This window comes from Nostoc sp. (assembly GCF_036918015.1).
Taxonomy (GTDB): Bacteria; Cyanobacteriota; Cyanobacteriia; order Cyanobacteriales; family Nostocaceae; genus Nostoc.
Window position 1 is genome coordinate 173,015 of sequence record NZ_JBALEO010000098.1, and the last position, 57,671, is coordinate 230,685.

Sequence of the window (57,671 nt, forward strand, 5' to 3'; positions counted from 1 at the left end):
TATCACACCTCATACTTCCGGCCATTCACCCAAGAGTAAACAGCGTTCGATAGCTCTATTTATCGACAATCTAAAGCGTTACCAAGCTGGTCAGCCGTTACGAAATGTAGTAGACAAAGAAGCAGGATACTAAACAATTAAAAATTAAAAAGTGCTGCCGATTGGGTCGCACAATCCAAAATCCAAATCCAAAATGGAAATAGGGAGTAGCTAATGGTGAAACTAATTTTACCCGATCATCTCATTGCAGATATAGAGCCACACCTACCATCTAATATAGATGTTGTGGAGGTGGATAGTGAAGGTAATCTCGATGGTGATGTCAGTGATGCAGAGATTTATGTCAATGGATTTTACCTAAAAACCTCTACCCTTGACAAAGTACTCACAGCAGCACCCGCGCTGCGTTGGCAACAATCACCAAGTGCTGGCGTAAATCACATCCTCACGCCAACTTTTTTGCAAAAGGACATTATCCTCACTAATGGTGCAGGGGTTCATGCAATTCCAATTTCAGAATTTGTACTGGCATTTATGCTCTATCACGCCAAGAATCTGCGGAAATTGCAAACTTTGCAGAATGAACACACTTGGGTAAGAGGAGTATTTCTCGAAGAGTTGGCAGACGCGACTTTATTAATTCTTGGCACAGGAAATATCGGTCAAGCGATCGCATCTCGTGCCAAAGCCTTTGGAGTCACAGTTTGGGGTAGTCGCCGCCATCCTGAACCCCTACCGAATTTTGACAAAGTGGTGGGTGCTGATGAGTGGCGATCGCTCCTCCCGACAGCAGACTATGTAGTTCTTGCCACACCATTAACCCCAGAAACTAAAGGCTTGATCGATGAAGCTGCATTGCGCTCTATGCGTCAGTCTGCTTACCTAATTAATATTGCTCGTGGTGCGATCGTAGATGAAGCCGCATTAATCACCGCACTACGTGAGGGATGGATTGCGGGTGCTGGATTAGACACTGTTGCAACCGAACCTCTGCCGCCAGAAAGTCCCTTATGGTCGCTACCGAATGCCTTTATCACACCCCATTGTTCAGCCTTGTCGCCACGCCTGAGAGAGCGCATAGCACAACTATTTATCGACAATCTTCAACGCTACCAAAACGGTCAGCCCTTGCGGAATGTTGTAGATAAGCAAGCAGGATACTAAATATTGGGCATTGGGCACAAGAGGTAGAGGTGCGGAGGGACAGAGCAGTAGAGGAGATAAAACTTACTGCAACTTCATCCCCTGCTCCCCCTGCTCCCCTGCTCCCCTGCTCCCCTGCTCCCCTGCTCCCCTGCTCCCCTGCTCCCCTGCTCCCCTGCTCCCCTGCTCGCCCTACTCCCCACTCCCCAATCACTTAACTTTCAGCACCGACTTTCCTAAAGATTGGCAAATAACATCATTCTGCGGTGTATGGATACGGCTGCACAAAACGTCACGGTAGTGACGCTCTAAAGGATTTCTCTTTAATAAACCAGGATTACCAGTTAGTTCTAAGGCAATCTCCACGGCACGAATCGAGTTGGTTGTAGTAAGATATTTAACAGCCTGTGCCTGTAATCCTACGTTAGGCTCATATTCGCCCTTGTCAATATCTTGAGCCAAACTATAAATCAATCTATTATTAGCAAATAAGAGTGCTTCCATCTCACCCACGGCAGTTTGGAAGCGTGGCAGAGTTGCCAGTGGCTCTTTAAGATTAGAAGGCGATCGCTCCCAAAGATATTTAACAAGCCAGTCTCGCGCACTACTAGCAACACCGAGATATAAGGCACTCACTGTCAAACTGCCCCAAGTGGAAATCAGTGGATCAAAAGATGGCGCAGCAGATATGGGGTTGATATTGAGAGCATACTCTGAGGGAATTAATACATTCTCTAAAATGAGGTCATGGCTGCCCGTAGCTCTCATCCCCAAGTGATCCCAGGTTTCGACAATTCGCAAACCTGGCAGATCGCGCGGAACTAGAAAATTCCCAACTTCTGGTTCATCTTCAGTTGTCCGTGCCCAAACAACAAAATAGCTGAGGATAGGACTGCCTGTGGTGTATTGCTTATGTCCTGTTAAACGCCAGCCCTCTGCTGTTCGTTCGGCAATTGTTGCAGGTAATCCGCCTCTCGCTGGCGTTCCTAACTCTGGTTCAACACGGGCAGCATTGAGCAGGGCGATGCCTTCAATTGATTCACGACACAACCGCCTATATACTTCTGGATGCCAGCGACGGCTACGGGCTGCATGAGCATGTTGAAGATAGTGCATTGTCAGTACTAATGCGGTCGAAGCATCGCCACGCGCTATCCCTTCAATCACCCGGCAGATAGTTGCCAATCCCAAATCCCGGCCACCGAATTCACACGGAATGGTGAGGTTCAGCAATCCTGCCTCATGCAAAGCTGTAAAATTCTCGAAGGGAAAGGAAGCATCTCTATCGTGTGCCCCTGCACGGGTGGCAAAATCTTTGGCCAGAGCCTCAACTCGGTCGAAAATATTGGGGAGAGTTTCTAAGCCTTGGGCTACAAAGGTGTCTGGCACTGCTTGCTCCAACTGTGACATTAAATACTCCTTCGTAATTCACTGTACTACTAAATCAGAGATGTTTTTCAATATGGAAGCATCTCAAGTTTGCAGGAACATCAATTTTTCGCATGACGGCAGTCTCCCCTCAATCTCCAATCCTCATTACCCAGACTGTATTACTTCTAGCACTCGTGAAAATACTACTTAAAATCGACCGATATTTAGTAATTAGTGGTTTTTGTAAGTATGACACAAACTCCTTTCATAGAGCAAGCCAAGTAGAAAATTCAGCGATCGCCCCACAACTTAGGAACTGAATTCCCTACTGGTCTTTTAAGCTAACTGTCATTCAAATTAAATCTCCGCATTTGGAACCAAGCACGGAGAAACAAGCGTTTAAATATTCTCTGTTGAGAGTAATATAAAGATCCCTACATACATAGAGGGATCATTTTCTCATCAAGTAGATTTTCCAATGGATAAACATACAGCAACAGCATTGGCGATCGCAACCAAGGTGATATTGGTTGCTTTTATAGCGGTTCCCCTGCTACTGATGTATAACTGGACTTCATATATAAATTTTTTAACTTTGAGGATGTACCCGATCTGAGTGAGAACCGCTATGGATGATTTCCTATATTTAACCAAATCTATGGTGTCACAATTTCGTCAGGGCACTGGCTCTATAACCACCATCAATTTATCCATTTACTACTTGACTCGATCGCATCGCAATCTTAGGTTTTAAAAGACGAATTTGCGATTTATTGTCATTTTTTGAACTATAGACTCATTTAAACATCATGCTTATTTCTCAACTTCTATCAAGCTGTAATATGTATTGCTGCTATGCCCTTGATGGGAAAAATGCTAAGATTAAGGTAGTTAACTAGTGTGTGTGCTGGATCACAATATTAATGTGTTTTACCTCACAGCTAATTCAAACAACTTAAATATCACCTTTAAGCAAACAATAGTCGCCGTTATGGCTACCATCATGTTATGCAGCCTAGCTATTTAAAGATTTAATGTACAAATGGTTGTGGAATATATTTTTTTTGTTAAAAATCATCTATTAGGTGACTTGTCAGAAAATTTACATTAAGAAACTACTAAAATATCTAAATTTAAGTGCTAAGGAGTGTAAGCTAATTATGTAAATATCATGTTTGTATGTAAATATGATGATGTTTGCAAGTCTCTTTTCGTCCCTTGCATTTATTACACTATAGGAGGTATAATACAAACGTTAAACAAACGTTAAATAACTTGCTAGATGCTACCTTAAAGATACTAGGCAGTGCTGGAAAAAGATCCATTCTGGAATCTCCAAGCAAGGTTAAGCAATATTTGTTTAAGTGGAGTTTTGCTTAATTGGTAAAATACTACTTACTTAAACAAAAATTACGATGTGCTTTTATAGTTTTTATAGTCTTCTGTTTCCTGTAGCCTACTCAAGATCCTCTTTTGTTCCAGGTTGCACGATCAGGATGAAGCTATCCCGAAGACTATCCCCTAGACTCGCAAAGCACTAGGGAATATGCCGGGAACTAATTGCACATTGTGTAAATTTCTGATTAACACTACAACGTTAGTCAGATTTGTAGTTGTGGCTTTTTTGCTGTCAGGCTTTGATCACACAACTGCAATAAACTACGTTTTCACATAATTTACGACTCAATGCAATTTCTAACTACAATTATGTCACACCATTTAAGTCAAGACAAGGCTGTTAAAGAGTTAGGAATGTCTGAAAACATTCTTTTAAGAATTCTTCCGATTCAGGTCTTTTTCAAAAGGATGAAAGCTAACTTTCAGCCATAACATTGTCCCGAACTAGAAAAAACTTCGAGAGTTTGTGATTGAGAAATGAAATACTTTGCATAGCTATTACTGCATATAGCAAATTATCCTCCGAAAAGAATTCCTCTTAATCATCACTTACAACCACTGCTGATTGCAAAAATGAGCAATCCTTATTTGTGTGCAGTCTGTGAATGCAGTTAGTTGCTCTGGAAGCTAAATGTCGGTAAACAAAGCTCTAGCTCGATATTCTGGCATTTACACTAGTTATTGCCACATCAAGAAGTGGCTGCAACAAGTAGATTGCCCACTCAAGAAAAATACCTTGTATGTAAAAGAGAGATGTTTTACTACCATACTATTTCTCTCTAAACTCTACTCTAGTAAAGCTTAGAGTTTCCTCGGTGAAAATACGGGATTAAATAATATTTTTAATGAAGTTTTGATTGGATTCCGACTGATAACTAACTAAATTTTTTTGTGGAGATTAGAAAATGCCACCAGTGCTTTCTGAGCAACATGTGGGTGAAAGAATTTTGTATACCTTGGGTACAAAACTTTCAGAAAAAGAACTAGAGAACTTCTTGGCAGAAATGGAGATTGTGGAGCCGCCATCAGCAAAGCAATTCTGGCAATCTGCACAGACGAGTCCTGGTATATACATTATTCTTACAGGTAAAGTCAGACTATTAGATAGCTCTGAGAATCTAATTACTACCTTTGGTACATGGTCTGTTTTTGGTGAATTGACCTTGTTTCCCGAAGCTAACTTTAGTCCTTATGCAGTTAGAGCTTCGACAAGCTTGAAACTTGGCTATTTCAGGCAAGAAGCATTGCAAAGGTTGATAGACAAGTATCCTAGCATTCGCGATCGCCTATTTGCCCGTGCCGAACTTTGGGATTTGTTGTTGTTATGTCGCCAAGTATCACAATTCCCACGCCATACATCACAAGTTTCAGGAATGCTCAAAGCCTTATCTTTGTTTGAGCGACACCAGTTAGAAACTGGCTCTGTAAGTCCACAAATATCCCAAGATTCACAGTTGTGGCTATTGTACAAAGGTCAACTGCGGCATTCTGAAGACCATTCTTTGACACCAGGTACAATCTTTGCTCAACCAAAACAAGGAGATTGGCAAACAACGCAACCAACGATTGTTTACATTCTGAAAAACGACCAGATGCAAACAGCACTAGAATACTTCCCGGAGTTGGGGGAGTGGGCTTTTGCCATGAGTATCAGCGGAACGGGATTGGAAACTGAGGACTGGGGACTGGGTACTAAAGAAAAAACTTCCCCATCTCCAAAATCTAAAATTATTCCTTTTCCCCAAAGAGAAAAGCAGTCGTCACAACAACAGCCAACAAAAAAATCACGTTTTTACTTTCCCAGCCCGAAAGTACAAATGGGGCATTGGTGGAAACGCATCACCAAAAGCTATCCCTTCTATGCCCAACAGAGTGCAGCTGATTGTGGCTCTGCTTGCTTGGTGATGATTGGTAACTATTGGGGCAAACATTTTAGCATCAATCGCCTACGGGATATGACCAATGTCACCCGCAACGGTGCATCCTTAAAGGCTATGGCAGCAACAGCAGAATACCTGGGCTTTGCCACCCGTCCAGTGAAAGCTACTCTTGATAAATTAGCAGAACAACCTTTACCTGCAATTGCTCACTGGGAAGGTAAACACTTTATTGTTGTCTATGAAATCACCAAAAAGCGGGTGATTGTATGCGACCCAGCCCTTGGTCAACGCAGTCTGACAAAAGCTGAATTTCAAGCGGGTTGGAGTGGTTATGCATTGTTACTGCAACCGACAGCTCTACTAAAAAGTGCTAAGGACGAAAGTAGAAGCTTCTGGAAATTTTTTGAGTTAGTCAAACCTCACTATCGAACACTGGTAGAAATTTTCATTGCTTCGATAGTCATTCAATTATTTGGGTTAGTAACGCCAGTATTTACTCAGTTGTTGCTCGATAGAGTACTTGTGCAACGCAGCGTTCCAACCTTAAACGCCATTGGTTTGGGAATGATTGTTTTTGGGTTGTTTGGTGTTGCTGTCAACGGTGTACGGCAATATCTCTTATTTCACACTGCTAACCGCATTAGTATCGCCTTACTCGTAGGCTTCATCAAACATACCTTCCGTTTACCTCTTGCTTATTTCGAGTCGCGTTTTGTTGGGGATATAATCTCGCGCATCCAAGAAAACCAGAAAATTCAGCACTTCCTGACTGGTCAGACACTCTCCATTGTGTTGGATATGCTGACATTAGTGGTTTATCTGGCTTTGATGTTTTCCTATAGCTGGCGAATGGCATTATTCGTGCTGTGTACTGTACCGCCATTCTTTATCTTGGCGCTGGCCAGCACAAGTATTTTGCGCCGCATCTCCAGAGATATTTTTAATGCAGCTAACAAAGAACAAAGCTATCTCATAGAATCCCTAAGCGGAATTCGTACCGTCCGTTCATTAGCAATTGAACAGACAGTGCGTTGGCGTTGGGAGGAACTGCTAAATGATTTAATCAAAAAAGATTTTAATGCTCAAATAATTGACAATCGCTTGCAAATTATCAGTGGCGTCATCCACACCTTTGTAAATACTTCATTGCTGTGGTATGGGGCAACCCAGGTAATTAATGGCGAACTAACTATTGGACAATTAGTTGCTTTCAATATGTTGGTGGGTAACGTCTTGAGTCCTTTCCAGCGACTAGCTCTGCTGTGGAATGAATTACAGGAAATCGTGATTTCTACCGAACGCATTAATGATGTATTGGAGGCGGAACCAGAAGAAGACTTAGAAACTAAACCCCGTAAATCGTTGGGTAAACTTCGTGGTAACATTTGTTTTCAGAATGTTACCTTTCGTTATCACTCAGAAAGCGACACTAACGTATTAGAAAATCTCAACTTTGAAATTAAGCCGGAACAGATGGTTGCAGTCGTAGGGCGCAGCGGTTCTGGAAAAACAACTCTCAGTAAATTGATTTTGGGTTTATACCCACCGACAGATGGCAAAATACTCATTGATGGTAACGATATCACCAGTGTATCTATGCGATCGCTGCGTTCCCAAATCGGCGTTGTAGACCAAGATACTTTTCTGTTTGGTGGAACTGTTCGCGAAAACATTGCGATCGCTTATCCAAATGCTTCTTCAGAAGAAATTATCCAAGCAGCAAAATATGCTGGAGCCGATGAATTTATTCAAAAATTACCGATGGGTTACGAATCCGAAATTGGTGAAAGCGGCGGAATGCTGTCTGGTGGACAGCGCCAACGCCTAGCAATTGCTCGTGCTTTGCTCGGAAATCCTCGGTTATTACTGTTTGATGAAGCCACTAGTCACCTAGATTCAGAATCAGAACGGATTATTCAAAACAACCTCAAAACAATTCTTCAAGGACGCACGAGTGTAATTATTGCCCATCGCCTCTCTACAGTCCGCAACGCGGACTTAATCCTGGTTTTAGATCAAGGTATTTTGGTAGAAAGCGGTACCCACGACGAATTAATCGCTAAAAAAGGTCATTATTACTACCTGAATCAACAACAACTGTCTCAAGTTAGTTGATGGGGTATTGGGCAGTCTTTTTATTCTCGACGAGACTCTGCGTAAACAATTTTGAATTTTGAATACTTCGACAAGCTCAGTACAAGTTTTGAATTGATTTCTCCCCCACTCCCTATCTACTGTTATCGGAAAAAAAACCATGCCACATCCCAATAGATCGTCCCCACTTCCCCCAGATGAGCAAGATAAATATCAAGGTTACAAACAGCAAGAGGAATCGGTATTTGACGAGCAGACAGAGGCAGACAATGAAACTCAAGATTTGTACTACGGTACAGAAAAACTACTCAATGCCTTACCTCGAATTTGGACTCGTGGTTTGTTGTATTCGCTCATTGCCTTTGCTGGCCTATTCTTGCCTTGGGCAATTCTCTCGAAAGTCGATGAAACTGGTAGCGCCAGAGGGCGTATAGAACCTAAAGGCGCAACTCAAAAATTAGACGCTCAAGCTGCTGGAAGTGTCAAAGCAGTTACGGTCAAAGAAGGAGATACAGTTAGAGCGGGCCAAGTTTTACTGGAACTGGATTCTGATTTGCTGCAAACGGAACTCCAACAAGTCCAGAGCAAATTGCAAGGGCTACAAAATCGGCAATCCCAACTGGAACTGCTGAAAAATCAACTCTTAATGTCAACGAGTCTTTTAGAACAACAAAATAAATCCCAAGAATTAGAAAAATTGGCTCAACTCAACCAGGTACAGCAAAACCTGGATGCCAAACTGAGTAGCTATAACCTCCAAAAGTTAGAAAAAGAATCATCAGTTAAACAAGCACAGCAGCAAATTTCTACCAGTCGCGACGATCAAGAATCGACTAAAAAACTTTTGGGTCTAGATTCTAAGCAAGTTGAAACTTATAGCCAACTCGTTCAAAAAGGTGCAGTGGCTACAGCCCAAGTCGATCAACTCAAAAAACAAGAGGAAGAAAGCAAACGACTTTATAAAAAGTCTCTATCAGATATTAAACAAGCTCAATTGCGTTTAGCCCAAGAGGTAAATAATTATCAGGTAACTATCAAAACGTTGGAGTCTGATATCAAACAAGCAAAACTCCGACTGCAAGAAGAACAAAGTAGCTATAAAAGTGCCGTGCAAGCCGGACAACTAGCTGTAATGAAAAATCAGGAACAGCTAAAAGATATACAGGCACAAATAACAGCAACGCAATCAGAAATTGCTCAGACTAAAAGTGAGATTAGATCTACAAAATTGCAAATTCAGCAGCGCGTGGTGCGATCGCCAATTAATGGGGTGATTTTTGAATTACCCACCACTAAACCAGGAGCGGTGGTACAAGTCGGTCAAAGGATTGCCCAAATTGCACCCACGAAAACAGACTTCGTACTCAGAGCAAGTATGCCTAATCAGGATAGCGGTTTCTTGAAGTTAGGAATGCCAGTAAAAATCAAGTTTGATGCCTATCCCTTCCAAGAATATGGCATCGTGCCAGGAAAAGTTACTTGGATCTCGCCTGACTCGAAAGTTAGCCAAACACCCCAAGGCAACATCGAAACCTATGAATTAGAAATCACTTTAGACCAGCAGTATGTCCAAAATGGCAACAAACGTATTCCATTAGGTGCGGGTCAGACAGCAAATGCTGAAGTCATCATTCGTCAACGGCGAGTAATTGATTTTGTTCTAGATCCGTTCAAAAAACTGAAAAAGGGTGGTTTGGAGATGTAGTTAAAGGTATCGAAATCAGGAAATAGGACAAGGGAGATTGGAGGAATAATTAATGCCCCGTGCCCACCTGCCCTGAGCGTACCCCTGCTCTTAAGCAAGCTACGCGTAGCGTCTCTCTCGTAGAGAAGCCGTTCGCGTAGCGTCTCGCAGAGAAGGGATGCCCAATCCCGCTTAATTATTGGAGATATCATGTTATGCCTCACAATCTGACAATTTCCACCTCAGATATCATTCACAGTCTTAAACTCTCCTGTCAGATACCTGCTGTTGTAGAAGCGATCGCATCGCAAAGTATTATTACCGAAGCTGCTCAAGCGGCAGGAATTACAGTCACGCCAGAAGAACTACAGCAAGAAGGAGATAACTTAAGGTTCGCCAAGAAGCTTGTCAAAGCTAAAGACACCTGGTCATGGCTAGAAAAACACCACCTCTCTGTCGATCAGTTTGAAGAATTAGCCTACAACAATATCCTTTCGCGGAAGTTAGCGAATCATCTATTTTCCAATCAGCTGGAAAAGCACTTTTACGAACATCAGCTAGATTATATCGCTGCCGTTACCTACGAAGTTGTCTTCGAGGATCGAGACTTGGCTTTAGAGCTTTTTTATGCCTTAGAAGAAGGCGAAATCAATTTTCCAGATATTGCTCGTCTATATATCTCAGAACCAGAAGCCCGTCGTGCTTATGGATACAAAGGACTCCGATACCGCAAAGATTTTCGTCCAGAGATTGCAGCCGCTGTCTTTGCTGCTGCACCACCAGAAGCTCTCAAACCGATAACTACTCCCAAGGGAGTGTATTTAATTTGGGTGGAAGAAGTCATTCAACCCCAATTAGATGAACAGTTGCGCCAAAAAATCATTACAGAATCCTTTTCTGATTGGTTAAAGCAACAAATCACCACGATGAAAATAGTTACTCAAATAGACTCAGACGGTTCACAAGAGGAATTAATAGATATGTTATTCACCAAGACTAAATAATGTAGGAGTTTTCAAATGTTTTTGTCGCTAAGTATCTACCCTAAATTAGGATAGATTTCTCTAGCCTTCAAAAATGTTGCAGATACAGGTTTTATTTACTTCAAAACTTAATAGCTTTTCTTTTTTAGTGTTTTGTGAATATATCTACAAAGTGCTGTATTTGCGTTATTTAAAACTTCAATTAAACCGCTATAACTCTTGCTAGGTAGTAATAATTTTCATTTCTGCTTAAATTTGTCGTGCAATTTTTCTAACTTCAATTAGGACTATATATAATGATTTTTCCACATAAATATATTAGTTTTTTTAATCATAAATTCCTCAAAAAGGCATTGACTTTTTTGAGGAATAAAGTATATTAGATGTATAGCCAACCGAAACAAGTTGGTTAGACAAAATATTCCCAACAACAGTTACAAAATTTAGGAGAACTCAAATGATCATTTCTGATCTAAACTACTTGGAAATTACCTCTGAAGAAATTATTGGTGGCTGGAAGAAGCCTGTAATCGTTAAGCCTGTAATCAAAAAATTCAACAGCATTGCACAAGCTGATGCAGATGCTAAAGCAACCGGCGGCCTCAACAATGTAGCCGTAACCTTTACTAACGCTACCGTCACTCCTACTAGTGCTACTGCTTCATCATCAAGCTTTGCTCAAACTAGCAACTAGTAGTTAACAAGTAGTAATAATTAAACTCTACTTACAAAAAGTATTAACTTCTGCAAGTAGAGTTAGGCTCGAAAGCTTAGTATATTGATAAATGCCGAAGGCTCTTTGCTCATTTGAGCCTTCGGCTTTTACCAAAAATACGTCTTTTGATCTCAAAAAACTGTTTCCGCAATAAAATTTTACAACTTACAACCAACATTTAATCCTCAACTCAGTTTGCAGTCTGTGTTGTTTGCCCGCCCTGAATTAAAACTCTGGGCTAATAGTTAAACCTCATCTATGTTGAAACCTAGAGTTTTTTAAAAGATATATTTATGTAGGTTGGGTGGAGTGAAACGCAACCCAACATTACCACCAAATTTTATGTTGGGTTACGCGATCGCTGCACCCAACCTACAAAACTACGGTTCTCAAGGTAGACAAGGTTTATAAGAGGAATATTTTACCGTAGCCTTAAGCTTCTCGTAGACCCCGAAAGTCGAGAAGGGTAAAATTCCTTTTAATTAAGTTTAGAAAGTAATCAAGCAGACATGATATCAATCGATATCAATTATAAGTTTCAAAAGCTTGAGTTCCTTGCAGATATAGGAACAAAAGACATATTAAATAAATAAAAATTGTATAAATTATAGCTCATAAATAAAAGGATACAAGCTCCTAAGTTTATTTATGGGGATTGTTAATTTTGAATTTGGAGCAAAGCGACGTGACCACAATTCCTGATGCTCTCCAACTTGCAAGTCAATATTACCAAACTAAGCGCTTCACCCAAGCCGAAGAGATTTATCGTCAAATTATAGACCTAGATCCCCAGCAGTCAGAGGCACTTTATAGATTAGGTCTGCTGGCGCAGCAACGGGAACAATATCAAAATGCAGAACGATTTTTTCAAATAGCCTTGCAATTACAGCCAGAAGTAGGGACAATACACAACAGCTTGGGATTTGCTCTGCAACAACAGGGTAAACTAGAAGAAGCGATCGCCTGTTATGAAAAAGCATTAAAAATTCTCCCTGACAGCATAGAAGTACAAATTAATATCAAAAATATTCTTCACATTCAAGGTAAGCTGTCACCAGAAGAACAAATCCACTACGCAGAGTTGAATGAGCAGTTTGCTTTAGCTAGGCAACAGGCAGGCGATTTCAAGATAGCAGAATTATATTATCGCCAAGCTATTGCATTGCAGCCAGATTTGGTATCATCTCATACTAATTTAGGCGAAGTACTCCAAAAACAAGGGCGATTCAATGATGCCATCGATTCTTACCAACAAGCAATAAAAATTAAACCAGACTATCATTACGCCTATCACAACTTAGGGTATCTTTTCCAGGAAAAAGGAAAATTTGCAGAAGCAATAGAAGTTTACGAAAAAACTTTAAGCATTCAACCTGATTTTGCAATCACCTATAACAACTTGGGAAATATTCTCAGGGCACAAAATAAGTTCGATGCTGCCATAGAATCCTATCAAAAAGCGATTAAAATTCGACCTGATGTTGATTATATATATTCCAACTTGGGAACAGCATTGAGAGATGATAACCAAATAGAAGCGGCAGTTCAGGCATTTGAGCAAGCCGTAAAAGTGACACCAAACTACGATCTGGCTAAATTTGGTGCTTGCATGAGCCAACTACCAGTTATCTATTCTAATGTTGAAGAAATTGCATTCAGACGAAATCAGTATCAACAGTATTTGCAAGGTTTAGCTAAATATTATGAATTAACTAATCAGGAAGAACGGGCCAAAGCATCTGAGGCTGTGGGAGCATTTCAACCTTTTTATTTGACATATCAAGGTTTAAATGACCGAGATTTACAGCGAACTTATGGAGAAATGATTTTCCAGATTATGTCGAGTCGCTATCCCCAAGATTGCCAACCGCTGGTTCTGCCAAATTTAGATAAAAATCAAAAGGTTCGTATTGGTATTGTCTCTGGGTTTTTATCTAGTCATTCTAATTGGAAAATCCCTATTAAAGGTTGGGTAGAAAATATAGATCGAAGTGAGTTTGAATTATTTGGTTATTATACCGGAGACAAAACAGATTACTCAACAATGAGTGCCACCAAGGCTTTTGATAAATTTATCCAAGGTGTTCGCTCAACTGAACAATGGTGTGAGGTAATCACAAAAGATAAATTACATATCTTGATTTTCCCAGAATTTGGGATGGACCCAATGACGCTTAAACTGGGTTGTCTGAGATTAGCGCCAATTCAAATGACATCTTGGGGACACCCTGAGACTAGTGGACTCCCGACAATTGACTATTACTTGAGCAGTGACTTAATGGAACCAGAAAATGCTCAAGAACATTATACAGAAAAATTAGTTAGATTACCCAATCTATCTATTCATTATATGCCTTTAGTAATTCAACCCGAAGAAATTAAGAAACCAGATATAGGTTTAAAAGAGGATGATATTTTCTTCTGGTGTTGTCAGTCATTATATAAATATTTACCCAATCATGATGATGTTTTCCCTTCTATTGCTAAAGAGTTAGGGAATTCTAAGTTTGTATTTATTAAAAGCAAAAGTGAAGAAATAACAGAAAGATTTCGCCAGCGCTTAAACCATGCTTTTGCAGCATTCGGGTTAGATTATCAAGAACACTGTTTGTTTTTGTCTTTCCTGAATAACAGTAAGTTTGCTGGGACTACAGCTTTAGCAGATGTCTTTTTAGATAGTATTGGTTGGTCTGGATGTAACTCCACGCTTGAATCTATTGCTCATAATATTCCGGTTGTCACTTTACCAGGAGAACTGATGCGATCGCGGCATTCTCTGGCAATTTTACAGATGATGGATATCGAAGAGACGATCGCTTCTAATAAATCAGAATACGTCCAAATCGCCATCCGTCTGGGGAAAGATGCTAAATATCGGCAATATATTTCCCAGCAAGTTGCAGAAAATAAACATAAATTATATGGCGATTTAAAGCCAGTCAGAGCGCTGGAAGATTTTATTTTACAACTGGTTAATAAACCAAGACAATTTAAGGCCGAAGAAGTTGCTGAATTGTTTCAACTTGCACTTCAAGATCATCGAGCTAATCACCTAGACACAGCCGAACAGCTATATCGTCAGGTGATAGAAAAACAACCAGACTATTCAGAAGCATTATACGGTTTAGGGATGCTGGCACAGCAGAAAGGTGAGTTGCAGGAAGCTCAGAAGCATTTGAGTGCAGCTTCGCAAGTTCAGCCTAACTCGGTGAAAATTTGGTTTAGTTTAGGCAATTTGCTGCAAGGCCAAGGACAGTTACCAGAAGCTGAAGCCGCTTACCAAAAAGCTATTGCATTGCGACCAGATGCAGGGACAATATACAACAATTTGGGCTACACCTTGCAACAACAAGAGAAGTGGGAGGATGCGATCGCATCTTATCAAAAAGCTCTGGAATTTCAGCCCAACTGCATAGAAGCAGAAATCAATTTAGCGAATGCGCTGTTTGCCCAAGGGAAGCTTTCACCAGAGAAACAAGCCTATTATGCAGAATTGAATTATCAGATGGGTATTGCCCACCAAGAAGGAGCTGATTGGGAAACTGCTGTTGTTTACTATCGAACTGCGATCGCAATCCAGCCTGATTTGGTAGAAGCCCATTATAACTTGGGGGTGATACTGCAAGAACAAGGGGAGCTAGAAGAAGCGAGGGCTTGCTATCAAAAAGCTTTGGAGTTCAATCCCCAACACCAGGAAGCCAACATGAAATTAGGAGAGATTTACCAAAACCAGCAACAACAATTTACACAACTTGACTCACTAAAAATTTCTGGCTAAACGGATTATGTCACGCGATCGTCAATTTTCATCAATCTAAACTTAAACTTTCAAATTAAGGGGGTAAAATTTATGTCATTAACAATTTTCGAGAAAGTTAAAGAGTTCATAATCAGAATAGTCAAAGACGAAGCTTTTTACTCCCGATTAATGAGTGAAAAGATTGAGGAAGTGATAAAAGTCATGGAAGAAGGTGGCTATAATTTTTCTCAAGAAGAATTTGAAACAGCCTCAATTAAAATATTGGAATTAAAAGAATTAGGCCAGTTTGACGACCTCAGTGAAGAGGAATTAGTAGGAGCCTTTGGCGGGCTTACAAACACAGTCGCTCAACCATTGTATGGAGCTATAGTCTCACCTCCCGAAAAAGGTGCAAAACCACCAATTAAATGTAAATGGATTCCTAAACCACATCCCAAGCCATGGCCACTTCCTTGTCAAGCAATAGATCCACCTGTACAAGCGTTATATGGAGTAGTTAGCCCAACAGCAATACAATAACCCGATAAAACGATGAAGAAATAGAATGCGTTAGTTTATTTTGAGGGTTGAGATTGAGAGTTAACCAATGACATATCACCGCAAAAGCTACGCAGTTTGGGAAATTACCTTAAAGTGCAATCTAGCTTGTAGTCACTGTGGTTCCCGTGCAGGACATGAGCGCGCCAACGAACTTTCCCCAGAAGAAGCTTTGGATCTCGTCAAGCAGATGGCAGAAGTTGGAATTAAAGAAGTTACTCTCATTGGTGGTGAAGCATTTCTGCGTCCAGACTGGCTGGAAATTGCCAAAGCTATCAACAAGGCGGGAATGTTATGTGGTATGACTACGGGCGGCTATGGCATTTCGTTAGAAACCGCCCAAAAAATGAAGTCAGCGGGAATTCGTACCGTCTCTGTTTCTATTGATGGTTTGGAAGCAACTCATGACCGCCTGCGGGGAAAGAAAGGCTCTTGGAAATATGCATTTAAGACCATGAGTCATCTGCGAGAAGTGGGTATTTCTTTTGGTTGCAACACCCAAATTAACCGCCTGTCAGCGCCAGAATTTCCGTGCATCTATGAGTGCATTCGTGATGCCGGTGCCCGTGCTTGGCAAGTTCAATTAACTGTACCAATGGGGAATGCAGCCGATAACGCAGACATCCTCCTCCAACCCCATGAACTGTTAGATATCTACCCCATGCTTGCCCGTGTGGCGCGTCGTGCTTACCAAGAAGGTGTGCAACTTCAAGCGGGAAATAACATTGGTTACTACGGCCCTTATGAACGACTGTTGCGGGGACGGGGAAAGGAGCATGACTTCTCATTTTGGCAAGGTTGCGGTGCAGGACTTTCCACCTTGGGAATTGAAGCTGACGGAGCGATTAAAGGTTGTCCCTCACTGCCGACTACTGCCTATACAGGTGGTAATATTCGAGAACATACCTTGCATGATATTATCGAGGGTGCAGAAGAATTACGCTTCAATCTAGGAGCAGGAACACCTGAAGGGACAAAACACCTGTGGGGTTTCTGTAAAACCTGCGAATATGCTGAACTTTGTCGTGGGGGTTGCAGTTGGACTGCCCATGTTTTCTTTAATAAGAGAGGTAATAATCCTTACTGTCATCATCGCGCTCTTGTTCATGCCAAACAAGGTATGAGAGAGCGTGTAGTTCCCAAAGTCAAGGCGCAAGGATTGCCATTTGATAATGGCGAATTTGAGCTAATTGTTGAGCCTACAGATACTTTATTGCTAGCAAACGACCGATTACACTTTACTGCTGACAGCATTCAGTGGTCGGAAAGTTGGCAACAAGAACCCGAATTTTCTTACTTTTTAGTGAGATAATAAATCATGGCAGAAAATTCCGAAATTAACACAATTTCAGAGAACAAAACTGACCTTAAGTCATTACCATCTCAAGACTTAGAGAAAATCCCACTGCTTCCACGTTCAGCTTGGAATAGTCAATTAGGCTATTTAAAAGTGCTGTTAAAAGCAAAGCAAATCCTAGACAAAAGCTGACAGTTTTATAGGGCTATCGAGAGATTTAGCTCGTAAATTAGGAGAGAATTACTCCCCAAATATTTACGCGCAAATTTGTTAACTAACAAAATCAACACAGGTTTTTTATGGCATCAAAAGTAAGTCTACAACTGACACTTCAAAAGTTACTTTCTTTCAATGGTAGAACTAATCTCAATAATAGGCCCGATCCCAAGCCCGATCCTAGCCCTAATTTTGCTACTGCTGAAGGGGATGCAACTTTTTCTAACTATAGTGAAGGTGCTGCAAGCATTTTAACTGCTACCCAGGCAGATACATTAGTTAAAGGTGGCGTAACTGCTGCAATTGCTGAGGCTAAAGCAAGTTTTGATCCAACTTTTTCATCACTTTTCACTCAGTCTGCTGTCGTTGGATTAAGTGGTCAGTTTGAAGGTACTTCCAACAGCGAAGCAAAGGTACTTGCTAGTTTTGCGGTTGGTCGTAATGAAAGCTTCTCTTTTGATTTTTCAGCAAATTTAGCATTGGCAGCTAAAGAAATTGAAAATCCTGACGTTGAATATAATAAAGCTCAGTCTACAACCACTTTTTTGGTATTAGATACCACAAATCCTAATAGGGCCAAAGTTTTAGATTATTTTGGCATCCAGGGGAAATTAGTCTCCTCCGATAAAATCGGGGATCTAACTTTTGGTCGTAGTAGCAATGTTAAAATTGACGATCGCGATCGAAGCTCCGATATTAATGGCAACAATGGTAGTGACTTTCTCAATGGTAATGCTGTTGGAACTTATGAACGGAATTTTAATCGCAATACCAACCTAACTATAGTCAAAATTAATACTAGTTCTGTTGAATTGGCAGGAGATACTTTAATCGGCAACCTGGGTAGAGATGTTATCTATGGCACGATTCGGAAGGATAATCTGACAGGAACCAACGGGGCAGACAAACTTTATGCCAGCTTGGGGGATGATAAGCTATCTGGAAAAAGAGGTAATGATAACCTCGACGCCGGCCAAGGTAATGATTCGCTAGATGGTGGCGATGGCGATGATACACTCTATGGCGGTAAAGGCAATGATACACTCTATGGTGGTAGTGGTAATGATGTCTTAGCTGGTGGCGAAGGTAATGATACATTTACTTTCAAACGTAGCGATACCTTCTTTAAAAAAGATTTTGATGTCATTCAAGATTTCCAGGTTGGTGTTGATAAGCTTGTATTAGATGGCTGGGGAAGTCGAGGTAACATCACAGATACCAATGATGGCGCTCTTCTCACCTTAAATTCTTTGTCTTTCGGTAATTCTTTGTCTTTCGGTAATTCTTTGTCTTTCGGTAATAATCCTCAACAAAGCATACTATTTTCAAACGTGAGTGCCAGTGAGATCAGCTCGGTAATATAATTTGCTTAAGGCTAATTGCTCGTTTCATTCCCTAACAGACTCTGATTTACAAGCATCTCAGTCAAAACAATCAGGTGAGTAAAAAATCTGATTGCACAAGAAAATGTCGATACCTTTTCTGCGAGAGGTTTTGCCAACAGGAAACCCTATGGTGTACGCACTGAAATTACTTGAGTTGGTAATGTTTGATCGCTAACTTCAGGTTTATTTCTCGCCCATACTGTTGACAAAATCTCTCCCTTCTCTTAACTAAATAGACTTGCTTTATTAACAGGCAAAAATAGGTAAAATATTTTATTGATAGTTATCACTTATGCTCTGAATTCATAGTAATCTATAACAATATAATATCCAATTCAAATATAGTTATAGATGCTACATAGTTATGAATAATACAAACATTTCAGAATCTAGAATTAAATCTCTTATTCAAATTGCGGTGCAAACGCATCATTCAGGTGACAAGGATGATGCTGAATCGCTAGATCAAACAGAAGTAGCTGAAATCCTCGAACTAGCAGTTCAACAGCAACGAGACAATAGTTTATTGGAGGCGGAACAGCTATATAGTCAAGTTCTGGAAAAACAACCCGATCACCCTGAAGCTTTATATGGTTTGGGAATGTTAGCGCAGCAGATGGGGCAACCTGAAATTGCTGAACAGTGGCTAAGTGCAGCTTCACAAGTTCAACCAGATTCTGTTAAAACTTGGTTCAGTTTAGGTAATTTGCATTTAGTTCAAGAACAGTTTTCCCAAGCAGAGAAAGCTTATCGGCAAGCTTTAGTTTTATTACCTAACTCACTACCAATTTACAACAACTTGGGCTATACTTTGCAACAACAAGGATTATTTGCAGAAGCAATTCACTATTATCAAAAAGCTCTAGAGTTAAAGCCAGACTTTATCGAAGCAGAGACTAATTTGGGCAATGCGTTACACGCTCAAGGTAAGCTCTCCAGCAATCAAAAAATTTACTATGCACAATTAAATAATCAATTGGGTGTTACCCGGAAAAAAGCAGGAGATTTGAAAAATGCTGTAACTTGTCACAAGCAAGCGATCGCACTACAACCAAATTTCTTAGAAGCCCATTATAACTTGGCTTTGACGCTGCAAGAGCAAGGGGAATTAGAAGAGGCGATCGCATCCTATCAAAACCTCTTGGAACTTAATCCCAACTATGGAGAAGTTTACCTGAATTTAGGCAAAATTTACCAACAGCAGAATAATTTAACAGAGGCAATTTCTGCTTATCAACAAGGGTTAAAGCTGATTAATCCCCATTATGCCAAAGTATTTGCAGCTACCCAAGAAAACAAAGAAGAGATATCAGCAACTCCCCTACTTCCTCAAGGAGAAGTGCAAATAGGTGAGTATTACTTTCCACTAATCCCTCCAGTATCAGAAACAGAAGACAAGCGACCTTTTTGGAGTGTGGTTATTCCTGCATATCAACGTCCTGACTATCTGCTAGAGTCCCTAGTCAGCGTCCTAGCTCAATGGTCAGGTATTGAGGAAATGGAAATTATTGTGATTGATGATGCAAGTACGCCACCTCTGTATCAACTAGTAAATGCGATCGGGCGAGGTATAGTACGCTATTACCGCAATCCGCAAAATCTCAGACAGCAGGGAACTTGGAATGCAGGAGTTACTAATAGTCGAGGATTGTGGATTCACTTACTTCATGATGATGACTATGTGTTGCCAGGTTTTTATGCTCGCCTCAAGCAAGGTCTAGAAGGTTGTCCAGATTCCGTTGGAGCAGCTTTTACAGGTTATGAAAATATCAATGAAACAAGAGAAATTACTTTCCGCCAACAATTATACGGGACAGATAAAGGTATAGTTTCAGACTTATTGCTATATATTGGTGTAGCAAACCCATTGAATCCGCCTGCTGTTGTGATTCGTCGAACAACCTATGAACGGCTAGGTGGATATCATCCAGAATTAACCTCTACTCTCGACTGGGAACTCTATAAACGGATTACCACCTTCTATGATTGGTGGTACGAGCCAGAAATTTTAGTTCATTATCGCGTGCATTCCCAAAGTATGAGAACTGAACTTTCCTTATCTGGAGATCGGGTAGCATCAATCCGTCGTTCTATTGAGATTTCTGAAAGCTATCTTCCAGCTGATCTTTGTGCAGGAATTACAGCACAATCACGTAAACATTACTTCATTAGTTGTTTAGCAGATATAGAAGTTCCTCTCAAGGCTGGTCATCTGACTGGCGCTTTTCACACACTTGAAGAGATTCTCAAAATAGATCGGTCTGCTGAGTCACTAGCACAGTTATTTACTTGGCTGAGAACAGATATTGCCACTCCTATGAGGGATGAGATCGCCTTCAGGTTGATCTCTTTGCCTCTCGATAATTAGCTAGTCAAAACCTTAACTAAATACTGGGAGTTCGCCCATTTTTTTTGAAGTTAGAGAAATTGGTAAATGACGTAGAAATCAGGTTTTTGGATAATAGCGATCGCAATCTGGGACAAACGCTATAACCCTTATTTTTACGCTCCGTCTTTTTTATAACTGCCTAAAAAATGAGCAAACTGGGAGTAATAAATCATAAAAAATACTTAAAATGACAACAATTACTGAATCTCTCCAAATAGCATCGAAACATCATAAAGCCAATGATTTAACCAAAGCCGAACAACTGTACCGTCAGATATTGGAAAAAGAGCCTAACCACCCAGAAGCTTTATATGGGTTAGGCATACTGGCACAGCAAGTCGGTCAGTTTCAAAATGCCGAACAGTTGTTGAATGAACTCCTCCAGATTCAACCCAACTCCGTCAAGGCTTGGTTCAGTCTAGGTAATTTATATCAAGCCCAAGATCAGTTACCAGCAGCGGTGGAAGCATATCAGCAAGCCATAGCACTAAAGACAGACTCAGCGCCACTTTATAATAACCTTGGCTATACCTTACAACTACAAAGCAAATGGGAAGAGGCAGTTGCTTGCTATCAAAAAGCATTAGAGTTACAGCCCAACTGTATTGAAGCTGAAGCGAATTTGGGGAACGCATTGCACGCCCAAGGAAAGCTTTCTTCCCAACAACAGGCTCAATACGGGGCGTTAAACAATGAGTTAGGTAGAAGTCGGCACCAAGTAAAAGATTTAAAGACTGCTGTGGCTTACTATCGAGCTGCGATCGCTTTACAGCCTGATTTGCTCGATGCTCACTATAACTTGGGAATTGCGCTTCAACAACAAGGTGATTTTGAAGAGGCAGTAGCCTCTTATCAAAAAATATTGGAACTCTATCCTTACAACGGAGAAATTTACTTCAAATTAGGCAAAATTTACCAAGATCAAAACAAATTACCAGAGGCAATATCTGCCTATCAACAAGGATTGAAGCTCACCAATCCCCACTACCTCAAAGCGTTTGTAGCTGATGCAGAAACCGACAAACATCAGGAAGCGCCGATTACACCGCAGCTTCCTCAAGAGGAAGTAATTGTGAGAAATTATAAGTTTCCCAAAATTCCAGCCGTTGTGGCTAGTGAAAAAAAGAGGCCATTCTGGAGTGTGGTGATTCCTGCATATAAACGTACTGACTATCTTCTCGAATGTCTAGCTAGTGTTTTAGCACAATGGACTGGAGAAGAAGAAATGGAAATTCTGGTAATGGATAATGCCAGTACGCCGCCACTCTTCGATCTAGTGAATTCTATTGGCAGAGGTATAGTAAGCTACTACCGTAATTCGCAAAATATTGGGTTAGTGGGAAACCATAATACAGGAATTACACTCAGTCGAGGACAATGGATTCACATACTGCACGATGATGATTACGTTCTCCCTGGTTTTTATTCCCAACTAAAGCAAAGTCTGGAAGATTGTTCGGATTCTGTTGGAGCAGCTTTCACAGGTTTTGATAATATTGACGAAAAAGGGATGTTTCTTTCCAAAGGGGATATTTTTTACTGGTATGGAGAAGACAGAGGTATTATTCAAGATTGGCTCTCACAGATTGTAGTGACAAATCCGTTGAGACCCTCGGCAATAGTTGTTCGGCGGCAAACCTATGAAAGACTAGGGGGATATTGTTCTGAGTTGAGCGATCTTAACGGGTGGGAACTGTGTAAACGGATTGCTACTTTTTATGATTGTTGGTATGAACCAGAAATTTTGGCTTGTTATCGCGTAGATACAAGTTTGTACGCTAACAAAAGGTCGAATAATCTTTTTTTGACAGGAAATCATGCAGTATTTCTTCGCCGTGCTATCGAGATTACAGAGAGCTATCTTCCAGACGATCTTTGTACAGAGATGACAGCAAAAGCCCGTAGCTATAACTTTGACTATCTTCTAGAAAGGAGGGTAATCATTCCTCTAAGAGCCGGTTATCTGACTGGTGCTTTGCGTATGCTCCAAGAAGCTCTAAAAATCGATTGTTCTCCTGAAGCGATTGCCAAGTTATTCGCTTGGTTGATTCAAGATGAAGCTGCTCCCTTACGGCATGAGATTGCTACCAAGTTGCTTGCTATTCCTAGAGAAAATATTCTAGACAATACTCCTACTGAATTAAAATCCCCACAAACTGCGATCGCACTATAGGATATGAAAATACTTGTAACTGGAACTGAAGGTTATATCGGCTCGTTATTAGCTCCTCTGTTGATTCAAGAAGGTCATGAAGTTATTGGTTTAGATACTGGCTTTTATAAAGTAGGTTGGCTATATAACGGCACCAAAGTAACTGCCAAAACCCTCAACAAAGACATCCGCCACATTACAACAGAAGACCTACAAGGTGTGGAAGCAGTAGTTCACATGGCAGAACTTTCTAACGACCCTTTAGGTCAGTTAGCCCCTGATATCACCTACGATATCAACCACAAAGGCTCGGTACATATAGCGAAACTGGCGAAAGCAGCTGGAATCCAACGCTTTGTCTATACTTCGTCATGCAGTGTCTATGGTTTTGCCACTGAAGACTACGTTAGCGAAGAGTCTACCATCAATCCCCAAACAGCTTATGCCAAATGCAAAGCACTTGTCGAACAGGATGTAAAACTCCTTGCTGATGATGGCTTTTCTCCCACCTTTCTCCGAAATGCCACAGCCTATGGCGCTTCTCCAAGAATGCGCTTTGATATTGTCTTAAACAATCTAGCTGGTTGGGCATGGACAATTAAAGAAATCAAGATGAACAGCGACGGTACACCTTGGCGTCCCTTAGTGCATCTATTGGATATCTGCAAAGCAATTATCTGTACCTTAGAAGCTCCGCGTGATGTAATTCATAACCAAATTTTCAATGTCGGTGATACAAATAGCAACTATCAAGTCAAACAAATTGCTCAAATAGTTGCAGATGTCTTTACAGATTGTGAATTGAGCTTTGGTAAACACGATCCTGATAACCGCAGCTATCGGGTTTTATTTAATAAAATTAACCAAAATTTACCAGGATTCAAATGTGAATGGGATGCCCAACGAGGTGCCCAACAACTATATAATATTTTTCAGCAAATTGATATGGATAGAGGAACATTTGAGTCTAGAGGCTTTACCCGCCTAAAACAACTAGAATACCTCATTCGCACTCAGCAAATCGATCGAGATTTCTTCTGGCAGACTGTTTAAAAATTTTATATAATAAGTTATGAATTTACTAAAGCCAACAAATAATCAGCTAATAACTGGTAATTGTCTATTCTGTGGAACAGGCTTACACCATACCTTTGTAGATTTAGGTATGTCTCCTCCCTGCGAAAGTTATCGCAGTCTCAAACAACTCAATGAAGTAGAGCCATTTTATCCTCTCCATGTCTATGTTTGTGAGGAGTGTTTTTTAGTTCAACTCCAAGAATACATTAGTCCAGAAAATATTTTTAGCGACTACGCTTATTTCTCTTCCTACTCTGATAGCTGGTTACAACACGCCAAAAAATACGTTGATTTAGTAGTAGAACGTTTCCAATTAAACCAAGAAAGTCAGGTAATAGAAATTGCTAGTAATGATGGCTACTTACTGCAATACTTTGTTGCCAAAGGCATCCCAGCGCTGGGAATAGAGCCAGCAGCAAATGTTGCTGAGGTAGCAATTCAAAAAGGTATTCCTACAGTTGTCAAATTTTTTGGACAGGAGACAGCAAAAGAACAGGTTGCTAAGGGCAAACAGGCAGATTTATTACTCGGAAATAATGTCCTTGCTCACACACCATATCTCAATGATTTTGTCAAGGGGATGAAAATTATCCTCAAACCGCATGGTGTAATTACTATGGAATTTCCCCACTTGATGCGGTTAATCGAGGAAAATCAGTTTGATACTATTTACCATGAGCATTTCTCTTATTTTTCCTTTATTACCGTAGACAAGATTTTTGCTGCTCACGGGTTGACAATTTTTGATGTAGAAGAATTAACCACTCATGGTGGTTCTTTGAGAATTTATGCCCGCCACAACGAAGACTCTTCTAAACCCGTTACTCAGCAAGTATCAGAACTGAAAAATAGAGAAGAAGCGGCTGGTTTTACGCAATTAGAATACTATTTTTCTTTTGGCGAACAAGTTAAAGAAACTAAACGCAACTTATTAGATTTTTTGATAAAAGTTAAGCGAGAGGGAAAATCAATTGTTGGTTACGGTGCTCCAGGTAAGGGAAATACTCTCTTAAACTATTGCGGTATCCGCACAGATTTTCTTGACTATACAGTAGACCGGAACCCTTATAAACAGGGTCAATTTTTACCAGGAACTCATATTCCGATTTTTAATCCAGACAAAATTGCCGAAACAAAGCCTGACTATATACTAATTTTGCCCTGGAATCTAAAAAATGAAATTATGATCCAAATGGCTTACATTCGGGATTGGGGAGGTCAATTTGTTGTACCAATTCCTGAAGTTAATGTCTACTCTTAAGTATTTAATATTTTTGCTCGTCAAAAAGGGGTAAGTGACATGAAAGTAGTTTTATTTTGCGGTGGCTTAGGAGCCAGAATGAGAGAATATTCAGAAAGTATTCCTAAGCCAATGGTGAATATTGGTTATAGACCAATACTATGGCACGTCATGAAATACTATGCTCACTATGGGCACAAAGATTTTATCTTATGTCTTGGTTACAAGGCCGACCTCATTAAAAGCTATTTCTTAAATTACAATGAATGGCTTTCTAATAACTTTAGCCTTTCCAACGGTAGCCAAATTCAGTTATTTAATCGGGATATTCAAGATTGGAATATCACATTTGTAGATACAGGGTTAACTGCCAATATTGGACAAAGATTCAAGGCAGTAGAAAAATATTTAGAAGGAGAAGAAGTATTTTTAGCTAATTATAGTGATGGTTTGACAGACTTACATTTACCAACGTATATTAATAATTTTTATCAACGTGATAAGATTGGTAGTTTTTTATGTGTCAGACCAAGCCAAACTTTTCACTTAGTTGATATGAAAGAGGATGGTTTGGTAAAAAATATCCAAGATGTAAAGGAATGTGATATTTGGATTAATGGAGGATATTTTATGTTTAAAAAAGAGATTTTTAACTATATAAATTATGGCGAAGAACTGGTCATGGAGCCTTTTCAAAGATTGATTGCGAAAGAAGAACTTTTTGCATATAAATACACTGGCTTTTTCGGAGTAATGGATACGTTTAAAGAGAAACAACAGTTGGATGATATGTATGCTCAGGGCAAAAGACCTTGGGAAGTTTGGGGAGATGAACAAGTACAAGTCGACCATTTATGATCCAACTTAGTTTGAATAAGACAGAAGAATCTGAGTACAAAATTCTTTGTCTCGGCTCTCATTGCGATGATATCGAGATTGGTTGTGGAGGCACAATCTTAAAGCTGATAGAAAATTACCAAGATGTTGTTATCTATTGGGTTGTCTTTAGTTCCAATGAGCAAAGAGCAGAGGAAGCAACCACAAGCGCTAGTCTCTTCTTAAAAGAAATCCCAGTCAAGAAAATTATCATTAAAAATTTTCGAGATGGCTTTCTACCTTTTCAAGGGATAGAGGTGAAGGAATGCTTTGAACAGTTGAAGCAAGAATTTTCACCAGATATAATCTTTACTCATCATCGAGACGATCGCCATCAAGATCATCGCTTAATTTCTGACTTTACTTGGAATACCTTTAGAAATCATTTAATTTTAGAATATGAAATACCCAAATATGATGGTGATTTGGGTATTCCTAATTTCTTTGTCCATTTAAATGAAACACTCTGCCGCCGAAAAATTCAATATATTTTAGATGCGTTTGCCACCCAGAATAATAAGCAGTGGTTTACAGAAGAGACTTTTCGTTCCATTCTCAGAATTCGGGGGATTGAATCAAATTCACCGAGTAAATATGCTGAAGCATTTTACTGTCGAAAAATGTTTTTCTAAAAAATTAGAATTTTAATTTTTTTCATAATTTGTGATATTTATGATCTTCACTGAAACTAAAATAAAAGAAGCATTTATTGTTGATTTAGAACTGCACCGAGATATTCGCGGCTTTTTTGCTCGGAGTTTCTGTACTCAGGAATTTCAAGATCGTGGCTTAAAACCTACTATTGCCCAATGCAATTTATCTTTTAACTATAAAAAAGGAACATTGCGGGGTATGCATTATCAAATGCCTCCTTCTCAGGAAACAAAATTGGTGCGTTGTATCAGGGGGGCTATTTATGATGTAATTATCGATTTGCGTCCAGATTCTCCTAGCTATTTATCTCATATTGGTATAGAGTTAACTGCTGAAAATCGTCTTGCGCTCTATATCCCAGATAGGTGTGCTCACGGTTTTCAAACTCTGAGCGATGAGACGGAGGTGATGTATCAAATGGGTGATTTTTATGCACCAGAATATGCTGGCGGGTATCGCTATGATGACCCAGCTTTTGGTATTGAATGGCCTCTATCTGTGACTGAAATTTCGGATAAAGATCGGGCTTGGAGTTTATTTGAATCGAAAAAAATTGTAACGACTACGGTGATGTAAGACTTTTAAGATCAATTTAAAAATATATAGTTGCTGAGTAAATATAGGATTAGGAACACACAGAGGCGCAGAGACACGGAAAATCAAAATTTGAAAAATTAAATTTTGAGTTTCATAGTTAACACTGTGTTCAAACTTTGTTACATCAGATAAGGGGCGAAGTGAATACAATTTATTTTGATTCGATTTTTAGTGATGAAATCAGACGCAATCATCTTTATAATGGACAAGTGTTTGTCTTTTCTCCTTGCGTCAGTGCGATCGCTCTATGTGATTTTGCTCGTGGTCTAGTTGAAGAAGCGTTTGCCCCTTTAGATCCGAGAGAAGCACAACATAGCCTGCCTGTAGAGAAATACGTTGAGATTTTAGCACAACTCAAGCCAACTTTTATCCATCACCCTGAATCTAAACAACTCATTCAAGGCATCTTGAAAGAAAGTGGATGTGACTTGAACAAAACCTATTTCGATGTACCTCGCCTGAGAACAGCAACAAGCGATCGCTATCTGACTGCTGGTATTGCTTACGCTTTCCATCCTCATCGTGACATCTGGTATTCTGCTCCTCTGTGCCAGATCAACTGGTGGATTCCTGTCTACGATATTACCCCAGACAATGCAATGGCATTCCATCCGCGCTACTGGAGTCAACCAGTTAAGAATACCTCAAGAGATTATAACTACGCTCAGTGGACTAAAGAAAGTCGCAAAAATGCGGCACAGCACATTAAAACAGATACACGCAAGCAACCCCATGCGGAAGAAACTTTAGAAATGGAGCCGCAATTGCGGTTAATTACACAAGTCGGTGGCATGATTCTCTTTTCAGGAGCGCAGATGCACTCCACTATTCCCAACACATCAGGCTATACCCGTTTCAGTATTGACTTTAGAACTGTACATTTTGATGATGTCATAGCTCAACAGGGTGCGCCAAATATTGATTCAGCTTGTACAGGAACTTCTTTAGGCGACTTCTTACGAGGCACTGACTTCTGCCCGATTACTGATACATTGTTATTGTCTACAACAAACAATCTCTTGTAGAAGAACTTTTGTTGTAAGAATTCAGGAGTCAGAATTCAGAATTCAGAATTCAGAATAGTTAAAGAATCAGGAGAACATTTGATGAATAAATATACCAATCATTCTAGATTCCTGATAAATTCTGGCTCCTGACTCCTGGGTGCTGAATTCTTACCTTTTGTTTTCCATCCAGTCTGTGAGCAATAAATGGTGAACTCTGTTGAAAAATTGTCTGGACAAACAATACTAATTACAGGTGCTAGCGGATTTCTAGGATCTCATTTAGTCCGTCATTTATGCCACAATGGTGCAGAAGTACATGCTGTTTCTCGCAGTTTTCATACTTCTGATATCAGCTGCTTGCGATGGTGGCACGGTGACATGGAAGACATTAAGTTTGTTCAACATCTTTTCCACAGCATTAAACCTGACCTAATCTTCCATTTATCCGGTCTTGTGACAGCAGTTCCTAATCTAGAGTTCATATTGCCTACCTTTCACAGTTTACTGACTAGTACTATTAACTTATTGACGGTAGCTGCCGAAATTGGTTGTAGTCGCATTGTGTTAATAGCTTCTTTAGAGGAACCAGAACAAGATCGTCCTGAAGTAGTTCCTTCTTCTCCTTACGCTATTGCTAAATTTGCTAGTAGTACTTATGGTCGGATGTTTCATCGACTGTATCAGACACCTGTAGTTCTTGTTAGACCTTTTATGACCTATGGGCCAGGGCAAAATGTGTCTAAGATCGTTCCTTCTGTTATTCTTTCTTTGTTGCAAGGACAAGCTCCAAAACTTAGTAGTGGAAAGCGTCAAGTTGATTGGATTTATATCGATGACGTGATTGCAGGACTTCTCGCTGCAACACAAGTTCCTAGTGTAGAGGGTTGTACATTCGACTTAGGTTCGGGAGAACTAGTACCCATTCATGCAGTTGTGTCCCAGCTTGTTAATCTGATCAACCCTCAAATCCAGCCACTATTTGGTGCTTTACCTGAGCGGCCGATGGAAAGAATAAGAGTCGCTGATATGGCTTATACATACGATAAACTGGGTTGGCAACCTTCAATTCCTCTAAAGAAGGGCTTGGAATTGACTGTAAATTGGTATACAAAACATCAACAAAAGATTGGATACACCAGTTAACAAGGATTCTACTTATGGTTGCAGATAGACTTCAGAATATTAATTTAGTCGATCTAAAAAATTCTTTTAACTTAAAGGATATCAGTCTAGAAATTTACCAACTAGTTTCTGATTTATATCCCATTTGCCGTAGTATTACAGGTGATGGTTTTAGAGAAACTTTAAAAATTCTCCAGCAGTATATTCCTTTGTCAGTTCATGAAGTGCCAACAGGAACAGAGGTATTTGATTGGACAGTTCCTAATGAGTGGAATATTAAAGATGCCTATATTAAAAACTCTCAAGGTGAAAAGATTGTAGATTTTACTAATTCAAATTTGCACGTTGTTAACTATAGTATTCCCATACATCAAAAAATCTCTCTTCAAGAACTTAAATCACATCTATTTACACTTGCCGATTATCCTAATTGGATTCCTTACCGAACTTCATATTATAAGGAAAGTTGGGGTTTTTGCCTGACTCACAATCAGTATTTGCAACTAAATGATGAAGAATATGAAGTATGTATTGATTCTTCTCTGCAACCAGGTTATTTGACTTATGGCGAGTATTATATTCCCGGAGACAGTACTGATGAAGTCTTGATTTCTTGCCATGCCTGTCATCCTTCACTGTGTAATGATAATCTTTCAGGAATTGCGATCGCTACTTTTATCGCTAAATATTTAAGTCAAACTACACCAAGATATTCCTATAGATTTCTCTGGATTCCCGGAACCATTGGCTCAATTACATGGTTGGCTCTCAATGAAGCTAAAGTCAATAACATTAAACATGGCTTGGTATTAACTTGTTTAGGAGATGCAGGCAACTTTACCTACAAAAAAAGCCGTAGAGGTGACACTGAAATCGATAAAGTTGCTGCTTATGTACTCAAAAACTCAAAACAAGATCACAAAATTATAGATTTCTTCCCCTATGGCTATGATGAGCGACAATATTGCTCGCCAGGATTTAATTTAGCTGTAGGTTGCTTCATGCGATCGCCTCATGGTAGTTTTCCTGAATACCATACCTCAGCAGATGATTTAAATTTCGTTCAACCCCAATATCTTGCTGAGTCATTCTTTCAATGTAATTCGATGTTGTATATCCTCAACAATAACGAAATCTACTACAACAAAAATCCCAAATGTGAGCCACAGTTAGGTAAAAGAGGAATATATCGGGCAGTTGGTGGTAACAAAGATAGCGGGCTAAATGAAATGGCAATCCTGTGGGTTTTAAATTTATCTGACGGTCAGCATACTCTATTAGATATTGCAGAAAAGTCGGGTATGTCATTTGATGTGATTAAATCTGCTGCCGATACATTATCAACACATGACTTATTAACAATTAAAATCAATTAAGTTTGAAAAAGATTAGGAAAATGAAATTCGCAAGGCTAAAATCCTTTCTCCCCCTGCTCCCTGCCCCCTGCCTTTTTCCAACAATAATTATTTCTGCCCACCTACTTATCCTTCTCTTCGAGAGGCTGCGCCAACGGTTTCTCCAAAGGAGTACATTTGTGTAGCCGCTGTTCTGTGAGAATACTTATTTTGTATTGATATATTTACTGTTATTTTTACATTCTATTTATAATTACTGCCCGGAAAGTACCTTAACTTTATAATTTAGAAGATACTTCATCTCTTCACTATTGCTGGGAAAAATATCCTATTTAACTTCATGATTACTTGAAACAAATGTCATTACTTATACCATTGTAAGAGCAGTTTAGATGATTGATATTAGAGAAGTAGTTTAAAAACATACCTTGTCTAGTACATGAATAAAAAATGGGCTGTTAAACGACTTACAATCAATCTCACATCAGGCGAGGCACAGAAGCTTGAACAATACTGCTCAACGACTGGCAGACCAGCAACTGATGTAATTCGGGAGTTAATTCGCTCTCTTTATCCTAAAGATGAAAAAGCCTCTGAAACCTCGTGAATCAGACTGCAAAAAAATCAAACAGGATAAGTACATCTTAATTTTTCAGTGAAATATGCTGTTTAACAGTTATCAGCTAACAGTGAATCCCTATAATTAAAGTTAGGGAATTTAAATAAGAATACTCTCTTACAAAGTTCAGAGCCGAGGAAATCTTCGCTCTGACTTTTGCTTTGGATCTTGTGCAATCATCTTGATACACTTGCATAATTAAAAAGTAATTTATCCATTTTTTCGGGCAGAATACCCTTCTTGTATCTGGCTTTGCTTCTGGACTATTTTTTGACAAGTAGTAATATTACTGATCTTTTCGGAAAATTTTTAAGTTAGATATAGTACTTACCACTTATTTACTTATACTTTCCAAAGTATTAAGAATTTAATCCCTAATTTATTTAATTACAAATAATGATTAGAAAAACCTTGGTTATAAATCAGCCAAAGGTAAGCAAGTCCGTGGGCGAACTGAGGATTTTTGCTGGATTTATAACACTCAGCTTTGCGATCGCCACAATATTGTGTAACTATCAGGATGCAATCGCCCAAACTCCTGAACCTCAGACATTACCCCCAGGTCGGTTAGACGATCTTCCTGAGACTCCGTTACCGTCGGATCTGCTACCCAAGCCACCAGACGAGAATCAATTGCTTCCATCCCTAAAACTACCGAATCAGCCGATTCTAGAGCAGAATGACCCCAATACCAAATTTCGGGTCGATCGCATTGAAGTTTTGGGCAGTACAGTTTTCAAAGCAGAACAGTTTGCCGCGGTCACAAATTCCTTTGTGGGGCGAGAACTGACATTTGCAGAGTTGTTGCAAGTTAAAGATGCCATCACCAAGCTTTACACTGATAACGGCTATGTCACCACAGGCGCATTGATTACACCACAGACAATAGAAGCTGGGACAATCAAAATTCAGGTGATTGAGGGTAGTTTGCAAGAAATAAAGATTGTCGGTAATAGGCGATTAAACACTCAATACATTCGCGATCGCATCAAACTTGGTGCAGGCAAACCTCTAAATATACCACACTTAATAGAAAAGCTGCAACTACTCCGCCTCAATCCGCGGATTCAAAACCTATCAGCCGAGTTGCAGACAGGCGTGCAATCGGGAACCAATGTGTTGCAAGTGGAGGTTGAAGAAGCAGAAACTTTTAAGCTGACAGCAAGCCTGGATAATGGGCGATCGCCAAGTGTGGGCAGTTTTCGCCGGGGAGTGGATCTGCAAGAAGCCAATTTATTGGGTTTGGGCGATACCCTGAGCGTGGGATACGCCAATACCGATGGCAGTAATACAATCAATGTCAATTACACACTGCCGATTAATGCCCGCAATGGCACTGTATCCTTCGGTTTTAGTCAAGGATGGAATCGCGTGATTGAAAAGCCATTCAGTGTCCTTGATATTCAGTCAAATACTCGCTCTTACGAATTGAGCTATCGGCAACCACTGGTGCAAAAACCAACCCAAGAGTTGGCAGTGGGGCTATCGTTCTCGCGCCAGTCAAGCCAAACTGAGTTAGGTATTGATAACATTGGACCGTTTCGACTTTCCCCAGGTGCAGATGCGAATGGAAAAACCAATATTTCGGCTCTGCGCTTTTTTCAAGAATATACCCAGCGAAGCAACCAGTATGTATTTGCGGCGCGATCGCAATTGAGTTTTGGCGTAGATTGGTTCGATGCTAATGTCAGTAATAATGAACCAGATAGCCGCTTTTTCGCGTGGCGGGGACAGGCACAGTGGGTGCGACAATTAGCACCAGATACTCTATTTTTAGCTAGGGGCGATTTCCAATTGGCAGCAGATTCCTTAGTGCCTTTAGAGCAATTTGGTCTTGGTGGACAGCTAAGTGTCCGGGGCTATCGCCAAGACGCATTACTCACAGATAATGGTCTGTTATTTTCGGCGGAATTTCGAGTACCAATTGTCCGCGCTGCTAAAATTGGCGGAGTGTTGCAACTGACACCCTTCATTGATGTAGGTAAAGGCTGGAATACCAAAGGCGAAAATCCATCATCGAGTACGCTTGTTAGTACTGGGTTGGGGCTGTTGTGGAAACAGGGTGATGACTTCTTCGCGCGCATAGATTGGGGCATTCCTTTGATTTCAGTGGACGGTGAAAAGCGATCGCTCCAGGAAAATGGACTCTACTTCTCAGTGAGTTATTCAGCGTTTTGAGGCGATCGTTTCAAAACTATACCGTTTTGGACAACCTAAAATGCAAGGTATAAATAAAGGCTTGGCAATGACAACGAACTCTATTTGGTTGGTTCTGTTCGCTGGAATAGTGCCGTTGATGGTAATGCCTGTGAGTGCCCAGGTAATTCCTGATAGCACTTTAAATACTACTGTCTCTCAAAGTGGCGATAACTTTACCATCACCAACGGTAATCGAGTTGGCAACAATTTATTCCATAGCTTCAGCCAATTTTCAGTTCCTAGCAACGGCTCGGCTTTTTTCAACAATGCCGCAGATGTGCAAAATATCTTCAGTCGCGTCACTGGAGGCAGTGTTTCCCACATTGATGGTTTAATTAAAGCCAATGGTAGCGCTAATCTGTTTTTGCTCAATCCCAGTGGGATTATTTTCGGTGCGAATGCCCAACTGAATATTGGCGGCTCCTTTATAGGGACAACTGCCCAGAGCATTAAATTTAGCGATGGTGCTGAATTTAGCGCAATTAGTCCCCAAAATGCTCCATTGTTGAGCATTAATGTTCCCATTGGTTTACAATTTGGTAGCAATCCAGGAGCCATTACCGTCCAAGGATCAGGACACAATGCCCAATTAGGCGACTCACTTCAGGTTTCTGGATTAAACCTCGGTACCAGAGGATTACAGTTGCAATCTGGAAAGACCCTGGCATTGCTGGGTGGGAATGTTGCCTTAGATGGAGGATTGCTCTCCGCACCAGGAGGGCAAATAGAACTGGGTAGCATCACTAACGGCAGCGTCACCCTCAATTCCATCCCTGAAGGATTTGCGCTGAGTTATCCTAATGCTTCGAGTTTTGGCGATATTCAGATAACTCAACGAGCTTTAGCATCTGCACGCGACCTCAGTGGGCAAAGGGGAGGAGCCATCCAAATTCAGGGTAAACAGGTCAGTATCCGAGATGGTTCACTGATATTAGTACAAAATCGCAGCAATCAAACTGCTGGTGATATTGCAATCAATGCCACAGAGTCCCTCCAGATTATCGGCAAGTCTCCTGATTTTAAAAGTTCCAGCAGTTTAATTAATGAAACTATATCCCCAGGTGCGGCAGGGAATATTATCGTTACCACCCCACAATTGAATATTGATGGGGGTGGGTATATCTTAAACCGTACCTTTAGCACAGCACCGGGTGGCAATATTGCAATAAATACTGATGAAATGCGGGTGAATGGTTTTGCATTTGGCGATCCTTCTCCTTTTCGAGCAGTCAGCCAGATATTAGCCGCTTCCTATGGGACTGGGAAAGGTGGAAATATTAACATCTCCACTCAAAACCTATCTATTTTAGCTGGCGGCAATATAGCAGCAAGACCTTACGCTTCAGGTAATGGCGGCGATCTCATCGTCAAAGCAGATACAATTCAGGTGATAAATGAGGGAGCGCCAAAGGGTTTGTATTTTAGTTTGTTGTCTACTGCCACATTCGGGTCTGGTAATGCAGGGGATTTGAAAATCGATACCCGTACACTGTCGCTTAAAGCTGGCGGCAGAGTGTCAGCTTCTAGCATAGTTTTAGGAAATGCGGGTTCACTGACTATCAATGCGTCTGAATCGATTGATGTGAATGGTGTCAAAGATGCAGAAAATCCCAGCTATATTGGTACTGCTGTTCGTCCTGTTTTTGGAGTTTCCAGCGCTACTTCAGGTAACACCACGATTAACACCCCACTTCTTAACATCAGTAATGGTGCAACAGTTTTTGTCCAAAACCTTGGCTTAGGTAAAGCTGGTACTTTAAACATTCAGGCGAACACCCTACGACTTGACAATGGGGCCAGCATTTCAGCATCCACAAAAGCAGGCGGTGGCGGTAACACTAATTTACAACTGCGGGATCTACTACTGATGCGTCATGGCAGCTTGATCAGTGCACAAGCAGGTAGCAGTGGTAATGGTGGCAATATTACGATTAATGCTCCCAACATTGTGGGTTTAGAAAATAGTGACATTATTGCCAATGCGGTGAAAGGAAAGGGTGGCAATATTCAAATCGCAACCCAAGGGATTATCGGACTCAAGTTCCGTCCCCAACTCACTCCCGAAAATGACATTACCGCTAGTTCTGAATTTGGGGTTAGCGGTAGTGTCCAAATCAATAACATTGGTGTCGATCCAAACTCTGGCTTAGTTAAATTACCAACCAATGTAACCGATCCATCACAACAAATAGCCAGTGGTTGTTCTGCATACCAAGGCAGTCGATTTGTGGTAACGGGACGGGGTGGTGTGCCGCAAAATCCCAATCAAGATGTGACGACCGATGTCTACGAAGGGCTACGCCTAAGCACTTGGTCTGATGTCCGCGATATCTCTGAATACCGCAAAACTGGCGAAGTCACAGCACAAATGCCTGAATCTTCAGAAGTTCTCGTCCAAGCTACTTCCTGGCGTCGCAACACCCAAGGCAAAATTGAGTTAATTGCGGCTCAAGCAACCCATATACAACCATATTTAAGCTGTGGTGCACAAACTGAATGAAGTTTCAGCAATTGCAATGCCTACGGCAAGTTTCGTTTTCAGAAAGCTACACCAAGATGACAACTAAAACTGTTGATGCTATTCAAACACAATACCGTTTAGGGAACCCTATATATATTGTTAAGAGCAAGTGAGCGATGAAAGCACCTTCTGTTTGCTGGGGTTTGATTAATTTAATGCTGACAGGTGGGATGCTCCTTTGGTGTGCCTCTGTGAATGCCCAGCTAACTCCCGATGGCACCCTCAATACTGCTGTCTCCCAAAGCGGTAATAACTTTACCATTACTAACGGTAGTGCCGCCAAAAGTAACTTATTTCACAGTTTCCAGCAGTTTTCGGTTCCCACTGGCGGTTCGGCTACTTTTGATTTAACGAACACGCCCAACATTTCTACTATCTTCAGCCGTGTTACTGGCGGTAATATCTCTAGCATTGATGGCTTGATTCAGACGATTAACGGCAACAACCCCGTCAGTCTGTTCTTGATCAACCCTAGTGGGATAATCTTTGGAGCCAATGCCAAACTGAACATCGGGGGTTCGTTTATTGGTAGCACTGCCAGCAGTATTAAATTTGCCGATGGCGCTGAGTTTAGCGCAATTAATTCCCAAACGACCCCACTGTTGAGTATCAATGTTCCCCTTGGATTGCAAATAGGTAGCAATCCGGCATCTATAATCGTTCAAGGCACAGGGCACTCCTTGAGCAATCCCGGTGGACAGCCTCTTGTCACTCAAAATCCGAGTGCTACAGAATTGCGGGTACAGCCGGGAAAAACCCTAGCTTTGGTGGGTGGCAATCTGGAGTTGAAGGGGGCAACGCTGACCGCCAAGCAAGGGCAAGTAGAATTAGGCAGTGTGAGTGGTGCAGGGTTGGTTAGTTTGATACCAACTGCACGTGGCTATACTTTGGGATATGAAGATGGGCAAAGCTTTGGTGATATTCAGCTAGCAGGGCGATCGCTATTAGATATCAGCGGGGTGAATGCAGGTTCCGTTCAAATTCGGGGGCGACACATTCAATTCACCGATGGCTCTCTGGTGCTGGCGCGAAATTTCGGCAATCTCTCCGGGGGCGACATTCGCCTTCAGGCTACAGAGGCGATTGATTTGATTGGCAGAACAGCTGATGGCACAATTCCGAGTGGGGTGCGTACTGAAGCTGTGGGTATCGCAGCTAGTGGGAACATCAGTGTAATTACTCCCCGTCTTACGCTCCAGCAGGGAGGGGGGTTGAATAGCATTTCAGTTGGAGTGGCTCCCAGTGGCAATATCCACGTTGATGCAACAGCGATTGAACTGTCTGGCTTGTCACCAATCAATCCAAAGGTTAGTATTCTTTCTACTTCTGGCTATGCTTCTGGGAACGCTGGCGATATCTCCGTCAATGCCAATAGTTTACTGGTGTCAAATGGCGCCTCAGTGATTTCAGCTACATTTGGCAGTGGCTCCAGTGGTAAAGTGACGATTCGCACCAATCACACCACTGTCATGGGAGAAGGCCCCGCTGGACTATATAGCAACATTAGCTCAATCACTTTTGCGACCGGAAACGCCAAAACTTTGACCCTAGATACCGCCAAATTGGAAATTCTGGATGGGGGAGCAGTTGGGACAACCACATTTTTTGCCGGTAATGGGGGAGATTTGAGCATTAACGCCACGGAATCCATCGAGATTAGCGGTCGCAGTCGGAACAATAACAGCAGTATCAACTCGTCTACCACTCGACTATCTCCACAACTGCGGCAATTATTCCGTCTACCGGATAAACTCACGGCAAATGCGGGTAATGTGAGCATTACCACGCCGAACCTGACGGTGACAGATGGCGGAACAGTCAGTGTCACTAGTCAAGGGAGTGGCAATGGAGGCAGTCTTAACATCACAGCCAATACGATCCGATTAGACCGTCAAGGAAGTATCCAGGCACAAACAGAATCAGGTAATGGAGGTAATATCGCCTTACAAGTTGGGAAGTTATTGCTGCTGCGTGACAATAGCGCGATCGCAGCAACAGCAGGCGGTAATGGTGATGGAGGTAATATAAACATTAATGCACCCATCATCGTTGGCTTAAAAAACAGTGACATTATTGCTAATGCCATTAAAGGGCGGGGGGGCAATATTCAAATCACCACCCAAGGCATCTTTGGGCTGAAGTTCCGCAACCAACTCACACCTGATAGTGACATCACCGCCAGTTCGCAATTTGGGTTGAGTGGTACTGTTCAAGTTAATACTATCGGTATCGATCCAAATTCCGGCTTAGTCCAACTACCAGTAAATGTCACCGATCCATCCCAGCAAATTGCAACAGGCTGTGCGGATAGTGAAGGCAGTCGCTTTGTGGTAACGGGACGAGGTGGTGTGCCGCAAAATCCCAATCAAGATGTGACAAGCGATGTCTACGATGGGCTACGCCTAAGCACTTGGTCTGATGTCCGTGATATCTCTGAATACCGCAAAACTGGCGAAGTCAGAGCACAAATGCCTGAATCTTCAGAAGTTCTTCTCCAAGCTACTTCCTGGCATCGCAACACCCAAGGCAAAATTGAGTTAATTGCGGCTCAACCAACCCATTTACAACCATATTTAACCTGTGCTGCACAAACTGAAGTTCCAGCAATTGCAATGCCTACGCCAAGTTTTGTTTTCACAAAGCTACACCAAGATGACTACTAAAACCCGCATTTCTCACAAGCTCCTTTGCGTTTGATGATGAGTAATAAGTAATGGGTAATGAGTAATAAGTAAAAGAGCAACAGGCGCAATACCAGTGCAAGAACTTGTACATTCTTACTCACTACTCACTACTCATTACTCCTCCATTCGAGGTGTGGTGAGAAATCCGGGTAAAACTGTTGATGCTGTTCAAACACAATGCCGTTTAGGGAACCCTATATATATTATTAATAGAAAGTGAGCGATGAAAGCACCTTCTGTTTGCTGGGGTTTGATTAATTTAATGCTGACAGGTGGGATGCTCCTTTGGTGTGCCTCTGTGAGTGCCCAGCTAACTCCCGATGGCACCCTCAATACTGCTGTCTCCCAAAGCGGTAATAATTTTACCATTACTAACGGTAGTGCCGCCAAAAGTAACTTATTTCACAGTTTCCAGCAGTTTTCGGTTCCCACTGGCGGTTCGGCTACTTTTGATTTAACGAACACGCCCAACATTTCTACTATCTTCAGCCGTGTTACTGGCGGTAATATCTCTAGCATTGATGGCTTGATTCAGACGATTAACGGCAACAACCCCGTCAGTCTGTTCTTGATCAACCCTAGTGGGATAATTTTTGGAGCCAATGCCCAACTAAACATTGGGGGTTCGTTTATTGGTAGCACTGCCAGCAGTATTAAATTTGCCGATGGTATTGAGTTTAGCGCAATTAATTCCCAAACTACCCCACTGTTGAGCATCAATGTTCCCCTTGGATTGCAAATGGGTAACAATCCCGCACCCATCAACATTCAAGGTACAGGACATACTTTGAGAAATGTCAGTGGACTGGCTCTGCTTCCCCCGATTCAGACTCCCAATTCTACAAAACTGCGGGTAGAGCCGGGAAACACTCTAGCTTTAGTGGGTGGCGACATACATCTAAATGGGGCAAACCTGATCGCTGAAAGAGGGCGAGTTGAATTGGGTAGTGTAAGCGGTACAGCATTGGTAAACCTGATACCAACCGCACAGGGCTATACACTGGGATATGGGAATGTACAAAGCTTTGGCGATATTCAGCTGGCAGGGCGATCGCTATTAGATATCAGCGGCGTGAATGCAGGTTCAGCTCAAATTCAGGGTAGGCAAATTCAATTCACCGATGGCTCTCTGGTACTGGCGCAAAATTTTGGCAATCTCCCCGGTGGTGACATTCGCCTTCAGGCTACAGAGTCCATTAATCTAATTGCCAAAACAGCTGATGGCACAATTCAGAGCGGAGTGCGTAGTAATGCTTTTGGTATGGGAGCTAGTGGGAATATCAGCGTTATTACTCCCAACTTCACTATCAAGTCGGGAGCGGGGTTGAATAGCACAACTTATGGAGCAGCTCCGAGTGGCAATATTTATATTGATGCAACCGCCATTGAACTGTCTGGCTTTTCACCGAAGAATCCTGCTGACGTGACTACGGTAAACACTACTACACTAAACACTGGGAATGCTGGTGATGTTTTCGTCAATAGTAATAGTCTACTAGTATCAAGCGGTGCCTCACTATCTTCGGCTACCTTTGGCAGTGGTTCTAGCGGTAAAGTGACGATTCGTAACACCAATACCACAGTGATGGGAGAAAGTCCCTCTGGACTTTACAGCAACATTAGCTCAACTACATTTGCAACCGGAAGTGCCAAAACCTTGACTCTGAATACTGCCAAATTGCAAATTCTGGATGGGGGAGCAGTTGCTACCACCTCATTTTTTGCAGGTAATGGGGGAGATTTGAGCATCAACGCTACTGAAGCGATCGTTATCAGTGGTCAAGGTCGGGCAACTAATAGTAGCATTAACGCCTCCACAATCCGACCCGATCCGTTAGTGCGGAAACGATTTGGTCTGCCAGATATATTAACAGCGAATGCCGGTACTTTGAGCATTACCACACCGAACTTAACGCTGACGAATGGCGGAACAGTCAGTGTCACCAGTCAAGGCAGTGGAAATAGTGGCAATATTAATATTAGTGCAGATACCATCCAATTAAAGAATCAAGGGTTTATTCAAGCACAAACAGACTCCGGTAATGGTGGCAATATTAAATTGTCCACCACAAACCTGTTGCTTCTTCAAGACAATAGCCAGATAACTTCAACAGCTGGCGGTTCAGGGAATGGAGGTAATATAAACATCAATGCACCCATCATCGTCGGCTTAAAAAACAGCGATATTATTGCCAATGCAGTGCGAGGCAGAGGTGGTAATATCCAAATCACCACTCAAGGCATCTTTGGGCTGAAGTTCCGCAACCAACTCACTTCTGATAGTGATATTACTGCCAGTTCCCAATTTGGGTTGAGTGGCACGGTTCAAGTTAATACTATCGGTATCGATCCAAATTCTGGTTTAGTCGAATTGCCTGCAAATGTCACCGATCCATCCCAGCAAATTGCTACAGGCTGCGCGGACAGTGAAGGCAGTCGCTTTGTGGCAACGGGACGAGGTGGTGTGCCGCAAAATCCTAATCAGGTGACGAGCAATGTCTACGATGGGCTACGCCTACGCACCTGGGATGATCTGCGAGATTTGTCTGCTTACCGCAAAACTGGTGAGCTAAATGTCCAGATTCCAGCATCCTCAAAGGTTCTCGTCGAAGCCACAACCTGGCATCGCAATGCTGACGGTAAAATTGAATTGATTGCGGTTAAACCAGCTTATGTACAACCATCTTTAACCTGTGCTGCCGTTCGTAAAAGTTGATGATGTTAGCGAAAATACCATTTCGGGAACACCTGATAATAATACTGAACGCTGATAATTATTTTGATTTCAGGCAATGGATGTTAACAACACAACTATTTCGGGAATTATAAGACCATTAATTAGTTAAAGGTACAAGTATTTAAATGCTAATGAGAGGGGTGTCTAACGACAAGCCGCGAAGCGTCTATGCTTTTCTATTTATATTAATAAGTGGGTTGTTAACTTCAGGGATGATGCGATCGGCGATCGCACAGGTGACATCCGATGCTACAACCAACACCGTTGTCAATCAAAGTGGTAATAATTACACAATTATTAACGGGGTTGAAAAAGGTAATAATTTATTTCACAGCTTCAGTAATTTCTCAGTGCCTACGGGTAGTTCTGCTAACTTTGATTTAATTAACACCCCAAATATTACAACTATATTTAGTCGGGTTACAGGTGGAAATGTTTCCAATATTGATGGGTTGATTAGCACGCTTAATAGTAATAACGCGGTAAGTTTGTTTTTAATGAATCCTGCGGGGATTATTTTCGGTGCAAATGCTCAATTGAATATTGGCGGATCGTTTATTGGTACAACTGCCAACAGTATTAAATTTGCCGATGGTATTGAGTTTAGCGCGATTAATTCTGGTTCTGCTCCGTTGTTGAGTATCAATGTTCCCCTTGGATTGCAAATGGGTAGCAATCCCGCACCGATAAACGTTCAAGGCACAGGACATACCTTAACCTTAGGCTTGACCAATAATCTCGCTTCCATCACTCGCACTCCTAGTCCGACAGAACTGCGGGTACAGCCTGGAAAAACTCTGGCGTTGGTGGGTGGTAATCTAAATCTGAATGGGGCAACCTTGACTGCCGAACAAGGGCAAATTGAATTGGGCAGTGTGAGTGGCATAGGGCTAGTTAACTTGATACCAGATGCTCAGGGTTATACGCTTGGGTATGCTAATGGGCAAAGCTTTAATGACGTTCAACTCACTGGGCGATCGCTGCTGGATGTGAGTGGGATGAATGCAGGTTCGGTTGAAATTCAGGGTAAAGAGATCCAATTTACCGATAGCTCGCTGGCGCTGGCACAAAATTTCGGTAATCTCCCTGGTGGCAACCTGCATCTTCAGGCATCGGCAGGAATCGATCTGACTGGTACAACCAGCGGAGTTCGGAGTGAAACCTTGGGGATTGGAACTGGTGGTAACATCAGCGTCATTACTCCCCGATTTAGCCTCCAGCAGGGAGCGGCATTAACTAGCATAAGCTATGGAGTATCTGCTAGTGGCAATATTCAGATCGATGCCTCAGCGCTAGAGATATCTGGTTTCTCGCTGACCACTTCAAATGCCAGCGTTATTAACACTGGTACATTCGGTTCCGGGAGCGCAGGTAATATCTTCGTCAATGGCGATAGTTTACTAATATCTGATGGTGGAGCATTGTTTTCAGCGTCGCTGGGTGTTGGTGACAGTGGTGAAGTTATCATTCACAACATTGATACCATCATCAGGGGAAGTAGCTCCCGACCTAGCCCCACTGCAATTAGCTCAAATGCCTTCAGTAGAGGAAATGCCAAAACAATAACACTAGATACTGCCAGATTACAACTACTAAATGGGGGAACAATTACCGCAGGCTCGTTTTTTGTCGGTCATGGAGGAGATATTAGCGTAAATGCTACAGAATCCATCCAAATTAGTGGTGGCACTATGTTAAGAAATAGCGCCATCGACTCGTCTACCATGTACATAAACCCAACATTCCAGAAGCTACTTGGTTTGCCTAATATACTGACAGCCGATGCCGGTACGATCAGCATCACAACGCCGAACCTAATGCTGAGAGATGGCGGGACAGTCAGTGTCACCAGTCAAGGTAGCGGCAATGGTGGCAGTCTCAAAATCACAGCCAATACTATCCGATTAGATCGTATTGGAAGCATCCAGGCACAAACAGAATCAGGTAATGGAGGTAATATCGCCTTACAAGTTGGGAAGTTGTTGGTGCTGCGTGACAGTAGCGCGATCGCCGCAACAGCAGGCGGTAATGGTAATGGAGGTAATATAAATATTAATGCACCCATCATTGTTGGATTAGAAAATAGTGACATTATTGCTAATGCTTTTAATGGTAATGGGGGCAACATCAAAATTACCACTCAAGGCATCTTTGGGCTGAAGTACCGCAACCAACTCACTCCAGAAAGTGACATCACCGCCAGTTCCCAATTTGGGGTGAGTGGCACTGTTCAAGTTAATACTATCGGTATCGATCCAAATTCCGGCTTAGTCGAATTGCCTGCAAATGTCACCGATCCATCCCAGCAAATTGCTACAGGCTGCGCGGATAGTGAAGGCAGCCGCTTCGTGGCAACGGGACGAGGTGGTGTGCCGCAAAATCCAACGCAGCAAGTGGCGACCCTAAGCACTTGGGACGATGTGCGAGATTTGTCTGCTTACCGCAAAACTGGTGAGCTAAATGTCCAGATTCCAGCATCCTCAAAGGTTCTCGTCGAAGCCACAACCTGGCATCGCAATGCTGACGGTAAAATTGAATTGATTGCGGTTAAACCAGCTTATGTACAACCATCTTTAACCTGTGCTGCCGTTCGTAAAAGTTGATGATGTTAGCGAAAATACCATTTCGGGAACACCTGATAATAATACTGAACGCTGATAATTATTTTGATTTCAGGCAATGGATGTTAACAACACAACTATTTCGGGAATTATAAGACCATTAATTAGTTAAAGGTACAAGTATTTAAATGCTAATGAGAGGGGTGTCTAACGACAAGCCGCGAAGCGTCTATGCTTTTCTATTTATATTAATAAGTGGGTTGTTAACTTCAGGGATGATGCGATCGGCGATCGCACAGGTGACATCCGATGGTACAACCAACACCGTTGTCAATCAAAGTGGTAATAATTTTAATATTATTAACGGTGTACAAAAAGGTAATAATTTATTTCACAGTTTCAGTAATTTCTCTATACCCACAGGTGACACAGCAATCTTCAACAACGCCGCAGATGTGCAGAATATCTTCAGCCGCGTCACTGGAGGCAGTGTTTCCCAAATTGATGGTTTAATACGGGCCAATGGTAGCGCTAATCTGTTTTTGGTCAATCCCAGTGGGATTATTTTCGGCGCAAATGCTCAATTGAATATTGGCGGATCGTTTATTGGTACAACTGCTAATAGTATTAAATTTGCCGATGGTATTGAGTTTAGCGCGATTGATTCTCAATCTGCCCCGTTGTTGAGCATCAATGTTCCCCTGGGATTGCAAATGGGCAGTAATCCCGCACCGATCAACGTTCAAGGCACAGGACACTCCTTGAGCAATCCCAGTAGACTGGTTGTTACTCAAAATCCGAGTACTACAGAATTACGGGTACAGCCGGGAAAAACCCTAGCTTTGGTGGGTGGCAATCTGGAGTTGAATGGGGCAACTCTGACCGCCAAGCAAGGGCAAGTAGAATTAGGCAGTGTGAGTGGTGCAGGGTTGGTTAGTTTGCTCCCAACTGCACAGGGGTATACTTTGGGATATGAAGATGGGCAAAAGTTTGGTGATATTCAGCTAGCAGGGCGATCGCTATTAGATATCAGTGGGATGAATGCAGGTTCCGTTCAAATTCGGGGGCGACACATTCAATTCACCGATGGCTCTCTGGTGGTAGCACAAAATTTCGGCAATCTTCCCGGCGGCGACATTCGCCTTCAGGCTACGGAGGCGATTGATCTGATTGGCACAACATCTGATAGCACAATTGAGAGCGGGGTACGTAGTGAAGCTGTGGGTATCGGAGCTAGTGGGAACATCAGCGTCATTACTCCCCGATTGAGCCTCCAGCAGGGAGCAGGATTAAATAGCCTAACCTATGGAGCATCTGCCAGTGGCAATATCCACGTTGAGGCAACAGCGATTGAACTATCTGGCTTCTCACCAATCAATCCAAATAGCCTTAGTAGTTTTTATACTTCTAGCTTTGGTTCTGGGAACGCTGGCGATATTTCCGTCAATGCCAATAGTTTACTGGTGTCAAATAGTGCCTTACTGCTTTCAGCTACATTTGGCAGTGGCTCCAGTGGGAAAGTGGCAATTCGCACCAATCACACCACTATCATGGGACAAGGCCCCTCTGGACTATATAGCAACATTAGCTCAATCACTTTTGCGACCGGAAACGCCAAAACTTTGACCCTAGATACCGCCAAATTGCAAATTCTGGATGGGGGAGCAGTTGGGGCAACCACATTTTTTGCAGGTAATGGGGGAGATATAAGCATTAACGCCACGGAATCCATCGAGATCAGTGGTCGAGGCCGAAGCTATAACAGCAGTATCAACTCATCTACCACTCGACTAACTCCACAACTGCAGCAAATATTCCATCTACCAGATATACTCACGGCAAATGCGGGTAATGTGAGCATTACCACGCCGAACCTGACGGTCACAGATGGCGGGACAGTCAGTGTCACCAGTCAAGGTAGCGGCAATGGTGGCAGTCTCAACATCACAGCCAATACCATTCGATTAGATCGTATTGGAAGCATCCAGGCAAAAACAGAATCAGGTAATGGAGGTAATATCGCCTTAGAAGTTGGGAAATTGTTGGTGCTGCGTGACAATAGCGCGATCGCCGCAACAGCAGGCGGTAATGGTAATGGAGGTAATATAAACATTAATGCACCGATCATCGCCGGATTAGAAAACAGTGACATTATTGCTAATGCTTTTAATGGTAATGGGGGCAACATCAAAATTACCACTCAAGGCATCTTTGGGCTGAAGTACCGCAACCAACTCACTCCAGAAAGTGACATCACCGCCAGTTCCCAATTTGGGGTGAGTGGCACTGTTCAAGTTAATACTATCGGTATCGATCCAAATTCCGGCTTAGTCGAATTGCCTGCAAATGTCACCGATCCATCCCAGCAAATTGCTACAGGCTGCGCGGATAGTGAAGGCAGCCGCTTCGTGGCAACGGGACGAGGTGGTGTGCCGCAAAATCCAACGCAGCAAGTGGCGACCCTAAGCACTTGGGACGATGTGCGAGATTTGTCTGCTTACCGCAAAACTGGTGAGCTAAATGTCCAGATTCCAGCATCCTCAAAGGTTCTCGTCGAAGCCACAACCTGGCATCGCAATGCTGACGGTAAAATTGAATTGATTGCGGTTAAACCAGCTTATGTACAACCATCTTTAACCTGTGCTGCCGTTCGTAAAAGTTGATGATGTTAGCGAAAATACCATTTCGGGAACACCTGATAATAATACTGAACGCTGATAATTATTTTGATTTCAGGCAATGGATGTTAACAACACAACTATTTCGGGAATTATAAGACCATTAATTAGTTAAAGGTACAAGTATTTAAATGCTAATGAGAGGGGTGTCTAACGACAAGCCGCGAAGCGTCTATGCTTTTCTATTTATATTAATAAGTGGGTTGTTAACTTCAGGGATGATGCGATCGGCGATCGCACAGGTGACATCCGATGCTACAACCAACACCGTTGTCAATCAAAGTGGTAATAATTACACAATTATCAACGGGATTGAAAAAGGTAATAATTTATTTCACAGCTTCAGTAATTTCTCAGTGCCTACAGGTGGTTCTGCTAACTTTGATTTAATTAATACCCCAAATATAGCTACCATCTTTAGTCGGGTGACAGGTGGAAATGTTTCCAATATTGATGGGTTAATTAGCACGCTTAATAGTAATAACCCAGTGAGTTTGTTTTTGATAAATCCTGCGGGGATTGTGTTTGGAAAAAATGCCCGCTTGAATATTGGTGGGTCATTTTTGGCAACGACGGGGAATAGTATTAAGTTTGCCGATGGGACGGAATTTAGTGCTGTGAATGCTTCGAGTACTCCTTTGCTGACTATAAGTGTACCTGTGGGTTTGCAACTTGGGGCAAATGCTGGAGCGATACAAGTTCAAGGGGCAGACTTGCGAGTTCAAACCGGACAAACACTAGCCTTAGTTGGTAGTCAAATCGACATGACAGGGGCAAAACTGACAGCACCAGATGGGCATATCGAATTATGGGCTTTGCAGAATGCTGGGATTCAAATGGAAAATCAAGCTCAATGGCAACTGACGAGTCCTGCTGACACAGCAAACTGGGGTACAATTTCCTTAAAACAATCTTCATTGGTTGATGCAAGTGGAATTAACGGTGGAGGAATCAACATCCGTGGACGTGGGTTGACCATGCAGGATGGGTCGAATATTAGTTCCACTACCTCGGCTGGGCAAGGTAAAGGCATTACCATTCAAACGACAGAATTTGCCGACTTTTTGGGACTCTCTGCTCCAGGTCTTGCTGTTGGTGTTGAGACATCGGTAGGCAATCAACTTAGCTTTTTTCCAGCATCAGAACCGCCAACAACCGGACAAGCCGGAAATATAACCATCGAAACCAATCGCTTGCGGTTAGCCAATGGTGCTGTGATTCAGTCCTCAACATCTGGCAACAACTCGATCGCAGGAGACATTACCATCCACGCTGCCGATGTGGATATGGTGGGAAACAAAACATCTTTTTCTTTCGGTGCTGTGAATACGATTGGCACGTTCATCAACTTTGGAAACAACAATCAGAGTGGACGGGTTACTGTCGATGCCCAACGGATTCGCCTGCTCGATGGCGATCGCATCAGTAGCAGTTTATTGGGAGGGAATGGTACAGCAGGAGAAGTCTCTATTCGGGCTGTGGAAAGCCTTGAGATTCGGGGAGCCAACCCTAGCGGCGTAACCAGTGCTGTTCTCGTTTCGATCGAAGGTGGAGCAACAGGGCAGGGTGGTCGAATCACAATTGACGCAGGGAGTCTGATTTTAGCTAACGGTGGAACTATTACCAGTGGACTAGCAGGTGCTAAGAACACATTATTTGGATCGATTCCGGGGGCGCAGGGTACGGCTGGAAGTATTGATATTCGGGCAAGGGAGGTACAAGTTAGCGATCCATTAATTGATGCCTACAGCAACAGCATCACTGGTATTACGGCTTCTGTGGGCAATGGTGCTGTAGGTTCTGGTGGAACGATTAACCTAACGGCAGACAGCCTACGGGTATTCAATGGCGGACAGATCACCTCTTCCAGCCAGGGTCAGGGATCTGCTGGCAGTGTTAATTTACGGGTTAATAATATTGACGTGCAGGGCATCTCTCAACCTTTAGCTGATGGTCGGATACTGCCCAGTACTATCACCGCATCCGCAGCAAATGCCTTTACTGCTCGGTCAGTGAATATCACGGCTGACAGCTTGCGTGTCCGAGATGGGGCAGAAATTACCGTCAGCAATTCTGGAACTGGGGATGCGGGTAATCTGAATATCAATGCCCGTAATATCTTCCTCGACAATGGAGCCAGTCTGCGAGCCGAAGCGAATGGAGGTAGTCGTGGTAACATCCGTCTCCAAGCAAGTGATTTTCTCTTGTTGCGGCGCGGCAGTAGAATCATTACAAATGCTCGTGGTGCTTCTACAGGAGGCAACATTGAAATCAGTGCGGGGTCTATTATCGGTGTGCCAACAGAAAACAGCGACATTTCGGCTAATGCTGTACTCGGACAAGGTGGCAACATCCAAATCACCACTCAAGGCTTCTTTGGGCTGAAATTCCGTCCCCAACTCACCCCAGAAAGTGACATCACCGCCAGTTCCCAATTTGGGGTAAGTGGCACTGTTCAAGTTAATACTATCGGCGTTGATCCAAATTCCGGCTTAGTCGAACTACCAGTAAATGTCACCGATCCATCCCAGCAAATTGCTACAGGCTGCGCAAATAGTGAAAGCAGTCGCTTTGTGGCAACGGGACGGGGTGGTGTACCGCAAAATCCAACGCAGCAAGTGGCAAACCTAAGCACTTGGGACGATGTGCGAGATTTGTCTGCTTACCGCAAAACGGGCGATCGCAATGCCCAAATTCCAGCATCACTGAAGATTCTCATCGAAGCCACGACTTGGCATCGCAACGCCAAGGGCAAAGTTGAGTTAATTGCCACTCAACCAGACGCTCATGTACAACAGCCCTTAACTTGTGCTGCGGTTCCCAAGAGTTAATTTGCTCAGGAATCTTATAACCAAGTTGATTAACTTTTAAAGTGATATAGTATACAACACACTAAACTTTTATAGTAATAATTACTTATGGTTTTGCAAATCAAACAACTTCGTTGGCTATATATCAGTCTGAGTATTTTGAGCTTGTGTTTGGCAATAACCATTACACCTACTAGAGCCTCTCTGCCAGTACCAACAACTTCTACCCTAAATGTGTCAGCATCCACTTCTCAACCGACCAATTGGCTAGAACAGGGACGAAACCTCTACCATTCAGGACGCTTTGCAGAAGCAGTGACGATTTGGCAAACAGCAGCACAACAGTATCATACCCAAGGCGATCGCTTGAACGAAGCTCTAAGTTTAAGTTACCTGTCACTGGCACAACAGGAGCTTAATCAATGGCAACCAGCCCAACAGTCTATTGAGCAAAGTCTAAAACTATTGCAAATAGCTAAACCCTCTGCTGATGCAATTCTTTGGGCACAAGCGCTCAATACCCAAGCAAATTTGCAATTGCACACTGGGAAAGCCGAAACCGCTCTCGAAAGTTGGCAAAAAGCTCAAAAATTTTATGAGCAAGCAGGCGACACAATGGGAAGCCTGGGTAGTCAAATCAACCAGGCACAAGCTTTACAAACTTTAGGATTTTACCGCCGTTCTAAACAACAGTTAGAGGCACTGACTCAAAAACTCCAAAGGATGCCGGATAATGAAATCAAAGTCAGTGGACTGCGATCGCTTGGTTTAGCCTTGCAAATAATGGGCGACTCTGGTAAAAGTCAACAGATTTTAGAGCAAAGTTTAGCGATCGCACGCCAAATTTCAGCCCAACCCCAGTTAAGTTCTATTCTGATCAGCCTGGGCCAAACTGCCGTTGACTTGGAAGATCCAGAATCAGCATTAAATTACTTTGAACAGGCTCAACTCTTAACAACTAACCCAAGCGATCAATTACAAGCGCGTTTAGCTCAGTTCAAACTTTTCCTCAATTACGACAAACTGGAGTTTGTTAACCCACTCGCACCTCAGCTACTCCAACAACTCCGGGAACTGCCCCCCAGTCACACCTCACTCTACGCAGCGATCAATTTTGTTGCCACCCTAGATCGTCAGTCAAATCCTGACCAAATCCTACCGCTGAAGGATTTGGCGCAACTGATGGCAGTCACAGTCAAATCTGCACAGCAAATTCAGGATACTCAAGCCGAAGCTCATGCACTAAATCAGTGGGGAAAACTCTATCAGCGTACACAGCAATTATCTGAAGCACAGGAATTAACTCAGAAATCCCTCAACATTGCCCGCCAACTCCAAGCTAACGATATCATTGCTCAATCTGCTTGGCAGGTGGGACAGTTGTATAAACAACAAGGCGATCGCTCAAAAGCGATTACCGCCTATACAGAAGCAGTCAACGCCTTAAAGGCACTGCGGGGAGATTTGGTGGCTATCAACCCTGATGTCCAGTTCTCTTTTCGCACTAGTGTGGAGCCTGTCTACCGGGAACTGGTTGATTTACTTCTAGAGAATCAACCTAGTCAAGCAGAACTAATCCAAGCTCGTGAATTGATTGAGTCCCTCCAAATTGCGGAACTCGATAACTTTTTTCGGGAAGCCTGTTTAGATAAAACTCAACAGATCGATCGGGTTGATCCCACTGCAACCGTCATTTATCCGATCATCCTGCCAGATCGTTTAACAGTAATTCTCTCCAAAGCAGGGCAACCACTCCGTTCCTATGTCACTCACAAACCTCAAGCTGAAATTGAGCAGACTCTAGACAATTTTTTGGTTGCTCTTAACCCTGTTTCCGATTCCAAAGATCGGGATCGATTGTCTCAACAAATTTATAGTTGGTTGATTCGTCCAGAGGAGGCAGATCAAGCATTGATTGATACCAAGACATTGGTGTTTGTTTTGGATGGTCGATTGCGGAATATTCCCATAGCAGCTCTTTTTGATGGTAAGCAATATCTGATCGAGAAGTATGCTGTGGCACTCTCACCAGGATTGCAACTAATGGCGACGCGATCGCTTCATCAAAACCAGATGAGTGCGATCGTCGGTGGCATTAGCCAATCTCGCGCTGGCTTTAGTGCTTTGCCCGCCGTGGAATCAGAGGTGAAACAAATTTCCAAGTCAGTATCGTCCTCTGTGTTGCTAAACCAGAAATTTACCAGTCAAGCCCTCGCTGAACGTGTGAAATCTAGTAATGCAGGTATTGTCCACCTAGCAACCCACGGACAGTTTAGTTCCCGCCTCGAAGATACCTTCTTACTCACTTGGGATGGACAAGTCAATGTTAAAGAGTTATCTGAACTCCTAAAAAATCGAGGTAGCGATCCATCGAAAGCCATCGAGTTGCTGGTACTAAGTGCCTGCGATACTGCCGCAGGAGACGATCGCGCCGTCCTGGGACTAGCAGGCTTGGCTGTCAAATCTGGCGCTCGCTCAACTATCGCCACCCTATGGCCCGTCAAAGATCGGGCAGCCGCGATGGTCATGACTCGCTTCTATGAGCAACTCCGAAAACCCAAAATCACTAAAGCCGAAGCACTAAGACAAGCACAAATTAGCCTAATTCGCCAAACTGATTTCCACGAACCGTTCTTTTGGTCTGGCTTTGTTTTGATCGGCAACTGGATTTAGCTAAGTAATACAACGTAGTCTTCTGCTAATAACTTAGGCTATTTTTTACACGGTTTTGGTTAAAGCTCGCCTATACTGCTAATAGAAGTTCCCTGACTTTACTGTTACTTAGACTTCTTCTCTGAGCTTCTGACCATAGCCCAAAGAAACGTATTTTGTTTGTATCACATTGCAATGACATAAGGAAAAACATCATGAAACGTCGATATTTAGCTAGTACATTGAGCGTCATCGCTCTGATCGCTAGCACTACATGGACTAGTGCTCATGCTGTTACATTTACCCCACCCGCCAACAGTGGCTCTCCTAGACAAGCAACTGGAGGAGCTTCTCGCGGTAGTATGTTTACACCTACTGCCGGCAAAGGTGCGCCCAGACAAGCAACTGGTGGAGCTTCTCGCGGTAGTATGTTTACACCTACTGCCGGGAAAGGTACGCCCAGACAAGCAACAGGAGGAGCTTCTCGCGGCAACCTCTTTACACCTACTGTCGGTAAAGGTACGCCCAGACAGGCAACAGGAGGAGCTTCTCGCGGCAACCTCTTTACACCTGCTGTCGGTAAAGGTACGCCCAGACAGGCAACAGGAGGAGCTTCTCGCGGCAACCTCTTTACACCTGCCCCTGGCAAAGGCGCTCCCCAACAAGCAAGTGCGGGTGCTTCTCGCGTTGGTACTTACTACTTGAATCCATCGATTACAAATACAACGCAACCAGCAGCGCTAATCGCCCTCTTGCCCCAAAACTTCTATGGCACAACAGTGTCTGAACGTCCCACAATCTTGGTGTATATCCCGGCTTCCAATGCCGAAGAAGCAGTGTTCAGCCTCAAGGATGAAGCTGGCAATATGCAACATCAGATGAACATTTCAGTTGCAGGAAAAACTGGGGTAATCGCGATCGAATTACCAGCTAATGCACCCGCTTTAGCCGTTGGTAAAAACTATCAATGGTTCCTAGCACTCAAAGTAGATGGTCAACTCAGTCCGAGTACGCCTTACGTCGATGGTTGGATTCAGCGTATCCAGCCCAGCGCGGAGTTGGCAACAGCAATTCAAGAGCAAGATGCTTTGAAGCGGGCTACTATTTTGGGTAAAAACGGTGTTTGGTATGACTGTGTGGCAACACTTGCATCGGTATATACCACTCAACCTAACAATGCAACTCTCCGAAAACAATGGGAAGAACTTCTATCCTCAGTGAGTTTGAAGGAGATTGTAACAGCGAACTTATTAGCATCTACTAACTAATGCCAATTTGGGGATTGGGCATTGGGTTAAGAGTAATTATTCTCTTTATTCTCTTTGTTCCCCTCTTTTTACTTCCACCCAGTCCCCAATTATCCCTTATACCCAGAGGGGGCACCACCTTCCCCAATCCCAACCCCCATTGTATGGCACAAATATGTGGCGCAGACTCCAGGCTTTTATCCAACATACTCGCAGCGTTTTAATTATTACTCCCAGCGTTGCCTTGACGGTTATGGTTGGGCAATCGTTGGGACTTTTCAATTTACCGGAATGGAAAATTCGCGACGAATGGGTTCGTCAGCGATCTTCAGAGGCGATGCCTATGGCGGGCTACGCCTACGCAGATGAGATTGTGATTGTTACAATCGATGAGCGCGATATCCAATCAGTGCGTAAATGGCCAGTTCCAGACTGGGCACTGGCACGATTACTAGAAAAAATCCGGGCGCAGCAGCCGAGAGCCATTGGCTTGGATCTCTATCGAGATTTACCGGAAGGAAGCGGACACGAGCAACTTGTTCAAGTCTTTCGCAACACTCCCAATTTAATCGGAGTTGAGAAAATTACTGGCGAACGCGTCAATCCTCCACCGGAATTGAAAAAACAGGATCGGGTAGGATTAGCAGATTTAGTCTTGGATGGCGATCGCTTTGTACGTCGTGCCCTCTTGACAGCTGAAGATGCCAAAGAGAAAAACACTATTAAAGCTGGACTGGCAACCCTTGTAGCCTTAAAGTATCTCGAAGCTGAAAAAATTAGCTTAGAAAGCATTGACCCCCAAAAACAAAAGTTTCAGTTGGGCAAAGAAATTTACCTGCCACTGCAAAATCAAGAAGCAGGTTATACCGATGCCGATTTAGGAGGCTATCAAATTCTGCTCAATTGGCATGGTTCAGAAGCCGCATTTCGGACAGTTGCGATGCGCGATGTGTTAGCAGGGAAAATTCCAGCAGATTTGATGCGCGATCGCATGGTATTTATTGGGTCAATCGCCTCCAGTACCAATGATTTCTTCAGTACACCCTTTTCTTCCTGGATCTCTGCTCAAAAACCGACTCCAGGTGTGGTTGTTCATGCCAATATTGCTCTTCAACTAGTACGAGGAGCAAAAACAGGAAATGGTAGTCTAAACGGTGTTTCTGGGATTTCTTTATCACTCTGGATTGTTTTGTGGTCTGTCATTGGTTCTACGGGCAGTTGGTTATTATCCAGTAACAGGCTGCGGATTCCCGGCGGCAAAATTCTTTGGGCAACTGTAGGCATCAGTGGAGCCTGTATATGGGGTGGCTATGGGATGTTTTTGTATGGTGTTTTAATTCCGGTAACACCCACCTTAGCCGCATTTATCGGTAGTGTGATTGCAACAACTAATGCCTATAAACAGCGGAAGTTAGAAGAAACAAATCGCCAACTAGAAATTGCCAACATTCAACTATTGGATTATTCCAAAACCCTAGAGACGAAAGTCGAAGAACGCACTCATGAATTAGTAGAGGCAAAGCAAGCTGCCGATGCTGCTAATCAGGCCAAAAGTGAGTTTCTCGCCAACATGAGCCACGAACTACGTACACCTCTCAATGGCATCCTTGGTTTTGCCCAGGTACTAGAAGGATCGCCAAACATGACAGCTAAAAACCTAGAAGGAGTCAGCATTATCTACCAATGCGGCTCACATCTTTTGATGCTGATCAATGACATTCTCGATCTCTCGAAGATAGAAGCAAGGAAATTGGATTTGGTTGTCACTAGTGTGCATCTGCCCAGTTTCTTACATGGTGTAACTGAGATTTGTGGTATCCGGGCTGAACAGAAAGGGATTAGATTTAATATCTTAATTAGCGATCGCCTACCACTTGCCGTTGAAGTTGATGAAAAGCGGCTGCGGCAAGTGTTAATTAACTTGCTGGGCAACGCAATCAAATTTACAGATAGCGGTAGTGTAACGTTCAAAGTGGAAATCATTAGTCAAGAGTCTAAGCAAATAATGCCACTTGTTACAAGCCGGGAAACCCATCCAACGCAGGGGATCACAAATGACAATGGACAAATGACACATCTAAAGATTCGTTTTCAAATTGAAGATACGGGTATTGGGATGTCACCAGACCAACTTGAGAAAATCTTTTTGCCGTTTGAGCAAGTGGGTGAAGCAGGACAACGATCTGAAGGTACTGGCTTGGGATTGGCGATTAGCCAAAGAATTGCGGTATTGATGGGGAGCCAAATTCAGGTGCAGAGCCACCTGGGTGAAGGAAGTCTGTTTTGGCTGGATTTGACAGTATCTGTACCACTCGATGTCTACGACGGGCTACGCCTACATGACTGGCATGGAGGAGCGATGTCTAAGACAGATTACACCCCAACTCCTCAGAAAATTACCGGGATTCAGGGTAGTGCGCCTCAAATTCTGATTGTCGATGACGATCGCAACCATTGTTCTATGTTAACCAGTCTGCTGCAAGAAATTGGCTGTCGAACCCTGGAAGCGACTGATGGCAAACATGGGCTACAGATGGCAATTGAACACAATCCAGATGTAATTCTACTCGATTTAGCCATGCCGAATATGGATGGTTTTGAGCTAATGGTTCACCTGCAAACGAATCCGCAAACCTCTTCTATTCCGATTATTGTCTCTAGTGCCAGCGTTTTTGAGGAAAATCGTCAGCGGAGTTTAGAGGCAGGAGCAACAGCATTTCTACCCAAACCTCTTCAGATTGACGAACTACTCAATAGACTGCGATCGCTCTTAGGAGTGGAATGGATGTATGCCGAGTCTTCGCCTCCCAAAGGTGAGCAGATCGCTGGTAGTGAATGGATTCTACCATCCCAAGATGTTTTGCAACAACTCTATCATTTGGCAATGATGGGAGATATCTCGGCGATTGAGGGAATGTTAAGAGAACTAATTGAGGAAAACACTCAACTAGCTCCCTTCGCGGCAGAGTTAAGCAAACTCACTGCCAATTTCCAAACCGGAAAAATCCGTAAGTTACTCAAATCATTTGTCACAACGGAGTTACATCCATGATCGCTGTTCCTATCTCGAAACCCATACATATTTTGTTAGTGGATGACAATCCAAACAATCTTAAGGTGCTATCTGAAGCGATTCAGAGGTGTGGCTGGAAACCCCTCATGGCAACAGATGGAGAGTCAGCGATCGAACAAACAGAATATGCTCATCCCGATCTGATTCTCTTGGATGTGATGATGGCAGGTATTGATGGATTTGAAACTTGTCGCAGACTGAAAACCAATCCTATCACTCACAATATTCCAGTAATTTTCATGACTGCCCTATCCGATTCTACAGACAAGGTGGCCGGATTGGAAATAGGTGCAGTTGACTACATTACCAAACCCTTCCAACACGAAGAAGTGATTGCCCGTTTAAAGTTACACCTGAAAATTTCCCATCTCACCCGCACATTAGAAGAACGCGTGCAAGAACGCACCGCAGAATTAACTCAATCTCTACAACAGTTACAGCAAACCCAACTACAAATGATCCAGAGTGAGAAAATGTCCACATTAGGGCAGTTGGTTGCAGGTATTGGTCATGAGATTAATAATCCGGTTGGTTTCGTTGGCGGAAATTTATCTTATATTGAGGAACATGTAAATAATCTACTTCGCCTAGTGAGCCTGCAACAGCAGAAGCTAACGCAGCCAGACTCGGAAATTCAAGAGCTTGTTGAAGAAATTGACTTGGAGTATCTGACGGAGGATTTGCCAAAACTAATGGCATCAATGCACCAGGGAATTACCCGTCTTAAAGATATCAGTCTCTCTTTGAGAACTTTTACTCGCGCAGATATTTCATCTCAGGTGGAGTTTCAGATTCACGAAGGAATCGATAGCACCTTAATGCTGTTGAAACATCGACTCAAAGGTAATGGCGATCGCACTAAAATCCAGGTTGTCACACAATACGGTGAGTTACCTCCAATCAGTTGCTATCCCGGACAACTGAACCAAGTGTTCATGAATATCATCGCCAATGCCAT

The 57,671-nt window shown here is 42.5% G+C and carries 35 protein-coding genes (2 of these 35 running past the window's edge); 34 read left to right on the top strand and 1 reads right to left on the bottom strand.

Annotated features, from left to right (window positions below; all coding sequences use genetic code 11):
- Both V7K61_RS31495 and V7K61_RS31500 read left to right on the top strand, forming a co-directional pair.
- Positions 1-133, top strand: partial view of a D-2-hydroxyacid dehydrogenase gene (locus V7K61_RS31495; RefSeq protein WP_335059730.1) — the end only. The gene continues 815 nt to the left of window position 1, outside the view; the window shows 133 of its 948 coding nt (coding positions 816-948); its start codon lies off the left edge, out of view; the stop codon is at positions 131-133.
- 80 nt (positions 134-213) lie between these two features.
- Positions 214-1,164, top strand: a complete 951-nt coding sequence (locus V7K61_RS31500; RefSeq protein WP_335059732.1) for a D-2-hydroxyacid dehydrogenase — start codon at positions 214-216, stop codon at positions 1,162-1,164.
- A 189-nt stretch (positions 1,165-1,353) separates the two neighbouring features.
- Here the strand turns inward: V7K61_RS31500 and V7K61_RS31505 are convergent, their stop codons facing one another.
- Entirely contained in the window at positions 1,354-2,553 is a 1,200-nt protein-coding gene (locus V7K61_RS31505) for an acyl-CoA dehydrogenase family protein (RefSeq protein ID WP_335059734.1), read from the bottom strand.
- A 439-nt stretch (positions 2,554-2,992) separates the two neighbouring features.
- On the opposite strand from V7K61_RS31505, the gene V7K61_RS31510 reads away from it, so the two are divergent.
- From V7K61_RS31510 to V7K61_RS31665, 32 genes are all read left to right on the top strand, one after another.
- Complete coding sequence (locus V7K61_RS31510; RefSeq protein ID WP_335059736.1) at positions 2,993-3,130, top strand: hypothetical protein; 138 nt, start codon at positions 2,993-2,995, stop codon at positions 3,128-3,130.
- 1,687 nt (positions 3,131-4,817) lie between these two features.
- Complete coding sequence (locus V7K61_RS31515; protein WP_335059738.1) at positions 4,818-7,907, top strand: peptidase domain-containing ABC transporter; 3,090 nt, start codon at positions 4,818-4,820, stop codon at positions 7,905-7,907.
- 139 nt (positions 7,908-8,046) lie between these two features.
- The gene (locus V7K61_RS31520; protein WP_335059740.1) at positions 8,047-9,591 is read left to right on the top strand and encodes an HlyD family efflux transporter periplasmic adaptor subunit; all 1,545 of its coding nucleotides are present in this window, start codon (positions 8,047-8,049) and stop codon (positions 9,589-9,591) included.
- A 194-nt stretch (positions 9,592-9,785) separates the two neighbouring features.
- Complete coding sequence (locus tag V7K61_RS31525) at positions 9,786-10,574, top strand: peptidylprolyl isomerase (RefSeq protein WP_335059742.1); 789 nt, start codon at positions 9,786-9,788, stop codon at positions 10,572-10,574.
- Between the two features lie 436 nt (positions 10,575-11,010).
- Positions 11,011-11,247 carry a hypothetical protein gene (locus tag V7K61_RS31530; protein WP_335059744.1) on the top strand — a complete coding sequence of 79 codons (237 nt, stop codon included), beginning with the start codon at positions 11,011-11,013 and terminating at the stop codon, positions 11,245-11,247.
- 706 nt (positions 11,248-11,953) lie between these two features.
- A complete protein-coding gene (locus V7K61_RS31535) occupies positions 11,954-15,046 on the top strand; it encodes a tetratricopeptide repeat protein (protein WP_335059746.1) in 3,093 nt (1,030 codons plus the stop codon).
- A gap of 72 nt (positions 15,047-15,118) precedes the next feature.
- Entirely contained in the window at positions 15,119-15,547 is a 429-nt protein-coding gene (locus V7K61_RS31540; protein WP_335059748.1) for a Nif11-like leader peptide family RiPP precursor, read from the top strand.
- Between the two features lie 67 nt (positions 15,548-15,614).
- Entirely contained in the window at positions 15,615-16,877 is a 1,263-nt protein-coding gene (locus V7K61_RS31545) for a nif11-class peptide radical SAM maturase 3 (protein WP_335059750.1), read from the top strand.
- A gap of 6 nt (positions 16,878-16,883) precedes the next feature.
- A complete protein-coding gene (locus V7K61_RS31550) occupies positions 16,884-17,054 on the top strand; it encodes a hypothetical protein (protein ID WP_180277390.1) in 171 nt (56 codons plus the stop codon).
- A gap of 107 nt (positions 17,055-17,161) precedes the next feature.
- The gene (locus tag V7K61_RS31555) at positions 17,162-18,442 is read left to right on the top strand and encodes a calcium-binding protein (protein WP_335059752.1); all 1,281 of its coding nucleotides are present in this window, start codon (positions 17,162-17,164) and stop codon (positions 18,440-18,442) included.
- 385 nt (positions 18,443-18,827) lie between these two features.
- A complete protein-coding gene (locus V7K61_RS31560; protein WP_335059754.1) occupies positions 18,828-20,831 on the top strand; it encodes a tetratricopeptide repeat protein in 2,004 nt (667 codons plus the stop codon).
- A 208-nt stretch (positions 20,832-21,039) separates the two neighbouring features.
- Entirely contained in the window at positions 21,040-23,025 is a 1,986-nt protein-coding gene (locus V7K61_RS31565) for a tetratricopeptide repeat protein (RefSeq protein WP_335059756.1), read from the top strand.
- 3 nt (positions 23,026-23,028) lie between these two features.
- Positions 23,029-24,057: an NAD-dependent epimerase/dehydratase family protein gene (locus tag V7K61_RS31570; RefSeq protein ID WP_335059758.1), complete on the top strand. Its 1,029-nt coding sequence runs from the start codon at positions 23,029-23,031 to the stop codon at positions 24,055-24,057.
- Between the two features lie 19 nt (positions 24,058-24,076).
- Positions 24,077-25,342, top strand: a complete 1,266-nt coding sequence (locus tag V7K61_RS31575) for a class I SAM-dependent methyltransferase (RefSeq protein ID WP_335059760.1) — start codon at positions 24,077-24,079, stop codon at positions 25,340-25,342.
- Positions 25,343-25,381: 39 nt separating this feature from the next.
- Complete coding sequence (locus V7K61_RS31580) at positions 25,382-26,179, top strand: sugar phosphate nucleotidyltransferase (RefSeq protein WP_335059762.1); 798 nt, start codon at positions 25,382-25,384, stop codon at positions 26,177-26,179.
- Positions 26,176-26,829 carry a PIG-L deacetylase family protein gene (locus V7K61_RS31585; RefSeq protein ID WP_335059764.1) on the top strand — a complete coding sequence of 218 codons (654 nt, stop codon included), beginning with the start codon at positions 26,176-26,178 and terminating at the stop codon, positions 26,827-26,829. The genes V7K61_RS31580 and V7K61_RS31585 overlap by 4 nt, the downstream gene beginning before the upstream one ends.
- A 40-nt stretch (positions 26,830-26,869) precedes the next feature.
- The gene (gene rfbC / locus V7K61_RS31590) at positions 26,870-27,427 is read left to right on the top strand and encodes a dTDP-4-dehydrorhamnose 3,5-epimerase (protein ID WP_334716785.1); all 558 of its coding nucleotides are present in this window, start codon (positions 26,870-26,872) and stop codon (positions 27,425-27,427) included.
- Positions 27,428-27,588: 161 nt separating this feature from the next.
- Entirely contained in the window at positions 27,589-28,473 is an 885-nt protein-coding gene (locus V7K61_RS31595) for a hypothetical protein (RefSeq protein ID WP_335059766.1), read from the top strand.
- Positions 28,474-28,659: 186 nt separating this feature from the next.
- Entirely contained in the window at positions 28,660-29,598 is a 939-nt protein-coding gene (locus V7K61_RS31600; RefSeq protein WP_335059767.1) for an NAD-dependent epimerase/dehydratase family protein, read from the top strand.
- Between the two features lie 14 nt (positions 29,599-29,612).
- The gene (locus tag V7K61_RS31605; protein WP_335059769.1) at positions 29,613-30,953 is read left to right on the top strand and encodes a DUF4910 domain-containing protein; all 1,341 of its coding nucleotides are present in this window, start codon (positions 29,613-29,615) and stop codon (positions 30,951-30,953) included.
- 418 nt (positions 30,954-31,371) lie between these two features.
- A complete protein-coding gene (locus V7K61_RS31610; RefSeq protein WP_094348841.1) occupies positions 31,372-31,539 on the top strand; it encodes a CopG family transcriptional regulator in 168 nt (55 codons plus the stop codon).
- A 408-nt stretch (positions 31,540-31,947) separates the two neighbouring features.
- A complete protein-coding gene (locus V7K61_RS31615) occupies positions 31,948-33,729 on the top strand; it encodes a ShlB/FhaC/HecB family hemolysin secretion/activation protein (protein ID WP_335059771.1) in 1,782 nt (593 codons plus the stop codon).
- Between the two features lie 40 nt (positions 33,730-33,769).
- Positions 33,770-36,250, top strand: coding sequence for a two-partner secretion domain-containing protein (locus tag V7K61_RS31620; RefSeq protein ID WP_442936392.1), 2,481 nt, complete (start codon positions 33,770-33,772; stop codon positions 36,248-36,250).
- 137 nt (positions 36,251-36,387) lie between these two features.
- On the top strand, positions 36,388-38,934 hold the full coding sequence (locus tag V7K61_RS31625) for an S-layer family protein (protein WP_335059773.1): 2,547 nt from the start codon (positions 36,388-36,390) through the stop codon (positions 38,932-38,934).
- A 244-nt stretch (positions 38,935-39,178) separates the two neighbouring features.
- The gene (locus tag V7K61_RS31630; protein ID WP_335059775.1) at positions 39,179-41,671 is read left to right on the top strand and encodes an S-layer family protein; all 2,493 of its coding nucleotides are present in this window, start codon (positions 39,179-39,181) and stop codon (positions 41,669-41,671) included.
- A 152-nt stretch (positions 41,672-41,823) separates the two neighbouring features.
- On the top strand, positions 41,824-44,295 hold the full coding sequence (locus tag V7K61_RS31635) for an S-layer family protein (RefSeq protein ID WP_335060108.1): 2,472 nt from the start codon (positions 41,824-41,826) through the stop codon (positions 44,293-44,295).
- 152 nt (positions 44,296-44,447) lie between these two features.
- Positions 44,448-46,916 carry an S-layer family protein gene (locus tag V7K61_RS31640; RefSeq protein WP_335060110.1) on the top strand — a complete coding sequence of 823 codons (2,469 nt, stop codon included), beginning with the start codon at positions 44,448-44,450 and terminating at the stop codon, positions 46,914-46,916.
- A 152-nt stretch (positions 46,917-47,068) separates the two neighbouring features.
- A complete protein-coding gene (locus tag V7K61_RS31645; protein ID WP_442936395.1) occupies positions 47,069-49,762 on the top strand; it encodes a two-partner secretion domain-containing protein in 2,694 nt (897 codons plus the stop codon).
- Positions 49,763-49,849: 87 nt separating this feature from the next.
- A complete protein-coding gene (locus tag V7K61_RS31650) occupies positions 49,850-52,414 on the top strand; it encodes a CHAT domain-containing protein (protein ID WP_335059777.1) in 2,565 nt (854 codons plus the stop codon).
- A gap of 194 nt (positions 52,415-52,608) precedes the next feature.
- Positions 52,609-53,661, top strand: coding sequence for a DUF928 domain-containing protein (locus V7K61_RS31655; protein WP_335059779.1), 1,053 nt, complete (start codon positions 52,609-52,611; stop codon positions 53,659-53,661).
- Positions 53,662-53,815: 154 nt separating this feature from the next.
- Positions 53,816-56,692 carry a CHASE2 domain-containing protein gene (locus V7K61_RS31660; RefSeq protein ID WP_335059782.1) on the top strand — a complete coding sequence of 959 codons (2,877 nt, stop codon included), beginning with the start codon at positions 53,816-53,818 and terminating at the stop codon, positions 56,690-56,692.
- Positions 56,689-57,671: the 5' portion of a hybrid sensor histidine kinase/response regulator gene (locus tag V7K61_RS31665; protein ID WP_335059784.1), read on the top strand. It continues 319 nt past the right edge of the window; the window shows 983 of its 1,302 coding nt (coding positions 1-983); it begins with the start codon at positions 56,689-56,691; its stop codon lies off the right edge, out of view. The genes V7K61_RS31660 and V7K61_RS31665 overlap by 4 nt, the downstream gene beginning before the upstream one ends.

Bases quoted from the DNA above. Each gene is read 5' to 3' on its own strand.
- V7K61_RS31580 (WP_335059762.1), top strand. From the start codon at position 25,382: ATGAAAGTAGTTTTATTTTGCGGTGGCTTAGGAGCCAGAATGAGAGAA.
- V7K61_RS31565 (WP_335059756.1), top strand. From the start codon at position 21,040: ATGACAACAATTACTGAATCTCTCCAAATAGCATCGAAACATCATAAA.
- V7K61_RS31600 (WP_335059767.1), top strand. From the start codon at position 28,660: ATGGTGAACTCTGTTGAAAAATTGTCTGGACAAACAATACTAATTACA.
- V7K61_RS31615 (WP_335059771.1), top strand. From the start codon at position 31,948: ATGATTAGAAAAACCTTGGTTATAAATCAGCCAAAGGTAAGCAAGTCC.
- V7K61_RS31625 (WP_335059773.1), top strand. From the start codon at position 36,388: ATGAAAGCACCTTCTGTTTGCTGGGGTTTGATTAATTTAATGCTGACA.
- V7K61_RS31505 (WP_335059734.1), bottom strand. From the start codon at position 2,553: ATGTCACAGTTGGAGCAAGCAGTGCCAGACACCTTTGTAGCCCAAGGC.
- V7K61_RS31655 (WP_335059779.1), top strand. From the start codon at position 52,609: ATGAAACGTCGATATTTAGCTAGTACATTGAGCGTCATCGCTCTGATC.
- V7K61_RS31525 (WP_335059742.1), top strand. From the start codon at position 9,786: ATGCCTCACAATCTGACAATTTCCACCTCAGATATCATTCACAGTCTT.
- V7K61_RS31630 (WP_335059775.1), top strand. From the start codon at position 39,179: ATGAAAGCACCTTCTGTTTGCTGGGGTTTGATTAATTTAATGCTGACA.
- V7K61_RS31575 (WP_335059760.1), top strand. From the start codon at position 24,077: ATGAATTTACTAAAGCCAACAAATAATCAGCTAATAACTGGTAATTGT.
- V7K61_RS31500 (WP_335059732.1), top strand. From the start codon at position 214: ATGGTGAAACTAATTTTACCCGATCATCTCATTGCAGATATAGAGCCA.
- V7K61_RS31570 (WP_335059758.1), top strand. From the start codon at position 23,029: ATGAAAATACTTGTAACTGGAACTGAAGGTTATATCGGCTCGTTATTA.
- V7K61_RS31540 (WP_335059748.1), top strand. From the start codon at position 15,119: ATGTCATTAACAATTTTCGAGAAAGTTAAAGAGTTCATAATCAGAATA.
- V7K61_RS31660 (WP_335059782.1), top strand. From the start codon at position 53,816: ATGTGGCGCAGACTCCAGGCTTTTATCCAACATACTCGCAGCGTTTTA.
- V7K61_RS31605 (WP_335059769.1), top strand. From the start codon at position 29,613: ATGGTTGCAGATAGACTTCAGAATATTAATTTAGTCGATCTAAAAAAT.
- V7K61_RS31545 (WP_335059750.1), top strand. From the start codon at position 15,615: ATGACATATCACCGCAAAAGCTACGCAGTTTGGGAAATTACCTTAAAG.
- V7K61_RS31585 (WP_335059764.1), top strand. From the start codon at position 26,176: ATGATCCAACTTAGTTTGAATAAGACAGAAGAATCTGAGTACAAAATT.
- V7K61_RS31650 (WP_335059777.1), top strand. From the start codon at position 49,850: ATGGTTTTGCAAATCAAACAACTTCGTTGGCTATATATCAGTCTGAGT.
- V7K61_RS31620 (WP_442936392.1), top strand. From the start codon at position 33,770: ATGCAAGGTATAAATAAAGGCTTGGCAATGACAACGAACTCTATTTGG.
- V7K61_RS31510 (WP_335059736.1), top strand. From the start codon at position 2,993: ATGGATAAACATACAGCAACAGCATTGGCGATCGCAACCAAGGTGATA.
- V7K61_RS31555 (WP_335059752.1), top strand. From the start codon at position 17,162: ATGGCATCAAAAGTAAGTCTACAACTGACACTTCAAAAGTTACTTTCT.
- V7K61_RS31610 (WP_094348841.1), top strand. From the start codon at position 31,372: ATGAATAAAAAATGGGCTGTTAAACGACTTACAATCAATCTCACATCA.
- V7K61_RS31520 (WP_335059740.1), top strand. From the start codon at position 8,047: ATGCCACATCCCAATAGATCGTCCCCACTTCCCCCAGATGAGCAAGAT.
- V7K61_RS31635 (WP_335060108.1), top strand. From the start codon at position 41,824: ATGAGAGGGGTGTCTAACGACAAGCCGCGAAGCGTCTATGCTTTTCTA.
- V7K61_RS31515 (WP_335059738.1), top strand. From the start codon at position 4,818: ATGCCACCAGTGCTTTCTGAGCAACATGTGGGTGAAAGAATTTTGTAT.
- V7K61_RS31550 (WP_180277390.1), top strand. From the start codon at position 16,884: ATGGCAGAAAATTCCGAAATTAACACAATTTCAGAGAACAAAACTGAC.
- V7K61_RS31560 (WP_335059754.1), top strand. From the start codon at position 18,828: ATGAATAATACAAACATTTCAGAATCTAGAATTAAATCTCTTATTCAA.
- rfbC (WP_334716785.1), top strand. From the start codon at position 26,870: ATGATCTTCACTGAAACTAAAATAAAAGAAGCATTTATTGTTGATTTA.
- V7K61_RS31645 (WP_442936395.1), top strand. From the start codon at position 47,069: ATGAGAGGGGTGTCTAACGACAAGCCGCGAAGCGTCTATGCTTTTCTA.
- V7K61_RS31640 (WP_335060110.1), top strand. From the start codon at position 44,448: ATGAGAGGGGTGTCTAACGACAAGCCGCGAAGCGTCTATGCTTTTCTA.
- V7K61_RS31530 (WP_335059744.1), top strand. From the start codon at position 11,011: ATGATCATTTCTGATCTAAACTACTTGGAAATTACCTCTGAAGAAATT.